Source organism: Rhodobacteraceae bacterium M385, assembly GCA_025141835.1.
Lineage (GTDB): Bacteria > Pseudomonadota > Alphaproteobacteria > Rhodobacterales > Rhodobacteraceae > Gymnodinialimonas.
The window spans coordinates 2,673,030-2,727,906 of sequence record CP081102.1 but is presented as its reverse complement, the minus strand read 5'-3'; the positions used below and the strand labels follow the sequence as shown (position 1 = coordinate 2,727,906).

59 protein-coding genes and 1 riboswitch (2 of these 60 only partly in view) are annotated in these 54,877 nt (G+C 61.1%); of the genes, 32 read left to right on the top strand and 27 right to left on the bottom strand.

From position 1 onward, the window contains the following. A protein-coding gene (locus K3728_13320; GenBank protein UWQ94675.1) for an SPOR domain-containing protein crosses the window boundary here: on the top strand, window positions 1–1,038 show its 3' portion. It extends 147 nt beyond the left edge of the window; the window shows 1,038 of its 1,185 coding nt (coding positions 148–1,185); its start codon lies off the left edge, out of view; its stop codon occupies window positions 1,036–1,038. A gap of 58 nt (window positions 1,039–1,096) precedes the next feature. Here the strand turns inward: K3728_13320 and K3728_13315 are convergent, their stop codons facing one another. From K3728_13315 to K3728_13305, 3 genes are all read right to left on the bottom strand, one after another. Further along, entirely contained in the window at window positions 1,097–2,116 is a 1,020-nt protein-coding gene (locus K3728_13315) for a hypothetical protein (GenBank protein UWQ94674.1), read from the bottom strand. Window positions 2,117–2,198: 82 nt separating this feature from the next. Continuing rightward, complete coding sequence (locus K3728_13310; protein ID UWQ94673.1) at window positions 2,199–2,510, bottom strand: hypothetical protein; 312 nt, start codon at window positions 2,508–2,510, stop codon at window positions 2,199–2,201. A 64-nt stretch (window positions 2,511–2,574) separates the two neighbouring features. Further along, the gene (locus tag K3728_13305) at window positions 2,575–4,206 is read right to left on the bottom strand and encodes an AMP-binding protein (protein ID UWQ94672.1); all 1,632 of its coding nucleotides are present in this window, start codon (window positions 4,204–4,206) and stop codon (window positions 2,575–2,577) included. A 343-nt stretch (window positions 4,207–4,549) separates the two neighbouring features. On the opposite strand from K3728_13305, the gene K3728_13300 reads away from it, so the two are divergent. Beyond that, a complete protein-coding gene (locus K3728_13300) occupies window positions 4,550–5,116 on the top strand; it encodes a porin family protein (GenBank protein UWQ94671.1) in 567 nt (188 codons plus the stop codon). Between the two features lie 109 nt (window positions 5,117–5,225). On the opposite strand, the gene K3728_13295 is transcribed toward K3728_13300, so the two are convergent. From K3728_13295 to K3728_13250, 10 genes are all read right to left on the bottom strand, one after another. After that, on the bottom strand, window positions 5,226–5,465 hold the full coding sequence (locus tag K3728_13295) for a DUF2798 domain-containing protein (GenBank protein UWQ94670.1): 240 nt from the start codon (window positions 5,463–5,465) through the stop codon (window positions 5,226–5,228). Between the two features lie 289 nt (window positions 5,466–5,754). After that, complete coding sequence (locus tag K3728_13290) at window positions 5,755–7,956, bottom strand: enoyl-CoA hydratase/isomerase family protein (GenBank protein ID UWQ94669.1); 2,202 nt, start codon at window positions 7,954–7,956, stop codon at window positions 5,755–5,757. Then, window positions 7,953–8,897: a hypothetical protein gene (locus tag K3728_13285; protein UWQ94668.1), complete on the bottom strand. Its 945-nt coding sequence runs from the start codon at window positions 8,895–8,897 to the stop codon at window positions 7,953–7,955. Before K3728_13285 ends, K3728_13290 begins: the two co-directional genes overlap by 4 nt. A 5-nt stretch (window positions 8,898–8,902) precedes the next feature. Then, entirely contained in the window at window positions 8,903–10,114 is a 1,212-nt protein-coding gene (locus K3728_13280) for an acetyl-CoA C-acetyltransferase (GenBank protein UWQ94667.1), read from the bottom strand. 11 nt (window positions 10,115–10,125) lie between these two features. Then, complete coding sequence (locus K3728_13275) at window positions 10,126–10,482, bottom strand: hypothetical protein (protein ID UWQ94666.1); 357 nt, start codon at window positions 10,480–10,482, stop codon at window positions 10,126–10,128. A 304-nt stretch (window positions 10,483–10,786) separates the two neighbouring features. Further along, complete coding sequence (locus K3728_13270) at window positions 10,787–11,407, bottom strand: glutathione S-transferase N-terminal domain-containing protein (protein ID UWQ94665.1); 621 nt, start codon at window positions 11,405–11,407, stop codon at window positions 10,787–10,789. A gap of 355 nt (window positions 11,408–11,762) precedes the next feature. After that, complete coding sequence (locus K3728_13265) at window positions 11,763–11,975, bottom strand: hypothetical protein (protein ID UWQ94664.1); 213 nt, start codon at window positions 11,973–11,975, stop codon at window positions 11,763–11,765. Window positions 11,976–12,033: 58 nt separating this feature from the next. Next, window positions 12,034–13,809, bottom strand: a complete 1,776-nt coding sequence (locus tag K3728_13260) for an acyl-CoA dehydrogenase C-terminal domain-containing protein (GenBank protein ID UWQ94663.1) — start codon at window positions 13,807–13,809, stop codon at window positions 12,034–12,036. A 24-nt stretch (window positions 13,810–13,833) separates the two neighbouring features. Beyond that, complete coding sequence (locus tag K3728_13255; GenBank protein UWQ94662.1) at window positions 13,834–14,223, bottom strand: MerR family DNA-binding transcriptional regulator; 390 nt, start codon at window positions 14,221–14,223, stop codon at window positions 13,834–13,836. Between the two features lie 380 nt (window positions 14,224–14,603). After that, window positions 14,604–14,969 carry a MerR family DNA-binding transcriptional regulator gene (locus K3728_13250; GenBank protein ID UWQ94661.1) on the bottom strand — a complete coding sequence of 122 codons (366 nt, stop codon included), beginning with the start codon at window positions 14,967–14,969 and terminating at the stop codon, window positions 14,604–14,606. Between the two features lie 126 nt (window positions 14,970–15,095). Here K3728_13250 and K3728_13245 point away from each other — a divergent pair, with 126 nt between their 5' ends. From K3728_13245 to K3728_13235, 3 genes are read left to right on the top strand one after another with little or no spacing between them, the layout of a single operon-like run. After that, window positions 15,096–15,533 (top strand): PaaI family thioesterase, encoded by a 438-nt coding sequence (locus K3728_13245; GenBank protein ID UWQ94660.1) that lies wholly within the window; start codon window positions 15,096–15,098, stop codon window positions 15,531–15,533. Between the two features lie 4 nt (window positions 15,534–15,537). Continuing rightward, window positions 15,538–16,059, top strand: a complete 522-nt coding sequence (locus tag K3728_13240; protein UWQ94659.1) for a PaaI family thioesterase — start codon at window positions 15,538–15,540, stop codon at window positions 16,057–16,059. A gap of 6 nt (window positions 16,060–16,065) precedes the next feature. Then, window positions 16,066–17,409 carry an MATE family efflux transporter gene (locus tag K3728_13235; GenBank protein UWQ94658.1) on the top strand — a complete coding sequence of 448 codons (1,344 nt, stop codon included), beginning with the start codon at window positions 16,066–16,068 and terminating at the stop codon, window positions 17,407–17,409. 73 nt (window positions 17,410–17,482) lie between these two features. Here the strand turns inward: K3728_13235 and arsC are convergent, their stop codons facing one another. From arsC to K3728_13220, 3 genes are read right to left on the bottom strand one after another with little or no spacing between them, the layout of a single operon-like run. Beyond that, a complete protein-coding gene (arsC, locus tag K3728_13230) occupies window positions 17,483–17,836 on the bottom strand; it encodes an arsenate reductase (glutaredoxin) (GenBank protein UWQ94657.1) in 354 nt (117 codons plus the stop codon). Continuing rightward, window positions 17,827–18,882 carry a quinone-dependent dihydroorotate dehydrogenase gene (locus K3728_13225; protein ID UWQ94656.1) on the bottom strand — a complete coding sequence of 352 codons (1,056 nt, stop codon included), beginning with the start codon at window positions 18,880–18,882 and terminating at the stop codon, window positions 17,827–17,829. The genes arsC and K3728_13225 overlap by 10 nt, the downstream gene beginning before the upstream one ends. Then, entirely contained in the window at window positions 18,883–19,218 is a 336-nt protein-coding gene (locus K3728_13220) for a DUF952 domain-containing protein (GenBank protein UWQ94655.1), read from the bottom strand. Window positions 19,219–19,342: 124 nt separating this feature from the next. Here K3728_13220 and K3728_13215 point away from each other — a divergent pair, with 124 nt between their 5' ends. From K3728_13215 to K3728_13205, 3 genes are all read left to right on the top strand, one after another. Further along, window positions 19,343–20,941 carry a 5'-nucleotidase C-terminal domain-containing protein gene (locus K3728_13215; protein ID UWQ94654.1) on the top strand — a complete coding sequence of 533 codons (1,599 nt, stop codon included), beginning with the start codon at window positions 19,343–19,345 and terminating at the stop codon, window positions 20,939–20,941. Between the two features lie 181 nt (window positions 20,942–21,122). Further along, entirely contained in the window at window positions 21,123–21,290 is a 168-nt protein-coding gene (locus K3728_13210; GenBank protein UWQ94653.1) for a hypothetical protein, read from the top strand. Between the two features lie 21 nt (window positions 21,291–21,311). Beyond that, complete coding sequence (locus K3728_13205; GenBank protein ID UWQ94652.1) at window positions 21,312–21,992, top strand: SOS response-associated peptidase; 681 nt, start codon at window positions 21,312–21,314, stop codon at window positions 21,990–21,992. On the opposite strand, the gene K3728_13200 is transcribed toward K3728_13205, so the two are convergent. Beyond that, window positions 21,989–22,939 (bottom strand): SLAC1 anion channel family protein, encoded by a 951-nt coding sequence (locus K3728_13200; GenBank protein UWQ94651.1) that lies wholly within the window; start codon window positions 22,937–22,939, stop codon window positions 21,989–21,991. The genes K3728_13205 and K3728_13200 overlap by 4 nt on opposite strands. Further along, on the bottom strand, window positions 22,936–23,496 hold the full coding sequence (locus K3728_13195) for a carboxymuconolactone decarboxylase family protein (protein UWQ94650.1): 561 nt from the start codon (window positions 23,494–23,496) through the stop codon (window positions 22,936–22,938). Before K3728_13195 ends, K3728_13200 begins: the two co-directional genes overlap by 4 nt. Before the next feature lie 170 nt (window positions 23,497–23,666). On the opposite strand from K3728_13195, the gene K3728_13190 reads away from it, so the two are divergent. Next, window positions 23,667–24,848: an FAD binding domain-containing protein gene (locus K3728_13190; protein ID UWQ94649.1), complete on the top strand. Its 1,182-nt coding sequence runs from the start codon at window positions 23,667–23,669 to the stop codon at window positions 24,846–24,848. Here the strand turns inward: K3728_13190 and K3728_13185 are convergent. Then, window positions 24,845–25,429: a glutathione S-transferase N-terminal domain-containing protein gene (locus K3728_13185; GenBank protein UWQ94648.1), complete on the bottom strand. Its 585-nt coding sequence runs from the start codon at window positions 25,427–25,429 to the stop codon at window positions 24,845–24,847. The two genes, K3728_13190 and K3728_13185, sit on opposite strands and share 4 nt — an antisense overlap. Before the next feature lie 11 nt (window positions 25,430–25,440). Further along, on the bottom strand, window positions 25,441–26,397 hold the full coding sequence (locus K3728_13180; protein ID UWQ94647.1) for a cyclase family protein: 957 nt from the start codon (window positions 26,395–26,397) through the stop codon (window positions 25,441–25,443). A gap of 90 nt (window positions 26,398–26,487) precedes the next feature. Between K3728_13180 and K3728_13175 the strand changes: the two genes are divergently transcribed. The 7 genes from K3728_13175 to K3728_13145 all read left to right on the top strand — a co-directional run bounded on the left by K3728_13175 (window position 26,488) and on the right by K3728_13145 (window position 32,515). Then, window positions 26,488–26,979 (top strand): OsmC family protein, encoded by a 492-nt coding sequence (locus K3728_13175; protein UWQ94646.1) that lies wholly within the window; start codon window positions 26,488–26,490, stop codon window positions 26,977–26,979. Continuing rightward, entirely contained in the window at window positions 26,976–27,641 is a 666-nt protein-coding gene (locus K3728_13170) for a TetR/AcrR family transcriptional regulator (GenBank protein UWQ94645.1), read from the top strand. Before K3728_13175 ends, K3728_13170 begins: the two co-directional genes overlap by 4 nt. A gap of 101 nt (window positions 27,642–27,742) precedes the next feature. Next, window positions 27,743–28,561 carry a xanthine dehydrogenase family protein subunit M gene (locus K3728_13165; protein UWQ94644.1) on the top strand — a complete coding sequence of 273 codons (819 nt, stop codon included), beginning with the start codon at window positions 27,743–27,745 and terminating at the stop codon, window positions 28,559–28,561. A 3-nt stretch (window positions 28,562–28,564) separates the two neighbouring features. Continuing rightward, window positions 28,565–29,035, top strand: coding sequence for a (2Fe-2S)-binding protein (locus K3728_13160; protein UWQ94643.1), 471 nt, complete (start codon window positions 28,565–28,567; stop codon window positions 29,033–29,035). Further along, window positions 29,032–31,407 carry a xanthine dehydrogenase family protein molybdopterin-binding subunit gene (locus K3728_13155; GenBank protein UWQ94642.1) on the top strand — a complete coding sequence of 792 codons (2,376 nt, stop codon included), beginning with the start codon at window positions 29,032–29,034 and terminating at the stop codon, window positions 31,405–31,407. Before K3728_13160 ends, K3728_13155 begins: the two co-directional genes overlap by 4 nt. A gap of 18 nt (window positions 31,408–31,425) precedes the next feature. After that, window positions 31,426–32,046 (top strand): glutathione S-transferase family protein, encoded by a 621-nt coding sequence (locus K3728_13150; protein ID UWQ94641.1) that lies wholly within the window; start codon window positions 31,426–31,428, stop codon window positions 32,044–32,046. 37 nt (window positions 32,047–32,083) lie between these two features. Beyond that, window positions 32,084–32,515 carry a GFA family protein gene (locus K3728_13145; protein UWQ94640.1) on the top strand — a complete coding sequence of 144 codons (432 nt, stop codon included), beginning with the start codon at window positions 32,084–32,086 and terminating at the stop codon, window positions 32,513–32,515. 3 nt (window positions 32,516–32,518) lie between these two features. Here the strand turns inward: K3728_13145 and K3728_13140 are convergent, their stop codons facing one another. The 3 genes from K3728_13140 to K3728_13130 all read right to left on the bottom strand — a co-directional run bounded on the left by K3728_13140 (window position 32,519) and on the right by K3728_13130 (window position 35,085). Further along, window positions 32,519–33,052 carry a cupin domain-containing protein gene (locus K3728_13140; GenBank protein UWQ94639.1) on the bottom strand — a complete coding sequence of 178 codons (534 nt, stop codon included), beginning with the start codon at window positions 33,050–33,052 and terminating at the stop codon, window positions 32,519–32,521. A gap of 2 nt (window positions 33,053–33,054) precedes the next feature. After that, on the bottom strand, window positions 33,055–33,939 hold the full coding sequence (locus tag K3728_13135) for a polysaccharide deacetylase family protein (protein ID UWQ94638.1): 885 nt from the start codon (window positions 33,937–33,939) through the stop codon (window positions 33,055–33,057). 69 nt (window positions 33,940–34,008) lie between these two features. Further along, entirely contained in the window at window positions 34,009–35,085 is a 1,077-nt protein-coding gene (locus K3728_13130) for a C4-dicarboxylate TRAP transporter substrate-binding protein (GenBank protein UWQ94637.1), read from the bottom strand. 207 nt (window positions 35,086–35,292) lie between these two features. Between K3728_13130 and K3728_13125 the strand changes: the two genes are divergently transcribed. The 4 genes from K3728_13125 (at window position 35,293) to K3728_13110 (ending at window position 39,265) form a co-directional block, all read left to right on the top strand. Further along, the gene (locus K3728_13125) at window positions 35,293–35,847 is read left to right on the top strand and encodes a TRAP transporter small permease (GenBank protein UWQ94636.1); all 555 of its coding nucleotides are present in this window, start codon (window positions 35,293–35,295) and stop codon (window positions 35,845–35,847) included. A gap of 13 nt (window positions 35,848–35,860) precedes the next feature. Beyond that, entirely contained in the window at window positions 35,861–37,183 is a 1,323-nt protein-coding gene (locus K3728_13120) for a TRAP transporter large permease (protein ID UWQ94635.1), read from the top strand. Window positions 37,184–37,361: 178 nt separating this feature from the next. Continuing rightward, on the top strand, window positions 37,362–38,471 hold the full coding sequence (locus tag K3728_13115; protein ID UWQ94634.1) for an LLM class flavin-dependent oxidoreductase: 1,110 nt from the start codon (window positions 37,362–37,364) through the stop codon (window positions 38,469–38,471). Continuing rightward, complete coding sequence (locus K3728_13110; GenBank protein UWQ94633.1) at window positions 38,471–39,265, top strand: alpha/beta fold hydrolase; 795 nt, start codon at window positions 38,471–38,473, stop codon at window positions 39,263–39,265. The genes K3728_13115 and K3728_13110 overlap by 1 nt, the downstream gene beginning before the upstream one ends. Here the strand turns inward: K3728_13110 and K3728_13105 are convergent. From K3728_13105 to cobO, 3 genes are all read right to left on the bottom strand, one after another. After that, window positions 39,260–40,705 carry a cobyric acid synthase gene (locus tag K3728_13105; GenBank protein ID UWQ94632.1) on the bottom strand — a complete coding sequence of 482 codons (1,446 nt, stop codon included), beginning with the start codon at window positions 40,703–40,705 and terminating at the stop codon, window positions 39,260–39,262. The two genes, K3728_13110 and K3728_13105, sit on opposite strands and share 6 nt — an antisense overlap. A 158-nt stretch (window positions 40,706–40,863) precedes the next feature. Further along, window positions 40,864–41,445, bottom strand: a complete 582-nt coding sequence (locus tag K3728_13100; GenBank protein ID UWQ97559.1) for a two pore domain potassium channel family protein — start codon at window positions 41,443–41,445, stop codon at window positions 40,864–40,866. Window positions 41,446–41,475: 30 nt separating this feature from the next. After that, window positions 41,476–42,084, bottom strand: a complete 609-nt coding sequence (gene cobO / locus K3728_13095) for a cob(I)yrinic acid a,c-diamide adenosyltransferase (GenBank protein UWQ94631.1) — start codon at window positions 42,082–42,084, stop codon at window positions 41,476–41,478. A 70-nt stretch (window positions 42,085–42,154) separates the two neighbouring features. Next, a riboswitch (cobalamin riboswitch) is annotated at window positions 42,155–42,352 on the top strand. 32 nt (window positions 42,353–42,384) lie between these two features. Here cobO and K3728_13090 point away from each other — a divergent pair. The 7 genes from K3728_13090 to cobJ are packed head-to-tail and all read left to right on the top strand — an operon-like array spanning window position 42,385 to window position 50,375. Continuing rightward, window positions 42,385–42,780 (top strand): DUF1636 domain-containing protein, encoded by a 396-nt coding sequence (locus tag K3728_13090; protein ID UWQ94630.1) that lies wholly within the window; start codon window positions 42,385–42,387, stop codon window positions 42,778–42,780. A gap of 3 nt (window positions 42,781–42,783) precedes the next feature. Further along, window positions 42,784–43,836: a cobalamin biosynthesis protein CobW gene (cobW, locus tag K3728_13085; protein ID UWQ94629.1), complete on the top strand. Its 1,053-nt coding sequence runs from the start codon at window positions 42,784–42,786 to the stop codon at window positions 43,834–43,836. Window positions 43,837–43,842: 6 nt separating this feature from the next. After that, window positions 43,843–47,115, top strand: coding sequence for a cobaltochelatase subunit CobN (gene cobN, locus K3728_13080; GenBank protein UWQ94628.1), 3,273 nt, complete (start codon window positions 43,843–43,845; stop codon window positions 47,113–47,115). After that, window positions 47,112–48,236 carry a hypothetical protein gene (locus K3728_13075; protein UWQ94627.1) on the top strand — a complete coding sequence of 375 codons (1,125 nt, stop codon included), beginning with the start codon at window positions 47,112–47,114 and terminating at the stop codon, window positions 48,234–48,236. Before cobN ends, K3728_13075 begins: the two co-directional genes overlap by 4 nt. 2 nt (window positions 48,237–48,238) lie before the next feature. Further along, window positions 48,239–48,868, top strand: coding sequence for a precorrin-8X methylmutase (locus K3728_13070; protein ID UWQ94626.1), 630 nt, complete (start codon window positions 48,239–48,241; stop codon window positions 48,866–48,868). Beyond that, window positions 48,865–49,602, top strand: a complete 738-nt coding sequence (cobI, locus tag K3728_13065) for a precorrin-2 C(20)-methyltransferase (GenBank protein UWQ94625.1) — start codon at window positions 48,865–48,867, stop codon at window positions 49,600–49,602. The genes K3728_13070 and cobI overlap by 4 nt, the downstream gene beginning before the upstream one ends. 14 nt (window positions 49,603–49,616) lie before the next feature. After that, window positions 49,617–50,375, top strand: a complete 759-nt coding sequence (gene cobJ, locus K3728_13060; protein ID UWQ97558.1) for a precorrin-3B C(17)-methyltransferase — start codon at window positions 49,617–49,619, stop codon at window positions 50,373–50,375. Here cobJ and K3728_13055 read toward each other — a convergent pair. Beyond that, a complete protein-coding gene (locus tag K3728_13055) occupies window positions 50,339–51,103 on the bottom strand; it encodes a cobalt-precorrin-6A reductase (protein ID UWQ94624.1) in 765 nt (254 codons plus the stop codon). The two genes, cobJ and K3728_13055, sit on opposite strands and share 37 nt — an antisense overlap. Between K3728_13055 and cbiE the strand changes: the two genes are divergently transcribed. The 5 genes in view from cbiE to cobA are tightly spaced (at most 1 nt apart) and all read left to right on the top strand, a layout consistent with a single transcriptional unit that may run on beyond the window. Further along, complete coding sequence (cbiE, locus tag K3728_13050; protein UWQ94623.1) at window positions 51,102–52,298, top strand: precorrin-6y C5,15-methyltransferase (decarboxylating) subunit CbiE; 1,197 nt, start codon at window positions 51,102–51,104, stop codon at window positions 52,296–52,298. The two genes, K3728_13055 and cbiE, sit on opposite strands and share 2 nt — an antisense overlap. Further along, complete coding sequence (locus K3728_13045) at window positions 52,295–52,669, top strand: cobalamin biosynthesis protein (protein ID UWQ94622.1); 375 nt, start codon at window positions 52,295–52,297, stop codon at window positions 52,667–52,669. Before cbiE ends, K3728_13045 begins: the two co-directional genes overlap by 4 nt. Next, a complete protein-coding gene (gene cobM / locus K3728_13040) occupies window positions 52,666–53,460 on the top strand; it encodes a precorrin-4 C(11)-methyltransferase (GenBank protein ID UWQ94621.1) in 795 nt (264 codons plus the stop codon). Before K3728_13045 ends, cobM begins: the two co-directional genes overlap by 4 nt. Before the next feature lies 1 nt (window position 53,461). Next, window positions 53,462–54,778: a cobyrinate a,c-diamide synthase gene (locus K3728_13035; GenBank protein ID UWQ94620.1), complete on the top strand. Its 1,317-nt coding sequence runs from the start codon at window positions 53,462–53,464 to the stop codon at window positions 54,776–54,778. Beyond that, window positions 54,775–54,877 carry the 5' portion of a uroporphyrinogen-III C-methyltransferase gene (cobA, locus tag K3728_13030; protein UWQ94619.1) on the top strand. 620 nt of this gene lie beyond the right edge of the window, so only the first 103 of its 723 coding nucleotides appear in the window; its start codon is at window positions 54,775–54,777; its stop codon lies beyond the right edge, outside the window. Before K3728_13035 ends, cobA begins: the two co-directional genes overlap by 4 nt.

Sequence of the window (54,877 nt, the reverse complement as noted above, 5' to 3'; positions counted from 1 at the left end):
GTGTTTGTGCGCGTCGGTTTTGGCGCCGCCACGGAATGGGTGCCGCGCGTAGGGCGTGACCGTAACCAAGTTTGCGGACAGACGCCGACCAGCGGCGTGGCACGGACTCAGCCGGACCTGACCGACGACAGCCGCGTTACCGTGATCGGCGGGCCTGCGCCATCAGCCGCGCCCGCACCTGCACCCGTTGCGCCCGCACCAGCCCCTGTTATTGCCGCGGCGCCTGCGCCGGTTGCCCCCGCGCCGGCCCCCGTTGTGGCCGCGCCGCAGGTGCAAGTGACTGCGCCCGCGCCCGTGACCATCACCGCCCCGCAGGTGACAACGGGTTGCCCCAACCTTCCCGCCGCCCATCAGCCCTATTTCAGCGGAGAGGATGTTCGCTGTGGTCCGCAGGGCACTTTCCCCGGCACCGTTGGCCCTCAGTCGGGCCTTGGCGGCAGCGCTGAGCCTCGGACCGGTACGCCGCGCAGCTTTGCCCTAAGCGCCCCACCTCCCGGTTATGAAGTGGCATGGGATGATGGCCGCCTGAACCCGCTTCGCGGCGTAGGCACGCCCACGGGCCAAGCCCAGATGGAGCAGGTTTGGACCAATACCGTGCCGCGCCGTCTGGTCTCGGTTCCCATCACACGGGGCACGCAAGTGATCACCCGTCGTCAGGCTGCCGCCGCCGCACTGGCATCGCGCACTGCCGCGCCGACTCCGTCCACGGGCGCTTTGGCCTCGGCTGAGGTTCGCACACCAGCCCCACGCGCCCGGTTGCCACTGGCCGAAACGGCTGTTGCACCCTCGAACGAGGTGCGCGTCGGCGCGGGCCATCGCCATGTCTTGGCGGGAACGTTCCAAGGCCAAGGGGACGCAACAAGCGCCTACAACCGGCTTGCGGCATCGGGTCTTCCGGCACGGATCGGTCAGATCCAACGTCAGGGTCAGACGCTGTTCGTTGTCATGGCGGGGCCTTACAACGACGCGCAATCCCTAGGGCGCGCTTTGGTGCAGACCCGTAGCGCAGGCTTCGGCGGCGCGATCACGCGCAACTGAGCCATTGGGCAGATTTTTGGGAAGGGGCGCAGGTTTTGCGCCCCTTTTTTGTGGCGGTTCAGCTGGTGCAGATTTCTTGCAGGCTGACCCAATCGGCATCGCTTAGCACCGGTTCCCCGGCAATGCCGCGCATGGGATCGGCTTCGATCAGGCCCAAGACCTGCTCGCCCGAGACATCACGGGCAAAGGCGTAGGGTTGCGACGATATCTGCGCCGCCTCGAACCGTTCCAGCAGGGCGGCATCGGGCACATGGGCCCCGTCGCGGGATAACAGGCGGGCGGCGTGGGCGTGGATCGCCTCCTCTGCTATTTCGCCGGTGGTCAGCAGGCGGAAGGTGACGCCAAGGCCCGCCTCGGACAGGAAGACCTCTACCGGGTCCGAGGCCGCGACACGCACGGCTTCGGCCAGAAGGTAGCCTGCGAAAACCTCGGGCGTCTCAAAATCCTCGGCCAAGGCGGCAGAGGCGGCGACGATGTTTCCCGGCAGGCCGAGCGTATCGGGGATCGTGGCAGGAAAGATCACCAATTGCGGCGCATTATCAGCCCCAAAGGTGCGCACGGCCAGCCGCAAGAGCGCGGTGCGCCCGCCGCGCCCGGTGCAGGGACGGCCCGCGATATGAGTCATTTGCGCGAGCAATTGCTGGCCGATCTCGACCCGCTTCGCCTCGGGTAGAAGCGAGACCGTTTGCCGGGTCAACGCGCCGGGCAGCCAGAACACCGCCAGTGCGGCGGCGGTTGCGATGAAGCCCAAGCCAAGCACTAGGCGCAGCCTGCCGGGCCGGGGACGGGCCTTGGCAATGGCCGTGCGGATCCGTTCAATCGCGGCGATCATATCGACGTCGGCGATCTCCAGTTCCTCATCACTGTCGCGGGCAGGGGCGTAGAGTGCGGGGGACTTGCCGGGGTTCAAGCGCTCGACCGCGGGCAAGGACCAATGGCCAAGCGCGTCGCCGGAGGCCGACGACATCACAAGCGTCGCCTCGCCCAACGACACGACAACCTCGCGCCGCTGTTCGTCGGCCCGTTCGCGCCAAAGGCCAAGGGCCTCCAGCCGATTGTATTGCTCTAGTGCGGTCATTATGGGTGCCTGAACCTGCCAACCGAATTGGTTAGAATGACAGCTTAGAGGATGGCTGACGGACGCTCAACTTAATGCGGGCCTAGTACATCTCGTCGCCGCGCTGTTGCCCCCGGTTGAAGCGCATGATCGCGGCTTCGCATCCGACCCGCGAGGTCCCACAATATACGGTGGCCCCTTGGCCGACCCGTGCATAGACCGCCCTCGTGGCATGCGGATCATTGCGAGGATCATCGACCGAGGCGTTCACGCTCCTGACACGTTCAAAGATTGTGTATTCGGTGCTTTCGAAAGTGACCGGGGCAAGCTCATAGGTGTTCCCGCGATCAAATAGGCTTACACATCCGGTCAAGGCACAAAGCCCCGAGACAAGCGCAATGCTTCGATACGACATTTCTAATACTCCCCTTCTGAAATAGCCAAATCATAACAGAAAAGGAGAATTCTCCAAACTGACCCTAAAGCGCCGTGGCCAGCCCACGCAGTTCAAACTTCTGGATCTTCCCGGTGGAGGTCTTGGGGAGTTCGGTGAACACGACGTTTTTGGGGGTCTTGAAGCCTGCAAGGCGTTCGCGGGCGAAGGCGATGACCTCGGCCTCGGTGGCTGTGGCGCCGTCCTTTAGCTCGATAAAGGCGCAGGGGGTTTCGCCCCATGTGTCATCGGGCTTGGCCACCACGGCGCATAGGGACACGGCGGGGTGATGCATCAGCACGCCTTCGACTTCAACGGAGGAGATATTTTCGCCGCCCGAGATGATGATATCCTTGGCGCGGTCTGAGATCTGAATGTAGCTGTCAGGATGCTGAACGGCGATGTCGCCGGTGTGGAAATAGCCGCCCTCAAACGCCTCGGCCGTGGCTTCTGGGTTTTTGTAATATCCCTTCATGGTGGCGTTGCCGCGCATCATGATTTCCCCCGTGGCGGTGCCATCCATGGGGATTTGCTGCATCGTTTCAGGGTCCATGACGGTGATATGGTCCATGTTCGGCAGGGCGACCCCTTGGCGGGCCTTGATGCCTGCGCGGGCGCTCGCATCAAGCTCGGACCAGTCGCTGTCTTGCCAGACGCATTCCGTCGCGTGGCCATAGCTTTCGGTCAGGCCGTAGACCTGCGTGACGTGAAACCCCATCGTCTCGATCGCTGCCAAGGTGGCGGCGGCGGGCGGGGCGCCGGCGGTAAAGACCTCTACCGTGTGAGGAAAGGCGCGTTTGTCGGCGTCTTTGGCATTTACCAGCATATTCAACACGATAGGCGCGCCGCCCATATGGGTCACGCCCTCATCCGCGATGGCGTTGTAGATGGCCGCGGCAGTGATATCGCGGCAGCACACAAGGGTGCCGCCCACGGCGGGCATCATCCAAGTGTGGCACCAATTGTTGCAATGAAACATCGGCACAATCGTCAGGTAGACAGGGTAAAGCGTCATCCGCCAGCTGATCGGCGTGCCCATGGTAATCAGGTACGCGCCCCGGTGGTGGTAGACGACGCCCTTGGGCCGCCCCGTGGTGCCAGAGGTGTAATTCAGCGCGATGCTTTCCCATTCGTCTTCGGGCATCAGCCAAGGGGCGTCGGGCGTGCCTTCAGCAAGTAGATCTTCATAGGTGGTGTAGCGGCCCGTGGCGGGGTGGCCTGCGTCGGCATCGGGCACTTCGATAATCAACGGGACGGGGCCGTCCATGGCGGCGACGGCCTGTTCCACCAGCGGCAGGAATTGCGTGTCGGCAAGGATCAAAGAGGTCTCGGCGTGGTCAAAGATATAGGCCACGGTGGCGGTATCGAGCCGAATGTTAATGGCGTTAAGGATTGCGCCCGCCGCCGGAACGCCGAAATGCGCTTCGGCATGGGCATAGGTGTTGGGCAGGATGGTCGAGACGACATCACCGGGCTTGATCCCGCGCTTGGTCAGCGCAGAGGCAAGGCGCGACACTCGGGCGTGGTATTGGGCGTAGGTCTTGCGGTGGGTCCCGTCGATCACGGCCAGCCGGTTAGGGAACACACGGGCAGCACGGGCAAGATGGCTAAGGGGGGTCAGCGGCACAAAGTTGGCGGGTGTTTTATCAAGCCCGGTCTCGTCCTTCATCCAGCCCATCGTACGCTCCTCCCCAAGGTAAATCAGCCGCCAAAACTGGCGAAATTCTTGCCGTATCAACGGTTCAAAGGGAAGAAAAAAGTCCGCCTGCCCCAGAGGAGTATGCGAAAGAGCGGGGCAGGCGGAGTGGCGACAGGAAGGCATTCCCTGTCGCCGGGGACATAGACTTCACGACGCAGCACAGAGTTTCCGTCGCACAAATGTGAAAAATCGGCAGGACGATGCCGAAAACGCCGCAGCAGAAGGGAAAGTTGGTCAGAGGCCGTCACAGGGAATTGTGTTGCACGGCGCTTTCGTGCAAACTTATCCACAATCAAAAAACAACAAATCACATGAGGCAAGTATGCAGTATCTCCGCGCAATCGCGTGCGTGGCTTTGGTGGGAGTCTCTGCCCCCGTAAGCGCACAAACCACAGACTGGACCGGCTTTTACGCCGGGGCCCAGTTGGAACATGCCAATGTCTCGATCGAGACGACGAGCGGCACCGAGACCAACAGCGGCAGTGGCCTGATGTTTGGGGCCGCCGGCGGCTATCGCTTTGATCTGGGCGATGTCGTTATGGGGGCTACCTTTGGGGCGCAGTTCGGCAACGTAGGCGTCACGCAATTGTCGCCCTCGGCCGTGCCAGACCCGACATTTGACACGCTGCTCCGGGCCGGGATTGAGCTTGGCTATGATCTGGGGCCGGTTCTGGTCACGGGCGGGGTCGGCCAGACCTTTGCGATCATGACCAATACCTCGAACCAGCGGCGTTCCGAGTTTGGGTCGTATTTCGGCTTCGGAGCCGATTACATGCTGACGGAAGAGATCATGGTGGGCGCTGATGTGACCCGCACGATCCTGAACGATTTCTCCGGCTCGGATGTGTCGGCCACGTCTATCGGGATCGGCGCCGCGTACCGCTTCTAAACGGCGGGTTACAGGAATGAAGAAGGGGCGCCCCGGTCAGGAGGCGCCCTTGCAAAAAATTCTGTTGCGACAGAATAGCGTCGGTACGAACGATCGCAGCTTACAGGATCTACCCGCGAGACGCATTTGATCGGGGCTTCACCAAGAAACTTGCGATCCGCGCCGACAGTGGGAAGGCAACGGCTCCCAAAACAAACGCAATTGGCCACGCGATCAGAATTGTTCTTGGCCATGCCGAAAGCCAAATGGCGGTCGGTCCCAGGGCGATCAGGGACATTATGCCCGACATGGCGGTGGCCATCATAAGTGTCATGATGGCTTGAGTTAAAATCATAGTCTTCTTTTGCATCAATAGTGCTTTCAATGACGAATGGCGTCTTGAAGCGCTTCCCGCGCGATCGGACACCATCCTGTTGCAAGGACGGTGTCGCGGGATCACGTCCTACGGACGCGCGTAAATCCCGCACATGCGGGGGCGGGAATAACCAAACCCACCTGAAATCTTTTCGACTGTTGTTATGTAGGTCCTGCGCGAGGGAAAGAAAACGACGAAGTTACGCTGAGTGTTTTCGTGGTCCCCACACAGGACACGATGCAATTGGAAAGGGGCGCCCCGGTTAGGAGGCGCCCCTTTTGTTTCAAGCAGCTTTGCTATCGACGCCTTCGCCAAAGCGGCCGTAGAAGCTTTGGTTCTTGTCGGCCATTTCACGCAGCAAAGGCGGGCAGGCGAAACGGGGGCCAAACTCGGCCTCCAACTGGTCGCAGCGTTCCGCCGCATAGGGCGTGCCCAGGATATCGAGCCAAGAGAACGGGCCACCGGACCAAGGCGCGAAGCCCCAGCCAAGAATGGCACCCACGTCGCCTTCGCGGATATCCATCAGAACGCCCGCTTCCAGCGCCCGCACGGCTTCCAGCACCTGGGCGAACAGCAGGCGGTGCTGCACATCGGTCAGCTCGGGCTGTTCGTCCTTCACGTCGTAGCGTTCCCGCAGACCGTCCCAAAGACCGATGCGTTTGCCTTTTTCGTCATAGGCATAGAAGCCCGCGTTGGCCTTGCGACCCAAGCGGCCTTCTTCTTCCATCCAGAAGATCAGCTCGTCCGTGGTGTCGTCATAGTCGGGGTCGCCCGCCTTCGTGGCCCGCGCAATCTTGGCACCCAGATCAATCGAAGTCTCGTCGGTCAGTTGCAACGGCCCCAGTGGCATGCCGACCAGTTTGGCGGCATTCTCGATCAGGGCAGGCTCCACCCCTTCTTGCAACATCCGCACGCCTTCGTTGACGTAAGGAAGGATGCAGCGGTTGGCGTAGAAGAAGCGTTCATCATTGACCACGATGGGTGTTTTGCGGATCTGACGCACGAAATCAAGCGCTTTGGCCACGGCCACATCACCGGTTTGCTTGCCCTTGATGATCTCCACCAATGCCATCTTATCGACGGGCGAGAAGAAGTGGATGCCGATGAACTGCTCGGCCCGGCCAGAGGCCTTCGCCAGCATCGTGATCGGCAGGGTAGAGGTGTTGGTGGCAAAGATGCCATCGGCGTTCATCACAGCCTCGGCCTTGGCGGTCACTTCGGCTTTCACTTTGGGGTCTTCGAACACGGCCTCAACGATCAGATCACAGCCCTTGAGGGCGTCGTAATCGGTGGTGGCGGTGATGCGAGAGAGAACCTGCTCTTTCTTCTCAGGCGTCACTTTCTTGCGGGCCATGCCTTTATCAAGGATGCCGTCCGCATGGGCCTTACCCCGATCCGCGCTGTCTTGGGCGGCGTCGATCAGCACAACCTCGATCCCTGCCAAAGCAGAGACATAGGCGATGCCCGCGCCCATCATGCCCGCGCCAAGGATGCCGACTTTCTGCACCGTTTGATCGGGCACGTCGGGGCGGTTTGCGCCTTTCTCCAACGCTTCCTTGTTGAGGAACAGCGACCGGATCATCGCCGACGACGAGGGATGCATCAGGATTTGGGTGAAGTAGCGCGCCTCGATCTTCAGGGCCGTGTCGAAATCCACCAATGCGCCCTCATAGATGGCTGACAACAGCGCCTTGGCCGCCGGATAGACGCCCTTGGTCTTGCCGTGGATCATCGCTGACGCGCCCACAAACGTCATGAAGCCCGCAGGATGGTAAGGCGCGCCGCCGGGCATTTTGTAGCCCTTTGCGTCCCAAGGCTTTACGATGTCAGCGGGGGAGGCGGACAGAACCCAATCCTTGGCGGCCTGCAAAAGCTCTTCCGATGGCACGACCTCATCCACAAGGCTAGCGCCCTTGGCTTTCTTGGGGTCCAGCATCCGGCCTTCCAGAAGGACAGGCGCCGCCGCCATTGCGCCGACCATGCGCGAATAGCGCGTGGTGCCGCCCGCGCCGGGGAACAGGCCCACAAGGATTTCCGGCAGGCCGATCTTGGCCTTGGGATTGTCGGCCATGAAGCGGCGGTGGCAGGCCAAGGCGATCTCGGTGCCGATGCCCGCGCAGGTGCCGGGAATGGCGCAAGCGATGGGTTTGCCGCCCTTGTTTGTCTTCGGCTCCATGCCCGCGCGTTCGATTTTGCGCAGGATGCGGTGGCCGTTCATGGTGAAGTTGAACAGACCCTCGGCCGCGTTATCGCCGCTTTCGGCCCGGATCGAGGCAAGGACATTAAGGTCCATACCGCCCGCGAAAGAGGATTTGCCCGAGGTAATAATGATGCCTTTGACATTGTCATCGCCAAGGGCGTCATCCAAGAGCCCCTCGCATACCGAGAACGCTTCCCGAGAGAGCACGTTCATCGATTTGCCGGGCACGTCCCAGGTAATAACGGCAACGCCATCATCATCGACCTGCATCGTGAAATCGGTCATTTCTTCATCCTTTTGAGAATTTCGAGATGTGTTTTGAGCTCGCCCCCCGGCTCGTACATGGGGAAGGCGACATTGATGTTTTCAAGGGTGTTGGACACTGACTTCAGGCGCCAAGTGGTGCCTTGCCGGATCAGGATGATCCGCGAATAGACGGTATCCACGGTCTTCTTGCCCTTCAGGTAGACTGTGCCTGAATGGTAGCCACAAATCATGTCCGAGCCGACAAATTCCGCCCTGTCAGCTGTGCGGATGATCATATCCCCCACGGATCCGTTGTGGCAGCTTCGCAGCACGTTGTAGAACGTGCGCAAGCCGTCGGGCCCATCGACCGTTATGTCTGTGTCGCTACCATGGGCTGTGTAGGGGAAGGCCATCAGGTCACAATATCCATCGAAGTCATCGGCGATGACGGTCTCTGCCGTCATCTCCAAGTAGCGGTTGTAGATATCGAGCGCGTCCATGCCAGAGCGGCGCGGATCATCGGCCGGGGCATCGGCGACCTCCACCTTCTGAAACGGCTTACGGATCATATCGACCGGGAAGCTGGACACGTTGACGTTGTGGTGAACCTCGACAAAGCGCCAATTGCCATCATCCGATTTGCGCATGACAGCGCGGCTTTTGAAGCTTTCCACCATAGGGGTCGCGTTTTGCAGCATGTGGCTGACGTAAATCCCCGAGATATGATCAGACCCGAGGAATTCCGCGCTGGTGGCGAGGCGAATGAAGTGGTTCACCCCAAGGTTGCGCATGGAACTTATGAAGCTGCTGTAATCCTTGATCATGTCCTCTCGGGTTTCGATCAAAACCTCTCGGTTCTGAAAGGTCCGCCGATAGGGCAGGATCATGGTCCGGTCCAGGATACCGTCCGTATCACGCATCACGCCATCTGACTGGAGGTCGAGCACTTGTTGCAGGATATCAAGGGCCGGAGCAGACATTGAGATTACACCCGTTCCAGAATGGTGGCCGAGCCCATGCCCGCCGCAACGCAGAGGGTGGCCAAGCCGGTTTCCTTGTCAGCACGCTCCATCTCATCAAGCAGCGTGCCAAGGATCATCGCCCCGGTCGCGCCCAAGGGGTGGCCCATCGCGATGGCTCCTCCGTTTACGTTAACCTTGGCGTGGTCCACATCGAAAGCCTGCAAGAAGCGCAGGACGACGGCGGCGAAGGCTTCGTTGACCTCGAAAAGGTCAATGTCACCAATGCTCATGCCGTTTTCGCGTAGGATCTTTTCGGTCACGGGAACAGGGCCAGTCAGGTTGATGGTAGGATCGGTGCCGATCTTGGCATTGGCCCGAATGCGGGCGCGGGGCTTCAGGCCCCACTTCTCGCCAAACTCTTTGTTGCCGACCAAAATGGCCGCGGAACCGTCCACGATGCCCGAGGAATTTCCGGCATGGTGGATGTGGTTAATCGCTTCCAGATGCGGGTATTTCATCAGGGCCACTGCATCGAAACCGGGCATTGTTTCGCCCATATCCTTGAACGCGGGCTTGAGCGCGCCGAGCGACTGCATATCCGTCTGAGGGCGCATGTATTCGTCTTTATCAAGGATCGTCAGACCGTTTTGATCCTTCACGGTGATGACCGAGCGGGCAAAGCGTTCCGCCGCCCAAGCCGCCGCCGCGCGGTTTTGGGATTCCACAGAGTAGGCGTCCACCTCATCACGGGTGAAGCCATATTCGGTGGCGATGATGTCCGCCGAAATGCCTTGAGGCACGAAGTAACTGTCCATCGCCAGTTGCGGGTCCACGGCCATCGCCGCGCCGTCGCTGCCCATGGCAACACGACCCATCATCTCGACCCCACCGGCGATATAACCATCGCCCGCGCCGCCTTTGATCTGGTTGGCGGCAAGGTTCACGGCCTCAAGGCCTGAGGCACAGAAACGGTTAATCGCGAGGCCGGGGATGCTTTCATCCAGGTCCGAGGCCAGAACGGCGGCGCGCGCAAGGCAGCCGCCTTGCTCCATCACTTGGGTGACGTTGCCCCAAATCACGTCTTCGACCGCGTGGCCTTCGAGCCCATTGCGCTCTTTCAGGGTGTTCAGCGTGAACGCTGAAAGCCGCGCTGAGGTGACCTCGTGCAGGGCGCCGTCACGGCGACCCTTGCCGCGTGGGGTTCGGATGGCATCGTAGATATAGGCGTCGGTCATGGGATGATCCTTCAATTCAAGTCGATAAGGCCGGCATAGTCGCCCCAAAAGGCGACAGCGGCGGCGATGGTGATCCCGTTCAGAAACGGGGATATGCGGTAAAACAGTGGAAAGGTCTGGGCGGTCACGATTTGGCTAATGGCAAGGAGCCCGCCGACGACGATCGCCAGCCAAACATACCAAGTGAGCGCGAAGAAACCGCCCACAAGAACGGCTATCAGCGCGGGCGTAGCCAGCCCGCCGAGCAAGACAATCAGGAACGCTCGTTCTGCCATCTGAGCAGCCAAGCCGCCCCGCGCGGCCAATTGCACCGTACGGCTGGTCAACGCGCCCGCGCAAAAGCCGATGATGAGCAGAGCGACTGTCATTGCAAGACCCCGCTGAGGGCTACGGTGGTTGCTTCGTGTGAAGTTGGTCGTCCGCTCGCCGCCTTAGCCGCAAGAGGGGCTGCAATCACACCCGCCACATCCGCCATCGCATGACGGCAGCCCGCAATCGAGCCGCACAGCATGGGCTCCGCGAAACCCTTTATGCGGAGAGATGTATCGCTGATATCCCCAGATTGCCCCCAGGACGAGTTTACTGACCATGGCCGTGGGTCCCGTTTTTGTTGACGGGGCAACTGCCAAGTCTCGCGCAGGGATACTAGGGGGAATGGGGGGGCGATTTGGATCATGCGGAGAACGCAGGCTCCATCAGGTCATAGGGGTGCTTCCAGCCCGGCGTTTCGCTGATCCGCGTGAGCCATGCGTCAATGGCGGGGTAGTCAGCGCGGGTGAACGAGAAAGGCTCGTCGTAAAAAAGGTATCCGGCGCAGCTGATATCGGCGCAGCTGATCGCATCGCCCGCCAGCCAGTCACGCTGGGACAATTCGCCCTCAAGAACCTGTATCGAGGCCTTCAAACGGCCGACATGGAAACCGATGACATCGGCGTTGCGCTTTTCCTCGGGAAGGAAGTTCATCAAGAACCGCAGAGGCCCGGCGATGCCCGAGACCTTCTGATTGTCAAAGATAGTCCAGCGCAGGACGTCGCGCGGCGTATCGCCTGTAAGCTTGCCGGTTGTCTCCATGACCCAATGCTGGATCACGCCCGATTGGGTCATGATCTCGTCCCCGGTATCGAGGACGGGGACTTCGCCCATGGGGTTGATGGCGCGAAACTCTGGGCTGCGGGCCTCGCCTTTGAAGAAGTCAACGTGGCGCGGCTGCCAAGGGATGCCGGCCAGCTCCAAAGCCAGCGCCGCCTTGTAAGCGTTGCCGCTTTCTCCGAAGCAGTAAAGAACATTGGTCATTGCGTGCGCCTCCCAAGCGTCGCGAGTTGTTTCAAACAGCTTTGGGGGTTTCACACCCCCAAATGTGACCTTTCCCAAGGGAAAGATCACGCCCCCGTGCGATATTTTTGAAAAGATGAAGGGGCCCGTAACGCTTCGTTAAGGTTAAAGCGCCAAGGTGGGCCTGCGGAACAGGCTGCGAAGCCGATGACCGTAAAAGGTGAAGGCGTCGTGTCGTTCAGTGAAGCGCCCCCCGCAGATTGCGTGAGTCGAGTGCTGCAGCACTTTGGGGAACACTCGGTTCGACACGGCGTACTTCGGCCCTGCTTCATCTTTTCATAAATATCGATTCCTCCCCGCGCCAAGGGCGCCTTCGTTAGCGTTTTCTGTCTTCCAGTTCAGAATTGAAAATCCTGATCCGGGCGATGAATTTTTCTTCGTTGAGGACGCTGCCCCAGTTTTCGAACAAAAAGGAAAGGAACTCTCCTTCATCCAAGCCCGCCTCCTTCGAGAGGCCGCGCAGTTTGCGGTAGCCGTCTTCGGTCATCGCGATATTGGTGCGGCGTGTCAGACGTAGGCGTTTCGGCATGGTGTCCCTTTCTGATCCGAGGCGCGCCCTTAGGACGGACGCGCCTCGACTATGCCGCTTAGAAGTTGGCCGCGTCCAGCGCCATCACCGCATCGCCACCCGCCTGAATGCGGGTCAGATGGGTTGCTGTCATCGGCAGCGTACGGGTCATGTAGAAGCGCCCGGTGGCCAGTTTCGTTTCGTGGAAAACCGGGTCAGAGGTACCATCGGACAGCGCCTTGAGCGAGGCTTTCGCCATCATGCCCCACATCAGGCCCAAGCAGGTGTGGCCAAACAGGTGCAGGAAGTCGGTGGAGCCCGAGAGCGCGTTATTGGGGTTTTTCATGCCCTCTTGCATGAAGTACATGCCCGCGGCTTGCAGGTCTTTGGACGCGGCTTTCAGCGGTGTGATGAACTCTGCCATCCCCTCGACCTCGGCATTGTCTTTGCAGAAGCCTTTGACCAGGTCAAAGAACGCCATCACGTGTTTGCCGCCGTCCTGGGCCAGCTTACGCCCTACAAGATCCAGCGCTTGGACGCCGTTGGCACCCTCATAGATCATCGCAATCCGGGCATCGCGGGCGAACTGGGACATGCCCCATTCTTCAATATACCCGTGCCCCCCGTAGACCTGCTGGGCCTGCACGGTCATGTCGAAGCCTTTGTCCGTCAGGAAGCCTTTGATTACCGGCGTCAGCAGAGAAATCAGGCCGTCTGCATCCGCGTCCTCGGAGCGGTGGGCGGCGTCGATCAGGGTCGAGCCCCACAGAAGGAACGCGCGGCCTGCTTCGGCGAAGCTTTTCTGTTCCATCAGGTTGCGGCGAATGTCGGGGTGAACGATCAGCGGATCGGCGGGACCGTCGGGGTTTTTGGCACCGGTCACATCGCGCCCTTGCAGGCGGTCTTTGGCGTAGTCGAGCGCGTTTTGGTAGGCAGCCTCGGCTTGGGAGACGCCCTGCATGCCAACGCCCAAACGGGCCTCGTTCATCATGGTGAACATGGCGCGCATGCCCTTGTGCTCTTCGCCGAGCAGATATCCCGTGGCCTCGTCATAGTTCATCACACAGGTCGAGTTGCCGTGGATGCCCATTTTCTCTTCGATTTTGCCACAGCTCACGCCGTTGCGGGCGCCCGGCGTGCCATCCTCGTTCACGTGGAACTTCGGCACGATAAAGAGCGAAACGCCTTTGATGCCCTCTGGGCCGCCCACGATCTTGCCCAACACCAAGTGAATGATGTTGTCGGACATGTCGTGTTCGCCCGCCGAAATGAAAATCTTCTGGCCGGAAATCTTGTAGCTGCCGTCGTCCTGAGGTTCTGCCTTGGTGCGCATCAAGCCTAGATCGGTGCCGCAATGGGGCTCGGTCAGGTTCATGGTGCCGGTCCATTCGCAGGACACCATTTTGGGCAAATACGTCGCCTTTTGCTCTTCGGTGCCGTGGGCCAGGATCGCGGAGGCCGCGCCGTGGGTCAGGCCTTGGTACATGGTGAACGCCATGTTGGCGGAGGAGAACATCTCACCCACTGCCGTGTTCATCACGTAAGGAAGCCCCATGCCGCCGAATTCTTCGGGCATGTCGATGCCGGGCCAGCCACCTTCGGCCATCTGATCGAATGCCGCTTTGAAGCCCGTGGGCGTGCGCACGACGCCGTTCTCCATCACACAGCCTTCGGTGTCACCGACCACGTTCAACGGGGTCAGAACCTCGGACGAGATCTTACCGGCTTCCTCTAAAATCGCTCCGGTAAATTCCCGCTCCAGATCGCCATAGCCGGGGGTCTGGAGAGCCGAGATGTTCAGCACATCGTGCAAAATGAACTGTGTGTCTTTGGTCGGGGCGGTGTAGCGCGGCATTAGTGTCTCCCTTGGTGTATAGCGTCAGGCGGCGGATACTTTGCTGGTTAGCATTTCCGTCACCAACGTCATCTGGTTGCGCAGCTCGTCGATGGCTTCATCGAGTTCGGCGCGTTGTTTTTCCATGTCGCTCAGGCGCGCACGGGCAATAGATAGCGTGCTGACAAGCTGGGTTTGTTGGCTGTCGTCTACGGTATAAAGGTCCAGCAGCTGCCGGATCTCTTCCAACGAAAACCCAAAGCGCTTGCCGCGCAGGATCAGTTTCAGGCGGGCCCGATCGCGGCGCGTAAAGAGGCGGCGCTGACCTTCCCGAATGGGGTAGAGCAATTCTTTGGACTCGTAGAAACGCAAGGTGCGTGGCGTGACATCATAGGCATCGCACATCTCGCGGATGGTCATGGTTTCGGTCGTCATTGTGTGGGTCTCACTAAGATCAAACATTACATTCTGAAGCCCATGTGCGAGTCATGGGAGTAGTCTACAAGGTTGGATGACGTTTACGTAACTTGGACGTTGCGTCACTCCTGGGGTGACGAAAGGTTAACTAAGTGGACCCCGCGTCACGAGCAATTTTCGGAAAGCTCAAAAGCATGTTTCGGGCTGTCGTTCTTGGTTGAAAGCGACGTTTCAATGCGGTGCGGACAGCCGAGAACGAGACCTAATGGTTAATGACCCGAGGGCAATGGCAAACAGCTTTGCTATGCGCTGACCGGGTAGCGCGTATGCTGAATGCGGTAGGCTCAGGCGCGTTGCGCCAACTGTCGGGTCTATTAAGGCGGGGGTGCTAACGTCGCCTAGATCGCGACGGAGGCGTCGCGCAGGGACTTCAGTTCGGCGATGATTTCATCCAACTCGGTCCGGCGGGCGTTCAGCTCTTCCAACTGACGGTCAGCCTTGGCAATCCAGACATCGCGCTGGCCTTCCCAGCCCTCACCGCGGTCGTAGATTTCCAGCCATTGGCGAATTTCTTCCAAGGAGAACCCAAACCGGCGCCCGCGCAGGATCAGGGTCATCCGGGCAACTTCACGGGGGCCATAAAACCGGGCGCGTCCTTCACGCTCGGGCGAGAGGAGCTCGATATATTCATAGTGACGCAACGTCCGCGGGGTGACCTCGAACCTTGCGCACATTTCTTTAAAATTGAGCCGATCCTCGGCCATGGCCATCCGTTCCTTCCTGTTTCCGCCGCCATTATGCCGCGAGTTGCGCGGCTTGTTAAGTAAAACCCCTTGCGTCCCTTCGGGCAGGGCGCGACACCTAAAGGACAAAAACCGCAAGAGGGGCCCATGGCGAACGAGTTAACAGCAGGCAACAGGGCTGATCTGGTGCGGCACTTCATTGAGACAATGCCTTTTGCCAAGGCGTTGCAGATGAAGATGGAAGAAATGGCCGACGGCAAAGCGGTGATTTCAATGCCCTATTCGCCAGAAATCGTTGGCGATCCGGCGACTGGCGTGATCCATGGCGGAGCTGTGTCGGCCTTGATGGATACCTGTGGCGGTGCCGCCGTGATGTGCCACCCGCAGACCAAAGCTGCGACGGCGACCTTGGATTTGCGCATCGACTATATGCGCCCCGCCACCCCCGGAGACCGCATAACCGCCCGCGCCCATTGCTATAATGTCACGCGGTCTGTGGCTTTCATCCGGGCAGAAGCCTTTGACGGTGACGAAAGCCGCCCCGTGGCCTCGGCCACCGGCGCATTCACCATGGCGGGGGGGTAAGGATATGGCTCGATCCCGCCCGGAACCCGTTCACGTCGTCAAAGAACGCCGCGACCGCGCCCTCGCGGCGTTGGTGGCGGGGGTGCCTTATATCTCGACCATGGGGATCAGTTTTGATCGCCGCGGAGATGAATTGACGGCTGTTCTGAATTACCAAGACAAGTTGATTGGAAACCCGATGTTGCCTGCGATCCACGGCGGGGCCACGGCCTCGTTCCTGGAGGTCACGGCGATCATGGAATTGGGGTTTCATCTGCTATGGGACGAGATCGAGACAGGGCGATTGGATGCCGATAGCCTGACGCCTGAGACCCTGCCCAGAATGCCCAAGACGATCGATTTTACCGTGGATTACCTGCGCTCGGGCCTGCCACGCGACGCCTATGCGCGGGCAAGGGTGAACCGGTCCGGGCGGCGTTATGCCAGCGTTCATGTGGAGGCATGGCAGGATAACCGCCAGAAGCTGTTTGCCCAGGCGACGGGGCATTTCCTGATGCCCGCCAGCAAAGATAGCGGGACAAGTTAGGGTTTCATGACCACGCCAGCCGCCGCCAGCACCCCGCCGCAACCTCTGACCCATAAGCGGATCTTGAAGATCGCCCTGCCAATCGTCGTGTCCAACGCAACGGTGCCGCTATTGGGGATCGTGGACGTCGGCGTCGTGGGGCAGATGGGCGACGCGGCCCCGATTGGGGCTGTGGGCATTGGCGCGATCATCCTGACCAGCGTGTTCTGGATCTTCGGCTTTCTGCGCATGGGCACCGTCGGCTTGGTGGGGCAGGCCGAAGGGGCGGGAGATTTGGCCGAGGTCTCGGCGATCTTGACCCGTGCGTTGATTATCGCCGGGGTCGGGGGGCTGTTGCTGATCGCGGCTTATCCGATAATCGTTTTCGCCGCGTTTTCGTGGGAGCCCACCACGCCAGAGGTCGAGGCGCTGGCCCGTCAGTATCTGTTCATCCGTATCTGGACCGCGCCCTTTGCGATTTCGGTCTATGCGTTAACGGGTTGGTTGGTGGCGCAAGAGCGCACCGGCGCGGTCTTTGCGGTGCAATTGATTATGAACAGCATCAATATCGCGCTGAATTTCCTGTTTGTCTTGGGGTTCGGGTGGGGCGTCGAGGGCGTGGCCCTGTCTACGGCGATTGCCGAGATCATCGGCGCCGGCGTTGGGCTTTGGTTTTGTCGCAACGCATTTGCACGGCCCGCTTGGCGCGACTGGCCGCGGGTGTTTGACCGGGTGCGCTTGATCAAGATGGCGTTGTTGAACGTGGATATCCTGATCCGCTCGGCGCTGTTGGTGGCGATGTTTACCTCGTTCACGTTTCTGGGCGCACAGTTTGGAGAGGTCACACTGGCGGCCAATGAGGTGTTGATCCAGTTCCTCTATTTGACGGCGCACGCCATGGACGGCTTCGCCTTTGCCGCAGAAACCTTGATCGCAAGGGCCTTCGGGCGTGGAGACAGGGGGCGGCTGCGCCGCTCGGCTGCGATGACGTCGGTTTGGGGATTGGCCACATGCGTGGCCCTTGGCGCGGCGTTTTGGTTGGGCGGGCCGTGGTTGATTGATCTGCTGGCCAAGGACCCAGAGGTGCAGGCGGCGGCGAGGGCGTATCTGCCATGGATGGTGTTTGCCCCGGTGATCGGCTGCGCGGCATGGATGCTGGACGGGATCTTCATCGGCGCAGCACAGGGGCGCGATATGCGCAACATGATGATTGTGAGCGCGGTCATCTATGTGGCGGCGGCGGCGGTTCTGATCCCGTGGCTGGGAAATCACGGCGTATGGGCGGCCTTATTGGTATCGTTCGCGGCGAGGGGGGGGAGTTTGGGGGCGAGATATCCGGCGTTGGAGCGCGCCGCGGAGGACGGTTCTTGAGTTGTATTTGCCAAGATGAAGCAGGGAGCCGGACGGGCGATTGCGAGCGTTGGCGCGTTGGCGCCGCGGCGGATTAGAGGAGGGTGTCCAGTGCCTCGGTCGGGCGGCCGATTTTGGCCGACGTGGGCGTGGAGAGGATCGGGCGTTCGATCAGGATCGGGTGTTGCACCATGGCTTTGATGAGTGTGGCATCGTCGGCGGCCTTGAGGTTTTGGTCTTTGTAGATGCTTTCGCCCCGGCGCATCATGTCGCGCGGGGAGAGGGAGAGTTTGCTGAGCAGGTCTGTGATCTCGGCCTCGGAAGGGGGCTCTTTCAGGTAGAGGCGCAGGGTCGGTTCAATGCCCGCCGCTTGCAGGTGGGCCAGCGCGGCACGGGATTTGGAGCAGCGTGGGTTGTGCCAGAGGGTGAAGGGGGGCGTTACGTCCATTCGGATACTCCTGTGCCGACGGCTTGGGCAACGTTATCAAACCCGTCCCGTTGCAGGCGCGCATCGAGCCCCTGGGCGATTTTCGTCACCATGGAGAGGCCGCCATAGACGAGGCCCGTGTAGAGTTGCACGGCTGAGGCTCCCGCGCGAATTTTGGCGTAGGCCTGTTCCGCATTGGCCACGCCGCCGACCCCGATGAGGGGCAATTTGCCTTCGGTCAGTTGCGAAAGGCGGGCGAGGGTGCGGGTGGATTTTTCAAACAAGGGCTGCCCGGAGAGGCCGCCTTGTTCGCCCGCGTGGCGGCTTTGCAGGCCAGTGCGATCCAGGGTCGTGTTGGTGGCGATGATGCCTTGGAGGTGGCCACCTTCTAGGGCGACCTCGGCGATGTCTGCCAGTTCGGCCTCGGACAGATCGGGAGCGATCTTGAGGAAGAGGGCGACGGGTTCAGCCGCGTGCAGGCGAACCGCTGCGACCTGCTCAATAATTGCGCGAAGGGCTGCTTTTCCTTGCAGGTCACGCAATTTCTCGGTGTTGGGGGAAGAGACATTGATCGTGGCGAAATCAATGTGAGGCGCACAGGTGCGGAAGACCTGAGCAAAATCGGCGACCCGGTCAGAGCTGTCTTTGTTAGCGCCAAGGTTCAGGCCGATGGGGATCTCGTGGGGGAGGCCATTCAGGCGCGAGGCAATGGCCTCGGCGCCGTCGTTGTTAAAGCCGAAGCGGTTGATCGCGGCGCGGTCCTCGGCAAGGCGGAAGAGACGCGGGCGCGGGTTGCCGGGTTGGGCACGCGGGGTGGCGGCACCCAGTTCGATGAAGCCGAAGCCTGCCCGTTGCAGGGGCCCTGCGACGGTGGCGTTTTTGTCGAAGCCTGCGGCAAGGCCGACGGGGTTGGGCATCGCAAGTCCGGCGATTTCCGTTTGTAGCCGAGGCGAGGTGAACGGCCCCGCGACAGGGCCGAGGCCTGCCTTTAGGGCCAACAGAGCAAGGCCGTGAGCCCGTTCAGGATCGATGCAACGCAGGAGGGGGAGGCCCAGTTTCTCTAGCATCTAAAGCCCCTCGGGGAAGATATGGGTGCCGTTCTCAAACGGCAGGGGCTTGTGCCAAACCACGTCGGCCAAACGCAAAGGGCCATAGAGGTGGGGGAACAGCGCCCCGCCGCGGGAGGGTTCCCACTTGAGGCCATCGCCAAGGGTGTCGGCATCGAGAGCGGCAAGCACCAAGCCGTCTACATCGGCGAAGTATTTCGCCGCCGTCTCTGCGGCCTGCTCGGCGGTGGAGAAGTGGATGTAGCCATCGGCCACGTCAATCGGCGCGCCCGAGGTTTCGCCCTGAGACTGAAGGGCGGCCCATTCGTCCGCCCGCAATATCTTGAAAATCATCATGGGCGTCGTTTCCCCCGCAGGCGTCGCTACGTCAAGTGTCACGGTCTCGTCATCTAGCGTCTTTACTTGGACGTGACACGCGGCCAAGCTGCGGCCAGTTCAACAATAACTTGGGGAGAATTCCATGCTTTCTCGTATTCTCGGCTCGACCGCCATGCTGGCGGGCCTTGCTGTTGCAGCACCTGTTGCGGCGGACACAACGCTGCACCTGTTGCACATCAACGACCTGCACAGCCGTATTCAGCCGATCAACCGCTTTGATTCGACCTGTGGCGCCGAAGATGACGCCGCGGGCGAATGCTTTGGCGGTGTGGCGCGCGTCGCCACCGCGATCAACACCCTGCGCGGTGAGCTGGAAGCGGCTGGCGAAAACGTGCTTGTCTTGGACGCAGGCGACCAGTTCCAAGGCTCGCTGATGTACACCACCTACAAGGGCGAGGTTGAGGCCGAGTTCATGGAGGCGATTGGCTTTGACGTCATGGCCGTAGGCAACCACGAGTTCGACGATGGCCCGGAAAACCTTGCCCGCTTCGCTGAAATGACCAGTTTCCCGATTATTTCGGGTAACCTTGATCTGTCCCAGTCCAATATTCTGGACGGCACGATGATCCCCGATCACGTGGTTCTGGACGTGAACGGTGTGCAAGTCGGCGTGATCTCGGCGCTGGCAGTGGATACGGCGGAAACGTCGTCGCCCGGTCCCAACGTCATTTTCCAAGATGAAATTGATGCGCTTCAGGCAGATGTTGATGCCCTGACCGAGCAAGGCGTGAACATCATCATCGCCCTGACCCACGTGGGCCTGCCTGCCGACATCCGCATTGCAGAAGCTGTGACGGGTATCGACGTGATCGTGGGCGGCCATTCGCACACCTATCTGTCGTCCTCGGACCCGGATCGTGCGGGCGCATATCCGACGATGGCAACCAACCCCGATGGCGATTTCGTGCCAATCGTGCAGGCCTATGCGTATTCCAAGTACCTTGGCCACCTAGAGGTGACATTTGATGACGACGGCAACGTTGTCTACGCCTCGGGCGACACGATGGTGCTGGATGCTTCCGTGACGCCTGACCCAGAAATCGCGGCCCGCGTGGCCGAATTGGGTGGCCCGATTGAAGAGGCGATGTCGGTTGTGATCGGCGAAACCTCGGACATCATCGACGGGTCACGCGATACCTGCCGGGCGATGGAATGCCCGATGGGCAACCTTGTGGCGGACGCCATGTTAGAGCGCGTGCGCGAGCAGGGTATCGACGTGGCGATCCAGAACGGTGGCGGTCTGCGAGCCACCATCGACGCGGGCGAAATCACCATGGGTGAGGTCTTCACCGTGCTGCCATTCCAGAACACGCTGGCCACGTTCCAGCTGACCGGTGCGGGCATCATTGAAGCCTTGGAAAACGGTGTGAGCGCCGTGGAAGAAGGCGCAGGCCGCTTCCCACAGGTGTCGGGCATGTCCTACACCTATGATCCCGCGGCAGAGCCCGGTTCGCGCATCGTTTCCGTTGAGATCGGCGGAGAGCCGCTGGACCCTGAAGCTGTCTACGGTGTTGTGTCCAACAACTACATGCGCGGTGGCGGGGATGGTTATGCCAGCTTCACCACAGCCGACAACGCCTATGATTTCGGCCCCGGCCTAGAGCAGGTCGTGGCGGATTACATCATGGCGGCGGAAGGCTACACACCTTACACCGACGGACGCATCGCTGCCGTAGAGTAAACCTCTACCAGGCTGAATTTTAGTCAAATTTGATCGGCGCGGGGCAACCTGCGCCGATTTTTCATTGCCATGCAATCCGCGCAATCCGGGTCTTCCAAAACGCATACTGGTACGTTTCGTTAGCGCTATCATATTGGGTGCAAGAAACCACAAGCCAACTGACAACGATAGGAATTGCACCATGGCTAACTTGTTCAAAGACCTCCGCGTGGCCGCCCAAAAACGTGCCGCATACAACCGTACCGTCGCCGAAATCTCGGCTCTGCCCGTAGAGCTGGCCGTCGAAGATCTGGGTCTGTGCCCTGAAGACGCCCACAAGATTGCTCTGCGTTCGGTTTACGGCCGCTAAAATACCGGGTCTATTGGGGTCATGTGTGGCCGTATGACGATGACCCATCCTAACGACGCTATGGCGCAGCTGTTTGAGGCGGCGCCAGCGAATGACCTCCCCCATGTGCCGAATTACAACGTCTGCCCCACAAACGAGGTGGCCGTTGTCACGGCGGGGGCGGGGGGCGCAGAAGGCGCCGACAGGGCGTTTCGCCCCATGCGATGGGGATTTGTGCCCCATTGGTACAAAAAACCCAATGACGGCCCCCTACTTATTAATGCCCGTGCAGAAACCATTGCCGAGAAACCGGCGTTTCGCGCGGCAGTGCGCACGCGGCGATGCTTGATCCCGGCAACGGGGTTTTATGAATGGACCAAGGGCGAGGATGACGCGCGACTGCCGTGGTATTTCTCGCGCCCTGACGGTGCACCGATGGTGTTCGCCGGGATTTGGCAGGTCTGGGAAAAAGGGGAAGAACCGTTGACCACCTGCGCCATTGTTACCACCGGCGCGTCTGATTGGATGGCGCAGACCCACCACCGCGAACCTGTCGTGCTTGCGCCCGAGGATTGGGCGATATGGTTGGGGGAGGCCGACGCCAAAGCCGCCCCGCTGATGCGATCCGCACCTGAGGGCGTGTTTCAGCGCTGGCGCGTGGACCGGGAAGTGAACTCGAACCGTGCCCAGGGGGCGGGGCTCATCACTCCCCTTGCGGCCTAGTCCGGCTGGAAAAGCGCCCCAGAGATGATGGCCCGGACGGTGTGGATCGTCAGCACGGCGAGCGCCAAGGCCAGCGCGACCAACAGCCCATAGCCCAACACCAGATGCAGCGTAGACCCCGTCAACTCCGCAAAGCGGAAACTGGCCGTTGTGATCGCGGCCAAGGGAAACGACAGAGCCCAGAACGACAGGGCAAAGGGCAGGCGCAAAAGGGCCGGCAATTGTAGCGCGACAAGGGCTGTGAAGAAGTAGCCAAGGTTGATCAACATCCGCCCCCCCGCGTCGAGGGTGCCATCGTGAAACGCCACCCAGGTCAGAAATGCCAAAGCAGGCGGCGCGACCAGGATCACGATCGTTGGGCGCAGCTTTTCGGGCATGGGATCGTGGAAAATCAATCGGTTGAAGACAAGCGTGAGAAGCACGAGCCAAAACAGAAGACCGACGGCGAAGAAGTACCAGCTCAGCTCAATATAGCCCAAGGGGATGCCGCCAAAAGGCGCCATCACGTTGCCCACCGCAGGGATGAACCACGCGGGCGAAAGCTGACCCGGCCCAAAAGCGCGGTGGCTGATCCATGCGGAAATCACCACCAACGTCAGCACGCCCTGGGCCGCGGCCCCCAGCAGCCAGATGACACGGGCCGCGTCGGGCAGAAGCGGGTGCAGGAACGTCGCCATCAAGAGCGCCGAGATGCTCGCCGCCGGAAAAAACGCCAGCTTCACCGGGTGATGCCATTCGGCCTTCATCGCCTCTGGATGGCGGACGAACTTCACGACAAACAAGGCAAGCAGGCCGATAAACAGCACGGAGCCTAGGCTTCCAACCGCAGCAGAGATCGCGTCAAACCCAGCCGCGCGGGTCGCAAGTGAGAGGCCAAAGACCCCCATCGCGGTGGTGAAAAGCGCAATGGGCGCATAGGCGAGTTTGCTGTGGGGCGCGTCGGTCATGGGGCGGCGTCCGCAAAGGGCGTGGCGGCGAGATTGGCGGCAATATCATCGTCGATTGGCACCGAGAACGTGTTCACGATGAAGCCCAATGTGGAATAGAAACCGACCGTGGCGAACAGATCCAGCACGCCTTGCGAGGTGACCAAAGAAGTCAGCTCTGCCAAGGTTTGCGGGGTCAAACGGGCGTTGGCCAATACCTCATCCACGGCGCGTGCAATGGTGGCGTCTTCGTCGTCCATCGCCTCTAGGGGGCCGCGCAGACTCGCGATTCTGGCGTCCGAGAACCCCAAGGCGCGCGCCCGGCCCACATGGTGGGCCCATTCGTAATCGGAGTTCAACGCGACGGCGGCCCGCAGGATCACCACCTCGGACCGGACCCGGCCAAGGCTGGTGTCCAACACCACATGTTGCCGCAGGTTGGCCCAAGCCAGCACCAGAGCCGGATGATGGGCCATGGTGCGGTAAACATTAAGTTTTCCGGCAAAGGCATCGTCGAGATCGGCCAAAACATCGGGCCAAGCGTTGGCGGGAATAGGGGCCAGATTGGGGTATGTCATGTCAGCTGTCCTGCGCGTGCGTGCCCGGTTGAGCAGTTTGTGTAAGCGGATCGGGGCGGCGAAACTGCGACTTGGCATAGCAATTGTGCCCCATGGCTCGCCTTTTAGTTATAGGGTGATAAATAAGAAGGGAAGCAGCTAATCCAGAGGTAGGTTTCTTGACGCGAACAGTGGCAATTATCGGTGGCTCGATTGGCGGGCTATTCGCGGCGGCGACGCTGCGAAATGCGGGGTGGAACGTCAAGGTGTTTGAGCGCTCCTCGGTCGCTTTGGCGGGGCGCGGGGCGGGGATTGTGACCCATCCCCAGTTGCTCGACGCGTTGGCAGAGGTGGGGGCGGATACATCGGACCTTGGCGTGCTGGTCTACGACCGGGTGGCCTTTGACCGCGACGGCGCCCCCTGCGCCACGCTGCCCTATCCGCAAATCGTGACGTCTTGGGACAGGATGCACCAGACGTTGCGCCGATTGATCCCCGACGCGTCTTACCATTTGGGCGCAGCCTTGGAGACCTATGCAGAGGATGCCGAGGGCGTCTCGTTGACCTTTGCCAGTGGGGCAGAGGAGCGGGTGGATATGCTGGTGGGCGCCGATGGCTTCCGCTCTGCCGTGCGGGGGCAGCTTCTGCCCGAGGTGCAGCCGCAATACGCGGGCTATGTCGTGTGGCGGGCCTTGGCCCCGGAAGCCGCCCTATCGCCGCAAATTCACGAACGTCTGTTTGACGTGTTCGGCCTGTTCCTACCCACGGGTACGCAGATTGTGGGCTACCCAATTGCCGGGGAAAACAACGACCTACGCCCCGGCCATCGGCGCTATAACTTTGTTTGGTACGTGCCCTATGCGACCGATGATCTGGACGCGATGCTGACCGATGCAAGCGGCAAGCGCCACGGCGTGTCGATCCCGCCGCCACTGGTACGCGATGAGGTCGTCGCCGAGATGGAGGCGAAGGCTGAACAGGTCTTACCTGATGTGTTCCGTCATGTGCTTCGCCAAAGCGAGCGGCCCTTTTTCACACCGATCTACGACCACCTGTCCCCCGTTTTCGCGCAGGGAAGGGTGGCGCTGGCGGGGGACGCCGCCTGCGTGGCTCGGCCCCATGTGGGGATGGGCGTGACCAAAGCGGCGCAAGATGCCTTGGCCCTCGCGCGGCATGTGAACGAGGATGTGGAGGCGGGCCTACAGGCCTATTCGGCGGAGCGCTGTCAGGCTTCTCGCGCTGCATATGCGCGGTCGCAGATGCTGGGGCAATACATGGCGCAAGCGCCCGAACATGGCGACCCGATGGATGGTCGCCATAACCCCCATATGGCAGAGATCATGCGCCAGACAGCCGTGGCGGATTTCGATTAGGCGCGCAGTTCTTCGTAAGATGTCATGACCACGGCGCGGTAGGCAGGCCGCGCTTGCAACTGTTCGTACCACCGCGCGACCTGAGGGCTAAGGGGATCACACAGATCGCAAGCCCGCACCATCATTGCGCCCGCCGCGATATCGGCCATGCCAAAGCTGTCTCCGCCAAGCCATTGGGTCTTGCGCAATTGCCATTCCAAGGGCGCCATCGCGGCCAAAAACGTGGCCTTCAATGCCTCGGCGTCCTTGGTGCGATCTGCCGGAGCGGTGCGCACAAGCTCATAGAACATTTGCAGAAAAGCCGGTTGCAGGGTGGAGGTCGTGTATTCCATCCACTGGTCAGCCAAAGGAGATACGCCCCCGGCGAGGTGCCGCAAGATGGCATGGCTTTCCCACAGGGTCAGATCACCGTCTTGCAGGACCGGTACGCGGGGCACCGGGGTCATCTCTTTGAACGTGGCCGTATCTGTGCCGCCGTACTTCCCCCCGACAATATGATGTTCGAACGGCAATGCACACTCGGACAAAGCCCACAGGACTTTCTGCACATTGACCGAACTTGGCCGCCCCCAAAGGATCATCGGATCAACTCCTACTTGATGGCTTGCGGGTTGATCGGAGAGCCCGCCGCACCGGGAATATGCAGGGGCGGGGCGGTGAAAAGGAATTCGTAAACGCCATCCTCAGCGCAATCTTCGCCCAATTCTTTCAGATAGAAAATCTCTCCCATCGAAATGCCGATGGCGGGGATCACGACCCAGTGCCAAGGCTGATTTGCCTCGTCCGTTTCATTGGGGCGCACCTCGCACCCCCAAGTGTCGGCGCAGATTGCGGCGATGTCGTGGGCCTTGATCCAGCGGGCGGTCTCGAACGATAGGCCCGGTGCGTCACCGCCCGCGTAGCCGGTCCAATCTTCGGCGGCGAGGCAGCGTTCCTGATGGCCGGTCCGCACGATCACGAAGTCGCCCTTGCGGATTTCGACCCCCTGCGCCGCCGCGCAGCCATCCAGATCGGCGTTGGTGATGCCATAGCCGTCATCCAGACTATCGACACCCTTCCAGCGCGCGATATCCAGCAGCACGCCGCGGCCAACCATCTTATCGCGCACATGTTCGATCCCCAACCGTTTCGCGCCGTTCACTGTCACATCTGTCGCCGGATAGCCGTTATACATCTGTTCATCGAGGAAGATGTGGCACAGCGCGTCCCATTGGGTGCCACCCTGACAGGGCAGGTTAATCGCGTCATCGGCGTAGCGCAGGTACGCCTTGCCGTCGCCATCCTGTTCACCTTGTACCGCATCGGTGCCAGTGGCCAACATCTGATGGATCAGGTTCCATCGCCCGCCAAACAGGCCGGATTGGATTTTCTCTTTCAGATCAAGCCCAAGCGCAAAGGTCTTGCCCTTACGAACCAGCTTGGCCGCCGCCACCACATCATCGGCCGTGACATTGTTCAATGTCCCGATTTGGTCGTCATCGCCCCAACGTCCCCAGTTAGAGAGCTCTTTCGCGGTATCATAAATGTCCTGACGGGTCAGCTTGGCCATGGTCCTGTCCTCCCAAACAGAGTTTCTTAATGATCGAATGATAAATAGATGCTAGCGTTGGGTTAACGAACACGCAACAGGGGGGATTCAATGTCAGACCAAGCAATCAAAACCTTTGACGTAATCTTTGAAGGGAAGGGCGTCGCGTCGGGGAAGATGCGCAACGATATTTCGGTCGAATGGCCGATGATGAAAGAGACGTTTGAATTGGCCACCGATGAAGGCCCGTTCCATGGCGGTGATGGTACCGCGCCGCCGCCTCTGGCCCTGTTCACCGCTGCGCTGACGGGCTGCCTGATGACCCAGATCCGCGCCTTCGCCAAGCGCCTGAAGATCGACCTGCGCGGGGTGGAAGTGGACGCTCGCCTGCATTGGAAGGGCGAGCAGGAGGGCAACGATCCCTACGTGACTGCGCCTGTCGGTTTCTCGCTTGATGTGGCTTTGGACAGTGACGCCAGCGCCGATCAGCAACGCACCTTGCTGGACGCCGCCAAAAAAGGCTGCTTTCTAGAGCAGAGCCTAGCGGAGGGCGTCATCGTCGGCCACCGCCTGAAATTAGACAACGAATGGCATGATGCGTGACAAGTGAACCTGACCCGACCGCCCCGACCGAGCCCCCCAAGCAGCCGCGCCGCCGCCTGTCGTCGGAGGAGCGTCGGCAAGAGTTTTTGACCAAAGCGATCGAGTTCTTCGCGCAGGAAGGGTTTGAATCCTCGACCCGCGAGTTGGCCCGCCGATTAGGGGTCACGCAGCCTCTGTTATATCGGTACTTCCCGTCAAAAAATGACCTAATCGCGGAGGTTTACGACGCGGTCTATGTGAAGCGCTGGCAGGATGAGTGGGGCACTTTGTTGCGCGACCGCTCGCGTCCATTGCGGGAGCGTCTGGTAGAATTTTACGATGCCTATACCGAGGTCGTTTTCCACAATGACTGGATGCGAATCTTCCTGTTTTCGGGCCTGAAAGGCGTCGATATCAACCGCCGCTACATGCAGTTGGTGCGTGAACGAATCCTGGAACCGATCCTACAAGAAATTCGTTTTGAAGCCGGTTTAGATACGCTTCACCCCACCGATGAAGAGGTTGAAGCCGCCTGGATCATGCATGGCGGTATTTACTATTACGGCGTGCGGACGCTGATCTACGAAGTCTCGATCCTGAACAACAAATCCTTCGTGATCGAGACAGCAATTGACAGCTTCCTGCTGCAAATCCCTTCGGTAAGAGAGGCTGCAACTACCTAATTTTAAACGGTTAAATTGGTCTTCCAATTTCCCCTTGCTAGTTATTTATAGATTGATAAATTAGCTCCAGCGGCCCATTGCGCGGCCTTGGGGGGGGAGACATGAAAGCGGCAGAGTTTTACTATGAACGGCCTGCTTCCGTAGCGGAGGCGCTGGCGCTGCTGGCGGATGAAGAACGCGATGCGACGCCCTTGGCGGGCGGGCAAAGCCTGATGCCGATGATGAACTTCCGCCTCGCGCAGCCCGGCACTTTGGTCGATCTTTCGGCGTTGGAGGACCTGCGCGGCATCACCCTAAGTGACGGGATGCTGCGCATCGGCGCGATGACCCGATATGTGGAATTGGTCCGCTCAGGCGCGGTGGCCGAACACGCGCCGTTGTTGGCGATGGCTTTGCCCCACATCGCCCACGCCGCCGTGCGAAACCGGGGCACCATTGGCGGCAGCGTTGCTTTGGCCGATCCGGCCGCCGAAATGCCCGCGCTGTTGCTGGCGCTGGACGCGCAGATCACGGTGCAATCTGCCGAAGCCACAACCACTCACGGGGCCAAAGACTTTTTCCTTGGCATGTACGAGACCGCGTTAAAGGAGGGGGAGCTTGTGTCTGAGATCGCCATTCCGGTTGCCGCGCCGAACGACCGCTTTGCCTTCTATGAATTGGCGCGACGCCATGGCGATTATGCGATGGCTGGTGTCGCTGTGGCCCGCCGCGATAACGCCCACCGCGTCGCGTTCTTCTCGATATCTGACAGAGCGTTACGGGCTTTCGACGCGGAAGAGGTTTTGGACAAGGGGGGTAGTGTGATCGACGCCGTCGCCGCCTTGGCTGAGCTTCCGTACTCCGGCGACCTCAATGCCGCCATCCCTACGAAAAAGCACCTGTCAGGCGTCGTCCTGACCCGCGCGTTGGAGGCGTTGTGAGCCATGACTGATACTCAAACAATCTCGGTCACCGTGAACGGCGAAACCGCAAGCGCCGCTGTGCCGGTGCGCCAGAACCTGGTGGATTTTCTGCGCAACACGCTGGGGCTGACAGGCAGCCACGTGGGCTGTGAGCACGGTGTATGCGGCGCCTGTACGCTGGAGGTAGACGGCGCCATGGTGCGCGGCTGCCTCATGCTTGCGGTGCAAGCGGACGGTGCGACAGTCACCACAATAGAGGGCTACGGCGACCGGGCGTCGGCCCTACGCGCGGCATTTATCGACCGCAACGCTTTGCAATGTGGCTATTGCACGCCGGGCATGTTGGCCAGCGCGCTGGAGTATGTGGAAGGCGGTGGCGGAGCCGATCGCGCTGCCATCCGCGAGCATCTTTCCGGCAACTACTGCCGTTGCACCGGTTACCAATCCATCGTCGATGCCGTTTGTGATGTGATCGAGGGGGAAGGCTCATGAGCGGTCCTCTGACGATTTTTGACAAGCCTAATTCCCTCATCGGCAAGCCCGTTGACCGCCCCGACACAAAGCGTCTTTTGCAGGGGCGGGGCAAGTTTGTGGACGATATCCAACTGCCCCGCATGGTCCACGCGGGCTTTGTGCGCTCGCCCGTGGCCCATGGTCGGATCGTCTCGATTGACCTTGATGAGGCTCGGGCCGTGCCCGGTGTCATCGCCATTTATACCGGGGCTGATCTGGCCGATCATGTGGAGCCCTACGTGGGCGTGCTCAGCCATATGGCGGGCCTGCGCTCTGCGCCGCAAATGCCTTTGGCCGTCGATACCGTTCGCTGGACCGGAGAGCCGGTGGTGATGGTTGTCGCCAGCTCTCGAGCCGTGGCCGAGGACGCGGCGGCGCTGGTCTTCGTGGACATTGAAGACCTGCCCCCTGCCACAGATATGGAACGGGCGTTGGAACCTGACGCGCCGGTGATCCACCCGGACTTCGGCAATAACCTTGCCTGGGAACGCACCGTTGAGGCGGGCGATCCAGACGCCGCTTTTGCCCGCGATGACGTTACCGTGGTCGAGCGCACGTTCCGTTTCGGTCGCCACACCGGCGTGACGCTGGAGACCCGCGCAAGCGTCGTGGATTATGATCCGTCCGAGGACACGCTGACCTGTCACTACTCGGGCCAAGCTCCTCATATGATGCAATTTATCTTCGCCAAGCACTTGGGCTTGCCGGAAGAAAACGTGCGCGTGATCTCGAACGATGTGGGCGGGTCATTTGGGATAAAGATCCACACCTATGGGGATGAGATCGCCACAGCGGCAGCGGCGAAACTGTTGCAACGGCCGGTGAAGTTCGTGGCGGATCGCCTAGAGAGTTTCCTTACCGACATTCACGCCCGTGACCATGTGGTTCACGGGCGCATCGCGGTCACGCGAGAGGGGGAGATCGCCGCGCTGGCCTTTGATGACATCACGGGGATTGGCCCCTATTCGATGTATCCGCGCACCTCGGCGATAGAGGCGAACCAGATTCTGAACCTGACCGGCGCGCCCTATGCGCTGGAGAACTACCGCGCCAACGCCAAGGTGGTGTTCCAAAACAAGAACCTGATGTGCCAGTATCGCGCCGTGGGGCACCCGATTGCCATGGCCGTAGCCGATGGGTTGCTGGAAGAGGCGGCCCATAAGATCGGTATGGATGTGGTCGAAATCCGCCGCCGTAATCTTGTAAAAGATGATGCTTATCCCTGTACCTCGGCCACGGGGATGAAGTTGGATGACCTGAGCCATCACAAGACGCTCGATAAGCTGATCGAGACGATGGATTACGACGCCAAGCGGTCCGAGCATGCGGCGCTGCGGGCGCAGGGTATCCATCGTGGTCTTGGCCTCGTTTCGATGATCGAAGTCACGAACCCTAGCCCGATGTTCTACGGCATCGGCGGCGCGCCGATTGCCAGCCAGGACGGCTCTACCATCCGGCTGGAAGCCGGCGGGGCGATCCATGTGTCGTCCTCGGTGACCGAGCAGGGGCAGGGCACCAACACGATCCTTGCGCAGATCGCGGCCGGGGTTTTTGGCGTCGCAATGGACCGGGTGAAGGTGACGACCGGCGACACAAAAACCACGCCCTACGGCGGTGGAACCTGGGCGTCACGGGGCGCCGGGATCGGAGGGGAGGCGACGCTACAAGCCGCCCATGCCCTGAAAGAGCAGGTGTTGGACGTAGCGGGCGTAATCCTGCAAGCCAAGCCCGAAGCCCTTGATATCGTTGATGGTCATATCACCGACAAGGACGGCACCCAACGCATGAGCCTAAGCGATTTGGCCCGCACCGTTTACTATCGGGGGAACGAACTCCCCTCGGACATGACGCCGGAACTCGTGGCCACCCGCCACTACCGCGTTACTGATTTCCCCTTCGTTTTCACCAATGCCGCCATGGCTGCCGAGATCGAGTTGGACCCGGACACGGGTTTTGTAAAAATTCTCAACTTCTGGGCGGTGGAAGATTGCGGCCGGGTGATTAACCCCAAGTTGGTCGACGAACAAATTCGCGGCGGTGTGATCCAAGGCATCGGCGGCGCGTTCTACGAGGAATGCATCTATTCCGAGGACGGTCAGTTTGAGAACGCCACCATGGCCGACTACCTTGTGCCGATGGCGTTTGAGATGCCCGACATCACCATTGCGCACGTCGAAACGCCCACAAAAACCAGTGTGCTTGGCGCGAAAGGCGCAGGCGAGGCCGGGACCGGCGGCGCGCCCGCTGCATTGATGAACGCGGTCAACGATGCGCTGCGCCCCTTGGGCGCGCAAATCCACCAAATGCCCATGACGCCCGAGCGCATTCTAGAAGCGCTCGGCACTGTTTAGCCCCTTGAAGGAGACCCCATGACCACGCTTTGTTACGCTAAGAAAACCTGCTCGATTGGCATTCATGTTCTGTTAGAAGAAATCGGCATTCCTTATGATCTGAAGATCGTGGACTTCTCGAAGAAAGAGCAGAAAACGCCGGAGTATCTGGCCCTGAACCCCAAGGGGAAAGTCGCCGCCCTTGTGCGCGATGACGGCAGTGTCGTCACCGAATATGCGGCAATCGCCATGTATCTGGCGCTGGAGCATCCCGAAAAGAACCTGATGCCCACGGATACGGAGGGCATGATCCGCACGCTTGAAGCGATGGATTTCATTATCGGCACCGTCCACATGTTGTCGTGGCGCATGTACCGCCGCCCCGATGCGTACTCGGACATCCCCGAGGCCGTGGAACAGCTGAAGGTGCGCGGGAAAGAGGCGATGATGGCCGCTTTCGACGTGGTGGATGAGCAGTTGGAGGGCAAGGAATGGCTGATGGGCGATTACTCCATCGCCGATACAGCGCTCTATTATAACGAATACTGGGCCGTAGATGTGGCCGGTTGGGATTTGCCGCCGAATGTGCGTGCCCATTACGAGCGGATGAAGCAGCGCCCCTCGGTTCAAGCAAACCGGAAGCTGGAAGGCGTGGCGTAAGCCGTTTACCATAGAGCAATGGCAGCGCCGGGCAGGGATGTCCGGCGTTTTGCGTTCAGGTGTGGGGGCAGGGAGGGAGCCGAGAGTGGAACAGCATGAAGTGGGGTGTCTGTGCGGGAAGCTACGGGTCACGGCGACAGGGGCACCTGTGCGGGTTGGGCTGTGCCATTGCCTGGAATGCCGCAAGCATCATGGGGCGTTGTTCTACGGGGCGGCGATTTGGCCAAAGGATGCCGTCCAGATCAAAGGGGACTTCGGCGCGTATCAGGGACGGTGCTTTTGCCCGACATGCGGATCATCCGTTTTTGCGCAATCCGGGGACGAGATAGAGGTTCACCTTGGCGCTTTTGACCAGCCGGATCGTTTCCGCCCCACCTATGAAGTCTGGACCGAGCGGCGCGAGGCTTGGCTGCCGCCATTCACGGATATGACCGGGTTCAAGCGCAATCGCGAGAACCCGGACGGCTAACGACTACTTGGCCTCTAGATCGCCAGTTTCATTCACCCGCAGGCCCGTGGCATGGCTCGCCTCTAGCACGCTGGGGGCCCATTCGACGCGACCGCCGTCTCCGGTGGTCTCTTTTGAGCCGATGATCGCCATTAACATCGCCGGTGCGTCCCCGATGTTGCGGAACCCACGGTAAATGCCGGGCGGGAAGGAGATGACGTCGAAGGGCTCAATCTCGATTTCCTTGTCGCCATCCTCGCCCCAAACGGCAGCCCAACGGCCGGTGAGGGGGATGAAAACCTCGATCGTTTCATGGGCATGAAGGGCCGCGCCTTTCCCGGGTTCTGCCCCCACATAGGTAATCCCGAAGTAGCGCGAATCCACGATGGAGGGTGCAAGCCCCGCATCCTCGGTCACGCCCCGCCCGATCACATTGTAGATGTCACGCTCATACTCAGGAATGCGCGTGTCCACAAAAGCTTGAGGAGAGGCTTTGAGTTCCCGATAGCGCGCCACGCGCGCCTGCATTTCCTCAACGCTGATGTCCTTGATTTCCATTCCTATTCTCCTGTTACCCGTGTCATTTCAGTACGATACCAATCGCCAAGTTGGCTGGCGGTCATCCATTGCGTGCCCTCATGGCGGCCGACGTAATCGAGCAGCTCTTCCAGATATTTGATCCTGTGGGGCACGCCGGTGATGTAGGGGTGGACCGAGATCGCCATAACGCGCGGGCTGGTCGCGCCCTCGGCATAGAGACGGTCAAACTGGTCGCGACCCCGCGTCAGGAACTCGTCCGAGCGGTGGCCTTGCAGGGCGTAGACCGCGATGTCGTTGGTCTCGACCGAATAGGGAAGGGTAGTGACGCGCCCGAACGGGGTGGTGACGTCTTGGGGCAGGTCATCAATCACCCAATCGGCCACATATTCCACCCCATGTTTGCGCAGAAGATCCAGCGTCTCTTCGGTTTCGGTCAGTCCGGGGCTTTCCCAGGCGCGGGGGCGGGTGCCGCAGAAGGATTCGATTTGATCCAAGGCCGTGGCAATCGCGCCCTCTTGATCATCCAGCCGATGCATGGGGCCTTGCAGAAGCCCGTGGCCCATGAATTCCCATCCGGCCTCAAGCGCGGCGCCCGCGACACGGGGATAACTGGCGCAGACGTTGCCGTTGATTGCTAGGGACGCGGGAATGCCTCGGTCCACAAGCGCTTGATATTGCCGCCAAAAGCCCGACCTCATGCCGTATTCGTGCCAGCTCCAATTTGGGACATCGGGTAGTAGGGGCTGGCCCATGGGGGGCGGCAGCACCGTGCGGGGCATCGGGTTTTCGATGCGCCATTCCTCGACATTGACGATCACCCAAACGGCCACCCGTTTGCCGTCTGGAAGACGCAGTTTCGGGCGGTCAACGATGGCTTGGTAGGGGATGCGATCGGACAGGGCCATAAAGAGCACTCCGAGACAGGGGGAAAGGAAAAGGGCGGCCCGTTTAGGCCGCCCCGATCAAGTTTTTGCTCACTCGATGGTGTAGCTGAAAGGCCATTCGTAGCCTGTTTCATCCACCGCATTGAGGTAGGCTTGCATCACTTCGGTGCCCGGCATTCCGCGGCTATCGGCCTCGGCTGCTTGCTGGCCGGGGAACGACGCGAGGGACTCGGCCCAACCGCTGCGCACCTCTGGCGTGATTTCCGAAATCGTGGCCCCAGCTTCGGCCAGACCTTCCAGACCCGAGACCTGACGCGCATTCAGCGATGCACCCGCTTGCGCCTCATAGGCGGCACCAACTTCAACGATGATCGCCTGCACGTCTTCGGGCAACCGCGACATGCTACGCTCATTCATGGTCAACACGTTCACGCCCATCGCGCCGAACCCGATTAGGGTATAGTAGGGCGCAGGTTCATAGAAGCGGAAGCCAAGGTAGGCAGAGGGGAACATCAGCCAGCCATTGTAGACGCCGGTTTGCAGCGACAGGTAGCCGTCAGGCAGCGTCGATTGCACCGGTTGAGCTCCGGCAAATTCCAACCATGGCAGGTTGGGGCCCGCGCCGCCGATCTTCACGCCTTGCAGATCTTCGACCGTCTCCCAAGGGTCGGTGGTGCCAAGGTGGTAGTTATCCCACCCGTGCAAGCCCAAAAGCACTTGGCCGTATTCCGCGGTGAACTGTTCCTCTAGCCACGGCACCTGATCGTAGACGGCACGAGTGGCTGCCATCTGCTGTTCAGAATCCTGCGGGCCGAAGGGCGCGTAGTAGGGGAAGTTGTGCAAGAACAGCTTGGCGGGCTCGAAGCACATGCAATAGGCGCCGATGTCTAGGATGCCGTTTTCAACGGATTCCAGCGTTTCCGCCACGCCCGCGATGGAGCCGCCGTACCCTTCAACGAAAGTGATGGTGTGATCGGTTTCTTCTGCAACGCGCCGTACGACCTCTGGGACAAAAAAGTCTGCTACGTCAGAGACATAGACTGTCGGCCCGTTGGGGTGCCCGGCGCCGATGCGCAGGGTGAAATCATCCGCCAGCGCCGCGCCTGAGCCTAAGGTCAGTGCGGCCGCCGCAAGGGTCGTCCCTCGTAAAAAAGCCAGTGTTGCCATTGTTTTCTCCTCCCATTGATGGCGATAGTTCGTCAGCGATCCGCTGTTGTTTTCGTCTATCCGTTTGGATGCTTCCCTTATTTATCGGTCGCTAATCTAGCGCACTTCCTCACAAAACGGCGCATCGGTCAAGCTTTCTGGCTCACTATTTATCGATTGCTAAATAACAGCTTGACCCACGGCGCTGATCCAGTAGCGTTTCCAAAATTGTCGCAAGCAACGGACGGGGAGGGTCTGATGGGCGTGCCGATCAAACTATCACGGGGCATACACTTGGTGTCTGCTTTTTGGACTATGGCGCTGGCGTTGCTTATCTTTTGCGACGTTATGGGCCGTAAATTTCTGGGCACGCCGGTGCCCGGAACGAAAGAGATTTTGCAAAATTCGGTGGTCTCTATCGCCTTTTTGCAGCTGCCCCTTGCGATCTATTCCGGCTCTATGTTGCGGACCTCGGTATTTGCCGATGCGGTGCCAGCAGGTCTGCGTCGCATCCTGCGCACAATATCGGCGCTTCTGGGGATCACGGTTTTTGTGGCCCTTGTCTGGAGCACAAGCGACTCGTTCTTCGACGCCTACCGGATCGGCGAGTACGAGGGCGAAGGGTCGCTCCGCGTGCCCACATGGCCCGTGCGCGGCGTCGTTCTGGTGATGTCGGGCTTCGTCGCCTTAGCGTACCTCCAAATGATCGTGCTCGACTGGATGGGCAAGTTGGACAACGAAATTGAAGCGCCGGGAGCGATGGCTCCGGCACACGTGGATTAAGGGGAGAGCCGTAATGGGAGGTGATATCGTCCTGTGGATGCTGGGTCTCTTGATCTTGCTGATCTTGTTGGGCACGCACATTGGCGTGGCCTTGGCCGTCTGTTCCGGCCTTGGCGTTTATCTAATGTTAGGCAGTTTCGAGGCCGCAATCTCAATTCTTGGCAACACGGCCTACGAGGCGATCCGAAAGGATGTATTCGTGGTGATTCCGCTGTTTGTCTTGATGGGAGATTTTATATCAAGGTCCGGGGCGGCCGGGGATCTGTACCGCATCTGCGACCGTAGCCTCAAGCGTCTGCCGGGGCGTCTGGCCATTGCAACCATCGCCGGCAACACTGTCTTTGCAGCGGTAACGGGCGTGTCCATTGCCGCCGCTGCCGCCTTCTCGCGCATCGCTTACCCGGAGATGAAAAAGGCAGGCTACAAACGGACCTTCGCGTTGGGGGCCGTGGCAGGTTCGGCCTGTTTGGGGATGTTGATCCCGCCGTCGGTGTTGTTAATCGTCTGGGCGATCCTGACAGAGTTGAGCGTCGGGGCCTTGTTCATCGCGGGGGTCATTCCCGGTATCTTGCTGGCCCTGATGTTTGCCGCTTTCGTCATCATCTCGGTCGCCCACAAGCCGGAAATCGCCCCGTCTTTCCAAGCGGAACTGGTGCCGCTGACCAAGCAAGAGGTGCGATCCGAGTTGATCGGCGGCTTGGGCATTCTGGGGCTTATCATGTTGGTGATCGGCGGCATCTGGCAGGGGTTCTTCACCCCGACAGAAGCAGCAGGTTTCGGCGCGATCGGCGCGTTTATCATCGGCCTGATCAAGGGGATGCGCGGCAAGGAAATCCTCGAGGCGATCTATCAGGCGGGCCGCACGACGGCGCCGATCATGTTCTTGCTGATCACCGCCCAGATGTACTCGCGGCTTTTGGCGATTGGCGGCGCGGTGCCGTTCATTCAGGGGTTGTTCTTCAACCTTGGGGCCGAGCCGTGGATGATCATCGGATTGATGATGTTGATCTGGATCGTGCTTGGCATGTTGGTCGATTCCGTGTCGATCATCCTTTTGACGGTGCCGATCTTCTCTCCGATTGCGGTGGTGTTGGGGATTGACCCGGTGGCCTTCGCGATCTTCGGCATCCTGGTGATCGAAGCGGGCCTTCTGACGCCCCCATTCGGGTTGCTTGTCTACACGGTCAAAGGCGCCGTGCCTGACCCATCCGTCACCTTGGGAGAAATCTTTCTGGGCTCCACGCCCTATTTCATCTTGATCCTGGCGGCGGCTTTGATCGTGTTGTTCATCCCCAGCCTTGCGACTTGGCTGCCGGAAGTCATGTTCGGGCGATAGCGAACGCCTGCAATCGGACAGTGTTCAAAAGCCCCGCCAACAAGGTGGGGCTTTTGCAAATAGGGCACCCGAAATCGGGCTATCAACTTTTCTAATAGGAACGGCGATTCCTTTTGATTTTCCCTGCGGGTGCCACGGGACATATCCTCAACTCGTAACTGGAAGCGGAGACTGCACCATGGACCTTGGGTTCTTCACGATGCCAATTCATCCCATCGACAAGGACTGGCGCAAATGCCTCGCCGAAGATCGGGAGGCGTTTCTGCTGGCCGACGAGTTGGGCTTCACCGAGGCATATGTGGGCGAGCATGTGACAGACCGTGCGGAACAGATTGTCAGCTGCACGATGTTCATCGCCTCGCTGGCCTCCGCCGTGAAGAACATGCGCCTTGGGACCGGTACGGTGAACCTGCCAAACAGCCACCCGGCCAATGTTGCGGCGCAAGTGGCGATGCTCGATCATATGCTGGATGGGCGGTTCAACTTTGGCATCTCTCCCGGTGGTCTGGCCTCGGACGCCGAGGCCTTTGGCAACCTCGATGCGAACCGGCAAGAGATGTTTCTAGAGTGTATCAACACGGTTCTGAAAATTTGGGAAAGCGACGCACCCTATAACATCGAAGGCAAGTATTGGAACGTCTCCACAGAGCGGACCGCGATGACCGATATCGGGCAGGGCATCATGCCCAAGCCTTTGCAGAACGACCCGCATCCACCCATCGTTGTGACCGCCGTTGCCCCGTTCTCCAAGGGTGTGACAGAGGCCGCCGCGCGGGGGTGGGACCCGATCTCGGCCAACTTCCTGATGCCCCAATGGGTCGCGTCCCATTGGCCAAAGTATAAAGAGGGCTGCGAACGGGTGGGCCGCACCGCGGATATGGCGAATTGGCGGGTGGCAAAGTCGGTTTTCGTGGCCGACGATATGGACACGGCCCGCGCCTATGCCACCGATCCAAACAGCCCCTATCGCTTCTATTACAGCCAGTTGTTCACCAAACTGAAAAAGCACGGGCGTATTAACCTGTTCAAAGAACACCGCGATCAGCCCGATGATGAGGTGACGCTGGATCACGTATGCGAACGCCTGATTATCTGGGGCACGCCAGACAAGGTGGCAGATGAGTTGCTTTCCTTCCGGGAGGAAACGGGCCAGTTCGGCACGCTTCTGGTGGCGGGCAAAGATTGGGCCGATGTAGAACTGTCTCGTCGCAACATGGTGCTTCTGGCCGAACGGGTGAAGCCGGCCGTCGATGCGGCAGAGGCAAAAGCCACAGTAGGGGGCGCATAATGGCGGATCGCAGCAGCCGGATTGATCTAGGCACTCATGCGCTGAACACGCGCATGGATGGGCGCGGGGAGGATTGGATCATCCTCTCCAATTCTCTCGGGGCAGACCTGACGATGTGGGACGAACAGATTGAGGTTCTGACCACAAAATACCACGTCCTGCGCTACGATACGCGCGGCCATGGGGGCAGTGACACGGTGGGGGCGACAACTTTCGCGGACCTCAACAACGACGTGATCGCCCTGATGGATGCGCTGGAAATCGAGACCGCCTCCTTCATGGGCCTTTCCATGGGCGGTATGACAGGCATGGGGCTTGCGGTGGATCACGCCGACAGGATCACACGCGTTGTTTGTGCCGATGGCCGCGCCGACGCGCCGCCGCCGTTCCAAGCCATGTGGGATGGCCGCATCGCTGCCGTGGAAGAAGGGGGGCTAGAGGCGATTGTGGAAGGCACTCTGGCCTCCTGGTTGACCGAGGATTGGCGCAAGGCCAACCCCGCACGCTTGGCCGAAATCCGCGCCATGGTGCTGGCCAATGATCCGCAGGGATACATCGCCTGTTGTCATGCGCTTAAAGGGCTGGATTGTTTGCGGCACCTGCCGCAAGCGAAAGCGCCGATCCTTTATGTGGGCGGCGACAAAGACATGGGCGCGGCCCCTGCGGTGATGCAGGAAATGGCCGATGCAACACCGGGCGGTGTCTACCATTCGATCCCCGATGCGGCCCATGTGGCCAACATCGATGCCCCCGAGGCGTTCAACGCCGCGATCGCAGAGTTCCTGGACCTATAAAGAGACATTCAGGAGGGCGTCGATATCCATCACGCCCTCCAGATGCGCGGCCAAGGCGTCCAGAGTTGTCTCGACCGTGGCGTCATAGCTGACCGTGGCGGCGGTCCCGAACTGCGCCAGCCACGCGCCGCGAAAAGCATCATCGCGGAACATCCCATGCAGATAGCTGCCGCTGACCCGCCCGTTGGGGCTGATCGCGCCCTCAGATTGGCCGTTCACTCGCGCAAAGGGGCGGGCGCTATCGGTGCCTTGGGTGCGCCCGATGTGTATTTCATAGCCGTTGAACTGCGTCCCCGATGGCGCGTGAACCGCCGCCACCTGCGTGAGCCGTTTGTCGCCCGTCATCACGGTTTCCACATCCAACAACCCAAGACCGGGGTCAGTGCCTGCTGGCCCCTCGATCCCATCGGGGTCCGCGATGGATGTGCCAAGCATCTGATATCCGCCGCAAATGCCCAAGACGTGCCCGCCTCGACGCAGATGCGCGGCAAGGTCCACGTCCCACCCCTGCGCCCGCAGATAGGCCAGATCGCCCCGCGTGGATTTGCTGCCGGGCACGATCACCACATCGGCGTCGCCGGGAATGGCCTCTCCCGCCGAGAGCATCGTTAGGCGCACGTCGGGCTCGAAGGCTAGGGGATCCATATCGTCGAAGTTCGCAATACGCGACAGACGCAGGCAAACGATATGCAGCCCCTCCGCTTGGGTGCGCGTAGTGATGTCCAGCGCGTCCTCTGCGGGCAGATTGGCCGCATCCGAAAACCACGGGATCACCCCGAAACCGCGCCATCCGGTATGTTGTTCTATCAGCCTGTAGCCGTCGTCAAACAGGCGTGGATCGCCGCGAAACTTGTTGACCATGAAGCCACGCACAAGGGCGGCATCCTCGGACGAAATCACCGCCTGCGTGCCCACGATCTGCGCAATTACGCCGCCTCGGTCGATGTCTCCGCACAGCACCACGGGCGTTTGCGTGGCCTGCGCGAACCCCATGTTGGCGATGTCTCCGGCGCGCAAGTTCACCTCTGCCGGAGATCCCGCACCCTCCACGATCACCAGATCATGGCGCGATTTCAGCCGGTTGAAGCTTTCCAACACGGCTTTCAGCAACTGCGGCTTCAGCTTGGCATATTCCCGCGCCCGCACGGTTGTTAGGCGCTTACCCTGCACGACAACCTGGCTGCCCGTCTCGGATTCGGGCTTGAGCAACACCGGATTCATATCCGTATGGGGCGCCAGCCCGCAGGCCAAAGCCTGCAACGCCTGCGCGCGCCCGATTTCTCCACCATCCGCCGTAACGGCTGCGTTGTTGGACATGTTCTGCGGCTTGAACGGTGCGACCGAAAGGCCCCTTTGCCGCGCGATGCGGCACAGGCCCGCCACCAGCATCGACTTGCCCACGTTGGACCCCGTGCCCTGGATCATCACCGCTCGGCTCATATTTGGCGCATTCCGCAAATGTTCCGCATTTGTTTACTTTTCTTCAACGTTCTGATATACAATATGAGAAAGCGGAAACTGCAACACAGGAGGATTCCATGTCAGAACGCACATACAACCGTTTTATGACCGTTGCCTCTGTGGTGATCTTTGGCGGCTTAACCCTCGCGATCGTTGGTAGCATCGTTAACCTCCTCGTCGGGTAGTCGCTCAGTCGCTGGGGTACTGCCCTGTTCCTGCGCGAAAAAGAACGCCGCCCCCACGACAAGACCCAAGTGCAAATTGCCGAAAATCGCCTGAAATGCCGCCACAAGGCGTGTCGTTGCCGAAGGGCAGGGGCGGAAATCGCCATAACCTAGCGTCGAAAATGTGACCGCTGAAAAGTAAAGCGCATCTGCTGGAGAATGCTCTTCGGGGCAGATGCCGGACAGGGTAATACCACTGATCCGGTGGAACAGGGCGAAGACCAGAATTGTGAAAATGATCGACAGCATGGTGTCCCGGGCCAGCCGTGTCGGTGACAATCTAAAGTGCTGGGACGTCAAGAAGATCACGCCCACCACGACGGCGCCAAAAAACATCACTGACACAGCAAGAAAGAACCAAGCGGCCCCGATCCAAGTAAAAAACGCATAGCCAAACGAGGCCGTGATCGTTTCAAATACAAGCCCAAGGCTGACGCCCGCGATCACATAACTGAACAGGTTCCGAAACCGGCTGCCCGGTGTCGAGCCGGGCATGGCATCAATGATGCTCCCACGCCATCCCATTCAAAACTCCACACCCTTCTGCGCCATGACGCCGTCACGGAACGGATGCTTCAGCAATGTCATCTCGGTCACCAGATCAGCGGCCTCGATCAGTTCCGGCTTGGCATTGCGGCCTGTCAGGCACACGTGGGTCATCCGGGGCTTTTGGTGCAGCAGAAAATCCACCACCTCGTCGATGTCCAGATAATCGTAGCGCAGTGCGATGTTGATCTCGTCCAGCAGTACGAAATCTATCGCCGGATCAAGGATCTGCTCCTGTGCGATTTTCCAGCCGTTTTGCGCGGCCGCGATGTCACGCTCTTTATCCTGCGTTTCCCAAGTAAAACCTTCGCCCGACACGAAAAAACGGCACTCATCGGCAAAGCGTTCGCGCAGGAACGACTTCTCTCCGGTGTCGCGATCCCCTTTGATGAACTGCACCACAGCGCAGCCAAGCCCGTGCTGGATCGACCGCATCACCATGCCAAACCCGCTAGAGGACTTCCCCTTGCCCGGGCCGGTGTGGACGATGATCAGACCTTTTTCTTCGGTCTTGGTTTCCATCATTTTGTCTCGCGCGGCTTTGATCTTGCGCATCTTCTCGGCGTGGCGGGCGTTGTCGTCGGTCATCGGCGTTCTCCTTGCGGCTTTGGGAAGGCTTGGCGGCTAACGCCCCGATTGACAAGGGCTTCGGCCCATGAACAGGGTTCTCGCCGATGGTGCCTGCGGCGAAAGCCAATGGCCTAAGAGGGAACGCGGTGCGATACCGCGGCTGCCCCCGCAACTGTAAGCGGTAAGCGCCCCCGCGTATGCCACTGAATTCGCTTTGAATTCGGGAAGGCGCGAGGCGCGTGTTGACCCGTGAGCCAGGAGACCTGCCATCGGCTATTGAAACGTTAATCCCGGGCGGGGTGCCCCGGAGGAGGACCGATGACGAACAACCAACCCCAAAAAGCGGCAACCGAAGTGCTGGTTTGTGTGAAATGCCTGCGCGGCACCGACGCACCGGAAGAGGGCATTCGACCCGGCCAAGCGCTCTATAACGAATTGATCCAACGCGAGATGCCTGAAGGCGTCACCATTCGCCCGATGGAATGCCTGCAAAACTGCGATAGCGGCTGTTCCGTGGCGATCCGGGGCGGCGACGCCCGATGGACCTATGTTTACGGAAATTTCCTGGAGGCGTCGCATCCCGACATGCTGGCCGAAGGGATCGCCCTTTATCACGACACCGACGACGGTTTGATCCCGTGGCGCGCGCGCCCCGAGCACTTCAAACGCAACTGCATCGCGCGCATTCCGCCCGTTACGAAAAAGGAGGCCTAAGCAATGGCTGATCTGGCAAAACTTCCCGTCACCGTGGTTACGGGTTTTCTCGGCTCTGGTAAGACCACGCTGATCTCGCACCTGATCCAGAACCCCGGCGGCAAACGCTTGGCCGTTGTGGTGAACGAATTCGGCGACGTGGGCGTGGACGGCGAAATCCTGAAAGGCTGCGCCATCCCCGATTGCCCGGCGGAAAACATCATGGAACTCGCCAACGGCTGCATCTGCTGCACCGTCGCCGATGATTTCATTCCGACGATCGAGGCGCTGATGGCGCTGGACCCGCGCCCGGAACATATCCTGATCGAGACTTCTGGCCTGGCATTGCCCAAACCGCTGCTCAAGGCGTTTGACTGGCCCGATATCCGTTCCAAGATTACCGTGGACGGCGTGATTGCACTGGCCGATGCCGAGGCCGTCGCCGCAGGCCGCTTCGCCCCTGATGTGGCGAAAGTGGACGCGCAGCGTTTGGCCGACGACAGTATCGACCACGAAACACCCCTGTCCGAGGTGTTCGAGGATCAGATCTCTTGCGCCGATATCATCTTGCTCACCAAACCCGATCTTGCGGGCCCGGAAGGTGTTGCCAAGGCCAAGGCGATCATCGCCGCCGAAGCCCCGCGCGTTTTGCCGGTGGTCGAGGTTGCCGAAGGCGCCATTGATCCGCGTATCATCCTTGGGCTCGAGGCCGCCGCCGAAGACGATATGGACGCACGTCCGTCGCACCACGACGGCCACGACGACCACGAGCATGACGACTTTGAAAGCGTCGTGATCGACATTCCCGAGGTTTCTGACCCCTTGGAACTGGTCGCGCGGATTGAGGAATTGTCCAACGCCCAGAACATCCTGCGTGTCAAAGGCTACGCTAGCGTTGCGGGCAAGCCGATGCGTTTGCTGGTCCAAGCCGTGGGCGCACGGGTGCGGCACCAGTACGACCGTCCTTGGGGCGCGGATGAACCGCGTGTCGGTCGCCTTGTGGTGATTGCCGAGCATGATGACGTCTCCCCCGACGCGATCCGCGCCGTGTTGGCGCCTGCCGTTGCCGCCGAGTAGCGTGTCATGCACGTCGTCTTCCGCGAAAGTCACGGGTTAGAAGAGACCGAGACCCCGACCGATCTGGCCCAAACGCCAGCGGACTTGGTGGTGCTGTCGCTCTCGGATTCTGACCTTGGGGCTTTCGCGGCGGGCTGGCATCGGGCCAACGGCGCTTTGCCGTCCCTGCGTCTGGCCAATATCGCGGCACTTAAGCACCCGTTGTCCGTTGATACCTATGTAGAACAGACACTTACGGGCGCGAAAGGCATCCTGATCCGCCTGATCGGCGGGGTGCCTTATTGGCCCTACGGATTGCAACAGATTGCGGCCCTGTGCCGGGAAAAGGGCATCGCGCTGGCGGTGCTTCCGGCCGATGGGCGCGATGACACACGGCTTGACGAAATTTCGACCCTCCCGGTGTCGACCCTGCGCCGTTTACAACATCTTTGCGACGCGGGAGGAGATATCGCTGCTCACGCGGCGCTGGCGCAAATGGCGCTGGCATCGGGCCTTTACGCGGGCCCGGTCGCCGGGGCGAAGGGCCTGCCAAGCGTTGGCGGATGGACCCCGGAAGACGGCCTTTGCTGTCCGGTGTTGGCGGGGGACAGCGACAAACCCTTGATCCTTGTGACGTTCTACCGCTCCTACCTCGTGGCGGCAGACCTTGCGCCGATCCGGGCCGTTTTCGCGGCGTTGCGCGATCAGGGTTTCGCGGTGATGGGCCTGTTTGCGCCTTCCCTCAAAGCCCCCGGAGCGGCGGAATGGATGGCCCGCCAAGTGGGCCACCTGGCACCTGTGGCCATCGTTAACGCCACGTCGTTTTCCGGCAAAGGGGCAGGGGGCATGTCCCCGCTGGACGGGGCCGGGGTGCCGGTGTTCCAGATCGCCATGGCCACCTCCACCCAAGCCGCATGGGAAGAGGCTGAACGCGGCCTGTCACCGGCTGATCTGGCCATGCATGTGGTGCTGCCCGAGGTGGACGGACGCATATTCGCGGGCGTCACCTCGTTCAAAGAACCCGACGCGCGTGACGTCGATCTGCAATTCGCCCGCCAAGCCCACACCCCCCATTTGGAAAGGGTGACCCAGCTCGCCGCGCGGGTTGCCGCTTGGCATAAACTGGCGGCGACACCGCCTTCGGACCGGGTGCCGGCCCTGGTGCTGTCCACCTATCCGGGCCGCGATTGGAACGCGGCCCATGCCGTTGGCCTTGATGCGATTGCCTCTGCCAATGCAATCCTTAACGATCTTAACGAAGCGGGCTACAGCGCCCGGGGCACGGTAACGGGGGATGACCTGCAAGGGGCAGAGATCACATGGCCGTTCGCCGACTACAAAGCCGCGCTTTCACGCCTGCCACAATCCCTTCAAGAAGCGCTCTACGCTACGTGGGGCAACTGCGAGGAGGACGCGGCAGCGTCCGAGGAGGGGCTACGTTTGCCCATTTTGTCGCGCGGGAACACGCTTGTTGCCTTGCAACCAGAACGCGGCACGCCCGCGCTTCGGGATGAGCAATACCACGACTTGTCTCGCGTCCCCCGCCACGGCTATGTGGCGTTCTACCTCTGGATGCAGACCCACGCAGACGCGCTTGTTCACATTGGTGCCCACGGCACGTTGGAATGGCTTCCGGGCAAATCTGTGGCCCTGTCCGACGCCTGTTGGCCCGATGCGCTGACGGGCGTGTTGCCGGTGATCTATCCGTTCATCGTCAACGATCCCGGCGAGGCAGCGCAAGCCAAGCGCCGGATCGGGGCAGTTACCTTGGGCCACATCCCGCCGCCGATGAAGGCTTCCCAAACGCCTACACGATTGGTGCGCCTGGAAGCCCTTCTGGATGAATTCTCGAACGCCGACGGGCTTGATCCTAAACGCCGGGACCGGCTGCAAAGCGACATTAGGGTCGAAGCGCAAGCCCTTGGTGTGGAAGGGGATTTGGGTCTCGATGCCGCGTCGTGCTCGGCCGAGGCAATTACCCGGATTGATGGCTTCGTGTGCGACGTCAAGGAAAGCCAGTTTGGCGACGGGCTGCATGTATGGGGCCAGCCGGAGTTGGGGCAATCAACTTTCGACAGCACCGCCTCGGCCCTCGCGGAACGCGCGGCGCTCCTCGCAGCGTTAGACGGCAAGCGCATCGCGGCGGGGCCGTCCGGTTCCCCGTATCGTGGGCGCTCGGACGTCCTGCCGACGGGACGCAACCTGTTCACCACCGATCCCCGCGCGGTGCCGTCGCGCGCGGCCTATGCGCAGGGGTGCGTGCTGGCCGATGAGTTGATGCGCCGCCACCTGCAAGACGAGGGCGATTGGCCCAAGGGGCTGATCGTCGACCTCTGGGGGTCCGCCACCATGCGCACGGCCGGTGAGGAATTCGCCATGGCCTTGGCTCTTCTTGGCGTGCGTCCGCTTTGGGATGAAGGGTCCGAGCGTGTCTCAGGGATCGAAGTCCTACCGATCGCCGAACTCGACCGACCCCGTATCGACGTGACCCTGCGCGTCTCGGGCCTTTTCCGGGATGTGTTCCCGACCCTATCGGCCCTATTCAACCAAGCGGTCCGCAGCCTTGCGGCACGGGATGAAGCACCGGATTGGAACCCCTATGCGGGCAGTGATACGGCGCGCGTCTTCGGCCCCGCGCCGGGCAGCTTTGGCGTCGGGATCGGCCCGCAGATCGGCGACTATTCCGAGGCCGCAAAGGCCGCGGCAGGCGAGGCATGGCTTGCCGCCTCTGCCTATGCGCTGGACGGCGACAGCGTCCGCAAAGACCAAAACGCGTTGCGCGCCCGCGTGGCCCAAGCCGATGCTTTCGTACACCTGCAAGACCTCCCCGAGACAGACATCCTACTGGCCGAAGACTATGCCACCCACGAGGCAGGGTTTCTGGCAGCCCAATCCCTGACGGGGGGCAGCGCCAAGGCCTATCACTTTGATGTCACAGACCCAAATCGCCCCCGTGCCCGTGGCCTGACCGAGGAAATAGCCCGCGTCGTCCTTGCCCGCGCCGCCAATCCCGATTGGATCGCCGGGATGCGCCGTCACGGTTTTCGTGGCGCGGCAGAGATCGCCGCGACCTTAGAGAATATGGCCGCCTTTGCGCAACTGGCCCCCGTCGTGCCGTCGCATTTGTTTGACGCTTATTACGACGCCACCCTTGGGAACGCAGAGGTCACGTCGTTCCTGCAAGACGCCAATCCCGGCGCTTTGGCCGCGATGCAAGACCGTTTCGCCGCGCTCCATGCCGCAAAGCTCTGGCAGTCGCGCAGAAACTCGATTCTTGCAGAACTGGAAGTGTCGTCATGAGTGGGCCAGTGGTCAAAGGTTGGTGCCCCGGTGCCTATCGCCCCATGGCGTCCGGCGACGGGTTGGTTGTGCGGATACGCCCTTGGTTGGGCGAGGTCTGCGTGGATCAGGTCGGGGCATTGGCCTCGGTGGCAGAGAAATTTGGCACGGGCATGATTGAACTCACCAGCCGGGCAAACCTGCAAATTCGCGGTGTGACCGAGGCAGATCATGACGCGGTAATCGAGGCGCTTTTGTCGGCTGATCTGCTGGACGAGGACCCGGCACAGGAGGGGCGGCGAAATCTCGTGATGACGCCGGAATGGTCGGCGGGGGATTTGACCCATCGGCTGGCGTTGGACCTGTTGGAGTCGTTGTCGGAACTCCCTGATCTACCTTCAAAATTCGGCTATGTCATCGATACAGGTGATGCACCTTGGGTAAACGATGCGCCCGGTGATATTCGGCTAGAGCGCGGCGCCGATGACACGCTGATCCTTGTCGCAGATGGCGCGGCGCGCGGTTTGCCCGTGACCGAGGACACGGCGATGGCGGCCCTCAAGGATCTGGTCACATGGTTCGTCGAGAGTGGCGGCCGCGCAGCGGGTCGGATGGCAAAGCATCTGAAAACCACATCCTTGCCAGATGTCTGGTTAACGGCAGCGCGGCGCCACGATGAGAGCCCGTGCAGCAGTACTTACGGCACCATCCTTGGCGTGCCCTTCGGGCAGGTGGAGGCCGCTGCCTTACGGCGGCTGGCAGAAGACACAGGGATCAAGGCACTGCGGATTTTGCCGGGCAGACGGCTCCTCGCCATGGGCTCCTCGCCGCAAATCGCCGAAGGATTCTGCGCCCCCGATAATCCCTTGCTGAAGGTGCACGCCTGCACAGGCTTCCCCGGCTGTTCGCAGGCACTGGGCCCCACCCGCGCCATCGCGCGACGCTTGGCGCAAGACCTACCCTTTGGCGAAAGCCTCCATGTTTCTGGCTGTGCCAAGGGCTGCGCCTTTCCCCGCACAGCGGACCATACTTTGGTCGCCACCAATGACGGGTTCGATCTTGTCACCAACGGCGCGCCATGGGATGCGCCCATCAAACGCGGCTTGCCCGCAACCCTTAGTTTCAAGGATATCCAAGCCTGACCATGCCCTATGAATACGAGAAAAACGGAGCCGCGATTTATCTGGAGAGCTTCGCCACGATCCGGGCCGAGGCTAATCTGGCACGCTTCACCCCCGAGGATGAGCAAGTCGTCGTCCGTATGATCCACGCGGCGGGCCTTGTCGGGTTGGAGGATGACGTCCACATCGCCCCCGGCATGGTGACATCGGCCCGTGCCGCCCTTGATGCGGGCGCGCCGATCTTTTGCGACGCCTATATGGTGAGCGAAGGTGTCACCCGCAAACGGCTGCCTGCGGACAACGACGTGATCTGTACGCTGCGCGACGCCCGCGTGCCCGCGCTGGCGGCAGAGTTGGGCACAACTCGGTCGGCCGCGGCATTGGAGCTATGGCGCGACCGTCTGGAAGGCGCTGTGGTGGCTATCGGGAACGCGCCGACCGCTTTGTTCCATTTGCTGGAAATGCTGGAAGATCCAAGCTGCCCGCGCCCGGCCGCCATCATCGGCTGCCCTGTGGGGTTCGTCGGAGCCCGTGAAAGCAAAGATGCCCTCTGGGAAGCGGACCCGGTGCCGTCGCTGATCGTGAAGGGACGTCTTGGCGGTTCCGCAATCACGGTCGCGGCCATCAACGCCATAGCGAGCCGCGCAGAATGAGCGGGCAAGTGACGGGTACGATCCACGGTGTGGGCCTTGGCCCCGGTGATCCGGACCTGATGAGCGTCCGGGCGGACCGCCTTGTGCGAGGGGCCAAGCATGTGGCGTTCTTCCGCAAGTTGGGCCGTGCTGGCCGAGCGCGCTCGATTGTAGCAGGAATGCTGCGCCAGGATGTTGTTGAGTTTCCGATGGAATATCCCGTCACAACGGAAATTCCGCTCAGCGATCCGCGCTACAATGAAGTTCTGTCAGATTTCTACGCGTCCTGCGCCGACCATCTGCGGGCGTTATCGGCAACGGGTGAAGATGTCGTGGTTTTGTGCGAAGGCGACCCGTTCTTCTACGGCTCTTTCATGCACCTCTACACGCGCCTGAACCCCGCCCGAAACGTGCAGGTTGTGCCCGCAATCACCGGCATGTCGGCGGCATGGACAGCCTCGGGCGCGCCGATCACCTGGGGCGATGATATCCTGTCCACGGTCATGGGAACGTTGGACGAGGCGACCTTGACCGATGCCATGACACGGGCCGACGCTCTGGTGGTGATGAAGATCGGCCGCAACCTCCCTAAGGTGCGCCGCGCCTTGCAAGCGGCGGGCAAGTATGACCGCGCGGTCCTTGTAGAATACGCCAGCATGGAGGGGCAAACGGTACGGCCCTTGGGGGAGTATACCGAAGAAACACTGCCCTATTTCTCGATCATCGTGGTGCATGGGCAGGGGCGTCGACCATGAACGATGAAACAGCAATGGGTTGGGTCGTGATCGCCGGTCTCGGGCCGGGGGCAGAGGGGTTGATAACACCCGATGCAAAAGCCGCGATTGACGCGGCCACCGATATCGTGGGCTACATTCCCTACGTGCGCCGCATTGCGCCGCGCCCGGGCCTGACCCTTCACGAAAGCGATAATCGGGTGGAATTGGACCGCGCCGCCCATGCGCTGGAAATGGCGCAGGCAGGCCGCCGGGTTGTGGTGGTCAGCTCTGGTGATCCCGGCGTTTTCGCCATGGCCTCGGCGGTGTTTGAGGCGGTTGAGGCGGGGCCACAGGCATGGCGCGCGCTCGATATTCGCGTCCTGCCCGGCATCACCGCCATGCTGGCCGCCTCTGCTGCTGCCGGCGCGCCCTTGGGGCATGATTTCTGCTGCATTAACCTTTCCGACAACCTCAAGCCCTGGTCCCTGATCGAGAGCCGTTTGCGCCTTGCCGCACAGGCGGATTTCGCCATGGCTTTTTACAATCCCCGCTCCAAATCGCGGCCCGAGGGGTTTGTCAAAACCCTCGATATTCTGCGCGAATGTTGCGAGCCGGAGCGGTTGATTATCTTTGCCCGCGCCGTTTCCACGCCGGAACAGGCGATCAACGTCACTACCTTGTCGGAAGCGACGCCCGACATGGCGGACATGCGCACCGTGGTATTAGTCGGCTCTTCCCAGACGCGGGTAATCCCCCGCGATGGCGCGCCGATTGTTTACACGCCGCGCTTCGTGGCGAAGGATGCGGGATGACCCAGCCACGCCAAAACTTGCGCGACCCCGTGGGCCTCTGGGCGGTTCGGGATCGCAGGGCGGTCGATCATGATGACCGGCAAGCCAAGGGCGCGGGCTGCCTCAATCTTGGCGTAAGCGCCTGTGCCACCCGCGTTTTTGGACACCACGAGGTCGATGTTATGGGCCTCCATCAGGGCTTGGTCATCGGCCAAGGTGAACGGCCCACGCGACACCAGAACTTTCGTGCGCGGCAGGGGCAGCGCGGCCTTGGGCGGGTCCACCAGACGCAACAGATAAAAATGCTGCGGGTTCGGCGCGAAGTCAGCCAGATGCATCCGGCCCACGGCCAACATGACGCGCAGGGCAGGGCGGTCCAAGGCTGCGACCGCGCCGGAAATATCGGGCACATGGGTCCAGTTGTCGCCCGGCTGCGCCTCCCAAGGGGCACGGGTCAGCGCGAGCAGCGGCACCTCAGCCATGGCGCAAGCGGAGATCGCGTTGACGCTCATCTGCGCAGCAAAGGGGTGGGTGGCATCAACAACATGGGTGATCTTCTCGGCCCTCAGGTAATCCGCCAATCCGTCCGCCCCCCCAAAGCCGCCGACGCGCTGCGGCATGGGTTGTCGCACGGGCCGCTCCACCCGTCCCGCAAAGGACACGACGCCCGCAATCCCGGCTTCGGCCACCGCGCGGGCCAGCGCCGTTGCCTCCATCGTGCCGCCAAGGATCAGAAGGTTGGGTGTCATGGCTGAAGCTCCGTGGATCACGATTGTCGGACTGACCGAGGATGGACCGGACGGACTGTCCCCCGCAAGCGCCGAGGCATTGGCGCGGGCCGAAATCATCATGGGACCGAAGCGGCATTTGGGCCTTTTGCCCGGTGGCAGCGCCCGGCGCATTGAATGGCCGGTGCCCTTTGCCGATGGGATTGCCCTGCTTAAGGGTCTGAAAGGGCAGCGGGTCGTGGTGCTCGTATCAGGCGATCCGTTTTGGTACGGGGCCGGACGGGCCATTTCACAAGCGTTTGACCGGTCCGAGTGGCAGGCGCTTCCGGCGCCGTCGGTCTTTACCCTCGCGGCGGCGCGGATGGGCTGGCCCGTGGAAGATACCCTTTGCATCGGCCTCCATGCCGCCCCTCTGGCACGGTTGCGGCCCTATCTGGCCCCGGGCCTTCGGGCGATTGTGCTACTGCGTGACGGGGCCGCAGTGGTGGAATTGGCCGCCTACCTAGAGGCGGAGGGCTTCGCGGAAACCTCCCTCACCGTGGCAGAGGCGCTTGGCGGGCCGCGCGAAAAACTGCAAACGCTCGATGTTGAAGCGGCGAAGACGGGCGCCTTCGCGGCCCCCCTCTGTGTCGCTTTGCAAGTGGCCGGGAAGGGCGCGGCGATCCCCTTGGCCTCCGGCCGCCCGGATGAGCTGTTTGAGACAGACGGCGTCATGACCAAACGCCCGATGCGCGCGTTGACCCTTTCGGCCCTTGCCCCCCGCGCGGGCGAGCATCTTTGGGACATTGGCGGCGGCTCTGGCACCATCGCGGTGGAATGGGCCTTGGCGCATCGTACCTGCACTGCCAGCGTGATCGAGATCCGCGAAGATCGCGCCGCGCTGATCCGCGCCAATGCGGCGGCCTTTGGCTTGGACCGGATCACGCTCCACCTTGGAGATGGCGTAGCGCAGCTTGCAAACCTACCACAGCCCGATGCTGTGTTCATCGGCGGCGGTCTGTCCGAGGCGCTACTGGCGAGAGTCACGGCCCTGCCTTCCGGCACAAGGATCGTGGCCAATGGTGTCACCCTAGAGGCAGAAGCCCTTTTGACCTCCGCCCATGCCCGCCATGGCGGCGATTTGATGCGTGTGGAAATCGCCCATGCCCGCGCTCTTGGGTCGAAACAGGCGTGGCAATCGGCCTATCCCGTGGTGCAATGGAGCGTGGTTCTATGATCGTCGCAGGTTTCGGATTCCGCGCCTCTGCCACGGCAGATAGCTTGGCCGATGCTTACGGACGGGCAGGGGGCGGCGCGGGGCGCTTGGCCACTGCTGCCGATAAGGCGCGTTCTGACGCGATGATTGCGTTTGCCAGTCAAGTGGCAGTGCCCCTTGTAGGGGTGTTGCCAGATGAGCTGACCAAGCAGGCGACCTTGACCCTCTCAACTGCCTCACAAAATCAACGCGACGTCGGCTCCGTGGCCGAGGCCGCAGCGCTGGCCGCCGCAGGCCCCGGTGCCCGGTTGTTGGCCCCGCGTGTGATTTCGGCGGACCGCTTGGCAACCTGCGCGCTCGCGTCCACATTGCCGGAAGGAGAAACATCATGACCGTGCATTTCATCGGCGCAGGCCCCGGCGCGCCGGACCTTCTGACGCTGCGGGGGCGCGACCTGATCGCGGCTTGCCCGGTCTGTCTTTATGCGGGTTCGCTGGTGCCCGAGGCGATCTTGCAACATTGCCCTGAAGGGGCGCAGATCATCAACACCGCGCCGATGTCGTTGGATGATATCGTCGGTACCATCGCCGTGGCCCATGATGCGGGCAAAGACGTGGCGCGGCTGCATTCCGGTGACCTGTCCGTCTGGTCGGCGATGGGCGAGCAGATCCGCCGCCTTGATGCCCTGCGCATCCCTTTCACGGTGACCCCCGGCGTGCCCTCTTTCGCGGCGGCTGCCGCGAGCCTTGGGCAGGAATTGACCCTGCCGGGGGTGGGGCAATCGCTGATCCTGACCCGCACACCGGGGCGTGCGTCCTCCATGCCCGATGGCGAAAGTCTTGAGAACTTTGGCAAAACCGGCGCGACATTGGCCCTGCACCTTTCAATCGGCAACTTGCCCCAAGTGGTCGCCGATCTGCTGCCCCACTACGGGGCCGATTGCCCCGTGGCCGTGATCTATCGCGCGTCCTGGCCGGATGAGAAGATCATCCGCGCCCGCCTTGGCACGCTGGAAGAGGCCATGGACCCAACGATTGCGCGGACCGCGTTGATCCTTGTGGGCCCTGCCATTGGCGCCCGAGACTTCACTGAAAGCCGCCTTTACGCGGCGGATTATGATCGCCGCTACCGGCCCCAAACGGCGCAAAGCCCTTGGTCTGAATGGCAGCATGGAGATGACTGAGATGAACATGCTTCCCCCCGGCCTTCTGGTCTCTGCCCCCTCGTCGGGGACGGGCAAAACCACCGTTATGCTCGGTCTTTTGCGGGCACTGCGCGATGATGGGCTAACTGTGCAGCCGTTCAAATCCGGCCCCGACTACATTGATCCCGCTTTCCACCACGCGGCCTCTGGCCGGGCGTCGTTCAATATCGACACTTGGGCGATGGATGACAGCTTGCTCAACGCCATCTCTGCGCAGGCTGAAGGGGCGGATATCTGTATCTCGGAAGGATCCATGGGGCTTTACGACGGCGTCGCAACGCGGGGGCAAAGCGGCTTCGGGTCTTCGGCCGAAACGGCGCAACGCATGGGCTGGCCGGTGGTACTGGTCATCGACGCCGGCGGTCAGGCGCAGTCTGCGGCAGCCACGGCCTTGGGATTTCAAGCCTACAACCCCGATCTGCCCATCGCGGGGGTAATCTTGAACCGCGTCGCCTCTCCTCGGCACGAAAGGTTAATCCGCCGCGGCATGGATCACGCGGGCCTGACAGTGCTTGGCGTTCTGCCAAGACGCGGGGACCTTGCCTTGCCTGAGCGGCACTTGGGTCTGATCCAAGCGATTGAACACCCCGATCTGGAGGCCGCGATCATCGGCTACGCCGCCTTCTTGCGCGAAAACGTGGACCTCGCCGCAATCCGCGCGGCAGCGATGTCGGGGCCTGCTGTGCCCGGAGGCGCTTTGCCGAAACCGCCCGCACAGCGCATCGCATTGGCCCGCGACGCGGCGTTCTCTTTCACCTATCCGCATCTGCTGCAAGGGTGGCGCGAGGCTGGGGCCGAGATCACGCCGTTCTCCCCCCTGGGGGACGAAATTCCGTCGCCTGACGCGGACCTCGTTTGGTTGCCGGGCGGCTACCCAGAGTTACACGCGGGCGCCTTGGCTGCGGCGTCAACTTTCCGCGCGGCCTTGCGTCAGCACGCGGAAACCAAGCCTGTGCACGGCGAATGCGGCGGCTACATGGCCCTTGGGGCGGGGCTGATCGACAAAGATGGCACACGTCACGAGATGGCGGGGCTCTTGGGTCTGGAAACGTCATACGAGAAGCGTAAGTTCAACCTCGGTTATCGTCGTGCAGTTCTTGCAGAAAACATGCCGGGATTTGCGGTAGGTGCGGCATTGCGCGGCCATGAGTTTCACTATTCCAGCATCCTTCAACAGCCTGACCGCCCCTTGGCCGAGGTCTTTGACGCCGACGGAAAGCCCGGCGCACAGACCGGATCTGTACGGGGAAATGTGACCGGCACCTTCTTCCACATGATCGCAGAGGACGTGGCATGAGCGGCTTTGTCTCTTTCGTGGGCTCCGGCCCCGGTGACCCGGAATTGCTGACGCTCAAGGCCGTGGATCGCCTGAAACGCGCCGATGCGGTGCTGTTTG

What these genes read in the sequence shown, in the direction of transcription:
- K3728_13275 (UWQ94666.1), bottom strand. Translation starts at nt 10,482, where the DNA reads ATGACAGTCGCTCTGCTCATCATCGGCTTTTGCGCGGGCGCGTTGACC.
- K3728_13155 (UWQ94642.1), top strand. Translation starts at nt 29,032, where the DNA reads ATGAGCGGTCCTCTGACGATTTTTGACAAGCCTAATTCCCTCATCGGC.
- K3728_13220 (UWQ94655.1), bottom strand. Translation starts at nt 19,218, where the DNA reads ATGATGATTTTCAAGATATTGCGGGCGGACGAATGGGCCGCCCTTCAG.
- K3728_13105 (UWQ94632.1), bottom strand. Translation starts at nt 40,705, where the DNA reads ATGAGCCGAGCGGTGATGATCCAGGGCACGGGGTCCAACGTGGGCAAG.
- K3728_13245 (UWQ94660.1), top strand. Translation starts at nt 15,096, where the DNA reads ATGGCGAACGAGTTAACAGCAGGCAACAGGGCTGATCTGGTGCGGCAC.
- K3728_13145 (UWQ94640.1), top strand. Translation starts at nt 32,084, where the DNA reads ATGTCCGGCGTTTTGCGTTCAGGTGTGGGGGCAGGGAGGGAGCCGAGA.
- arsC (UWQ94657.1), bottom strand. Translation starts at nt 17,836, where the DNA reads ATGGACGTAACGCCCCCCTTCACCCTCTGGCACAACCCACGCTGCTCC.
- K3728_13075 (UWQ94627.1), top strand. Translation starts at nt 47,112, where the DNA reads ATGAGTGGGCCAGTGGTCAAAGGTTGGTGCCCCGGTGCCTATCGCCCC.
- K3728_13160 (UWQ94643.1), top strand. Translation starts at nt 28,565, where the DNA reads ATGACTGATACTCAAACAATCTCGGTCACCGTGAACGGCGAAACCGCA.
- K3728_13180 (UWQ94647.1), bottom strand. Translation starts at nt 26,397, where the DNA reads ATGGCCAAGCTGACCCGTCAGGACATTTATGATACCGCGAAAGAGCTC.
- K3728_13115 (UWQ94634.1), top strand. Translation starts at nt 37,362, where the DNA reads ATGGACCTTGGGTTCTTCACGATGCCAATTCATCCCATCGACAAGGAC.
- K3728_13255 (UWQ94662.1), bottom strand. Translation starts at nt 14,223, where the DNA reads ATGACGACCGAAACCATGACCATCCGCGAGATGTGCGATGCCTATGAT.
- K3728_13270 (UWQ94665.1), bottom strand. Translation starts at nt 11,407, where the DNA reads ATGACCAATGTTCTTTACTGCTTCGGAGAAAGCGGCAACGCTTACAAG.
- K3728_13225 (UWQ94656.1), bottom strand. Translation starts at nt 18,882, where the DNA reads ATGCTAGAGAAACTGGGCCTCCCCCTCCTGCGTTGCATCGATCCTGAA.
- K3728_13260 (UWQ94663.1), bottom strand. Translation starts at nt 13,809, where the DNA reads ATGCCGCGCTACACCGCCCCGACCAAAGACACACAGTTCATTTTGCAC.
- K3728_13165 (UWQ94644.1), top strand. Translation starts at nt 27,743, where the DNA reads ATGAAAGCGGCAGAGTTTTACTATGAACGGCCTGCTTCCGTAGCGGAG.
- K3728_13035 (UWQ94620.1), top strand. Translation starts at nt 53,462, where the DNA reads ATGAACATGCTTCCCCCCGGCCTTCTGGTCTCTGCCCCCTCGTCGGGG.
- K3728_13070 (UWQ94626.1), top strand. Translation starts at nt 48,239, where the DNA reads ATGCCCTATGAATACGAGAAAAACGGAGCCGCGATTTATCTGGAGAGC.
- cobN (UWQ94628.1), top strand. Translation starts at nt 43,843, where the DNA reads ATGCACGTCGTCTTCCGCGAAAGTCACGGGTTAGAAGAGACCGAGACC.
- K3728_13310 (UWQ94673.1), bottom strand. Translation starts at nt 2,510, where the DNA reads ATGTCGTATCGAAGCATTGCGCTTGTCTCGGGGCTTTGTGCCTTGACC.
- K3728_13110 (UWQ94633.1), top strand. Translation starts at nt 38,471, where the DNA reads ATGGCGGATCGCAGCAGCCGGATTGATCTAGGCACTCATGCGCTGAAC.
- K3728_13265 (UWQ94664.1), bottom strand. Translation starts at nt 11,975, where the DNA reads ATGCCGAAACGCCTACGTCTGACACGCCGCACCAATATCGCGATGACC.
- K3728_13185 (UWQ94648.1), bottom strand. Translation starts at nt 25,429, where the DNA reads ATGATCCTTTGGGGGCGGCCAAGTTCGGTCAATGTGCAGAAAGTCCTG.
- K3728_13285 (UWQ94668.1), bottom strand. Translation starts at nt 8,897, where the DNA reads ATGTCTGCTCCGGCCCTTGATATCCTGCAACAAGTGCTCGACCTCCAG.
- K3728_13215 (UWQ94654.1), top strand. Translation starts at nt 19,343, where the DNA reads ATGCTTTCTCGTATTCTCGGCTCGACCGCCATGCTGGCGGGCCTTGCT.
- K3728_13235 (UWQ94658.1), top strand. Translation starts at nt 16,066, where the DNA reads ATGACCACGCCAGCCGCCGCCAGCACCCCGCCGCAACCTCTGACCCAT.
- cobJ (UWQ97558.1), top strand. Translation starts at nt 49,617, where the DNA reads ATGGGTTGGGTCGTGATCGCCGGTCTCGGGCCGGGGGCAGAGGGGTTG.
- K3728_13200 (UWQ94651.1), bottom strand. Translation starts at nt 22,939, where the DNA reads ATGACCGACGCGCCCCACAGCAAACTCGCCTATGCGCCCATTGCGCTT.
- K3728_13150 (UWQ94641.1), top strand. Translation starts at nt 31,426, where the DNA reads ATGACCACGCTTTGTTACGCTAAGAAAACCTGCTCGATTGGCATTCAT.
- K3728_13135 (UWQ94638.1), bottom strand. Translation starts at nt 33,939, where the DNA reads ATGGCCCTGTCCGATCGCATCCCCTACCAAGCCATCGTTGACCGCCCG.
- K3728_13210 (UWQ94653.1), top strand. Translation starts at nt 21,123, where the DNA reads ATGGCTAACTTGTTCAAAGACCTCCGCGTGGCCGCCCAAAAACGTGCC.
- K3728_13175 (UWQ94646.1), top strand. Translation starts at nt 26,488, where the DNA reads ATGTCAGACCAAGCAATCAAAACCTTTGACGTAATCTTTGAAGGGAAG.
- K3728_13250 (UWQ94661.1), bottom strand. Translation starts at nt 14,969, where the DNA reads ATGGCCGAGGATCGGCTCAATTTTAAAGAAATGTGCGCAAGGTTCGAG.
- cobW (UWQ94629.1), top strand. Translation starts at nt 42,784, where the DNA reads ATGGCTGATCTGGCAAAACTTCCCGTCACCGTGGTTACGGGTTTTCTC.
- K3728_13315 (UWQ94674.1), bottom strand. Translation starts at nt 2,116, where the DNA reads ATGACCGCACTAGAGCAATACAATCGGCTGGAGGCCCTTGGCCTTTGG.
- K3728_13090 (UWQ94630.1), top strand. Translation starts at nt 42,385, where the DNA reads ATGACGAACAACCAACCCCAAAAAGCGGCAACCGAAGTGCTGGTTTGT.
- cobM (UWQ94621.1), top strand. Translation starts at nt 52,666, where the DNA reads ATGACCGTGCATTTCATCGGCGCAGGCCCCGGCGCGCCGGACCTTCTG.
- K3728_13305 (UWQ94672.1), bottom strand. Translation starts at nt 4,206, where the DNA reads ATGGGCTGGATGAAGGACGAGACCGGGCTTGATAAAACACCCGCCAAC.
- K3728_13240 (UWQ94659.1), top strand. Translation starts at nt 15,538, where the DNA reads ATGGCTCGATCCCGCCCGGAACCCGTTCACGTCGTCAAAGAACGCCGC.
- cobO (UWQ94631.1), bottom strand. Translation starts at nt 42,084, where the DNA reads ATGACCGACGACAACGCCCGCCACGCCGAGAAGATGCGCAAGATCAAA.
- K3728_13130 (UWQ94637.1), bottom strand. Translation starts at nt 35,085, where the DNA reads ATGGCAACACTGGCTTTTTTACGAGGGACGACCCTTGCGGCGGCCGCA.
- K3728_13045 (UWQ94622.1), top strand. Translation starts at nt 52,295, where the DNA reads ATGATCGTCGCAGGTTTCGGATTCCGCGCCTCTGCCACGGCAGATAGC.
- K3728_13300 (UWQ94671.1), top strand. Translation starts at nt 4,550, where the DNA reads ATGCAGTATCTCCGCGCAATCGCGTGCGTGGCTTTGGTGGGAGTCTCT.
- K3728_13290 (UWQ94669.1), bottom strand. Translation starts at nt 7,956, where the DNA reads ATGACCGATTTCACGATGCAGGTCGATGATGATGGCGTTGCCGTTATT.
- K3728_13195 (UWQ94650.1), bottom strand. Translation starts at nt 23,496, where the DNA reads ATGACATACCCCAATCTGGCCCCTATTCCCGCCAACGCTTGGCCCGAT.
- K3728_13120 (UWQ94635.1), top strand. Translation starts at nt 35,861, where the DNA reads ATGGGAGGTGATATCGTCCTGTGGATGCTGGGTCTCTTGATCTTGCTG.
- K3728_13295 (UWQ94670.1), bottom strand. Translation starts at nt 5,465, where the DNA reads ATGCAAAAGAAGACTATGATTTTAACTCAAGCCATCATGACACTTATG.
- K3728_13055 (UWQ94624.1), bottom strand. Translation starts at nt 51,103, where the DNA reads ATGACACCCAACCTTCTGATCCTTGGCGGCACGATGGAGGCAACGGCG.
- cbiE (UWQ94623.1), top strand. Translation starts at nt 51,102, where the DNA reads ATGGCTGAAGCTCCGTGGATCACGATTGTCGGACTGACCGAGGATGGA.
- K3728_13205 (UWQ94652.1), top strand. Translation starts at nt 21,312, where the DNA reads ATGTGTGGCCGTATGACGATGACCCATCCTAACGACGCTATGGCGCAG.
- K3728_13140 (UWQ94639.1), bottom strand. Translation starts at nt 33,052, where the DNA reads ATGGAAATCAAGGACATCAGCGTTGAGGAAATGCAGGCGCGCGTGGCG.
- K3728_13100 (UWQ97559.1), bottom strand. Translation starts at nt 41,445, where the DNA reads ATGCCCGGCTCGACACCGGGCAGCCGGTTTCGGAACCTGTTCAGTTAT.
- cobI (UWQ94625.1), top strand. Translation starts at nt 48,865, where the DNA reads ATGAGCGGGCAAGTGACGGGTACGATCCACGGTGTGGGCCTTGGCCCC.
- K3728_13280 (UWQ94667.1), bottom strand. Translation starts at nt 10,114, where the DNA reads ATGACCGACGCCTATATCTACGATGCCATCCGAACCCCACGCGGCAAG.